At 62.9% G+C, this 42,307-nt stretch carries 32 protein-coding genes and 1 tRNA gene; 21 read left to right on the top strand and 12 right to left on the bottom strand.

The genetic code is table 11. The annotated features are described in order from the left end of the window. Together Q0K62_RS04940 and Q0K62_RS04935 are read left to right on the top strand one after the other, a co-directional pair. The coding region (locus Q0K62_RS04940; RefSeq protein ID WP_297316871.1) for a hypothetical protein at positions 1-278 on the top strand (278 nt) is incomplete at its 5' end. 130 nt (positions 279-408) lie between these two features. After that, complete coding sequence (locus tag Q0K62_RS04935; protein WP_297316870.1) at positions 409-1,062, top strand: sugar O-acetyltransferase; 654 nt, start codon at positions 409-411, stop codon at positions 1,060-1,062. Between the two features lie 81 nt (positions 1,063-1,143). Here the strand turns inward: Q0K62_RS04935 and Q0K62_RS04930 are convergent, their stop codons facing one another. Continuing rightward, positions 1,144-1,761 (bottom strand): TetR/AcrR family transcriptional regulator, encoded by a 618-nt coding sequence (locus Q0K62_RS04930; RefSeq protein WP_297316869.1) that lies wholly within the window; start codon positions 1,759-1,761, stop codon positions 1,144-1,146. Between the two features lie 294 nt (positions 1,762-2,055). Here Q0K62_RS04930 and Q0K62_RS04925 point away from each other — a divergent pair, with 294 nt between their 5' ends. From Q0K62_RS04925 to ileS, 6 genes are all read left to right on the top strand, one after another. Next, positions 2,056-3,390, top strand: coding sequence for an MFS transporter (locus Q0K62_RS04925; protein ID WP_297316874.1), 1,335 nt, complete (start codon positions 2,056-2,058; stop codon positions 3,388-3,390). Between the two features lie 97 nt (positions 3,391-3,487). Then, on the top strand, positions 3,488-4,855 hold the full coding sequence (locus Q0K62_RS04920) for a glycoside hydrolase family 30 protein (protein ID WP_297316868.1): 1,368 nt from the start codon (positions 3,488-3,490) through the stop codon (positions 4,853-4,855). 13 nt (positions 4,856-4,868) lie between these two features. Then, positions 4,869-6,986 carry a beta-galactosidase gene (locus Q0K62_RS04915; RefSeq protein WP_297316867.1) on the top strand — a complete coding sequence of 706 codons (2,118 nt, stop codon included), beginning with the start codon at positions 4,869-4,871 and terminating at the stop codon, positions 6,984-6,986. 24 nt (positions 6,987-7,010) lie between these two features. After that, positions 7,011-9,311 (top strand): glycoside hydrolase family 3 N-terminal domain-containing protein, encoded by a 2,301-nt coding sequence (locus Q0K62_RS04910; RefSeq protein ID WP_297316866.1) that lies wholly within the window; start codon positions 7,011-7,013, stop codon positions 9,309-9,311. 236 nt (positions 9,312-9,547) lie between these two features. Continuing rightward, entirely contained in the window at positions 9,548-10,822 is a 1,275-nt protein-coding gene (locus tag Q0K62_RS04905; RefSeq protein WP_297316865.1) for a glutamate-cysteine ligase family protein, read from the top strand. 412 nt (positions 10,823-11,234) lie between these two features. Beyond that, complete coding sequence (gene ileS, locus Q0K62_RS04900; protein WP_297316864.1) at positions 11,235-14,576, top strand: mupirocin-resistant isoleucine--tRNA ligase; 3,342 nt, start codon at positions 11,235-11,237, stop codon at positions 14,574-14,576. Between the two features lie 109 nt (positions 14,577-14,685). Here ileS and Q0K62_RS04895 read toward each other — a convergent pair whose 3' ends face one another. After that, on the bottom strand, positions 14,686-15,633 hold the full coding sequence (locus Q0K62_RS04895) for an aldo/keto reductase (protein WP_297316863.1): 948 nt from the start codon (positions 15,631-15,633) through the stop codon (positions 14,686-14,688). Between the two features lie 215 nt (positions 15,634-15,848). On the opposite strand from Q0K62_RS04895, the gene Q0K62_RS04890 reads away from it, so the two are divergent. Then, positions 15,849-16,751, top strand: coding sequence for an SPFH domain-containing protein (locus Q0K62_RS04890; protein ID WP_297316862.1), 903 nt, complete (start codon positions 15,849-15,851; stop codon positions 16,749-16,751). A 98-nt stretch (positions 16,752-16,849) separates the two neighbouring features. On the opposite strand, the gene Q0K62_RS04885 is transcribed toward Q0K62_RS04890, so the two are convergent. Both Q0K62_RS04885 and murI read right to left on the bottom strand, forming a co-directional pair. Next, entirely contained in the window at positions 16,850-17,701 is an 852-nt protein-coding gene (locus Q0K62_RS04885) for a patatin family protein (RefSeq protein ID WP_297316861.1), read from the bottom strand. Positions 17,702-17,728: 27 nt separating this feature from the next. Next, the gene (gene murI / locus Q0K62_RS04880) at positions 17,729-18,544 is read right to left on the bottom strand and encodes a glutamate racemase (RefSeq protein WP_297316860.1); all 816 of its coding nucleotides are present in this window, start codon (positions 18,542-18,544) and stop codon (positions 17,729-17,731) included. A 93-nt stretch (positions 18,545-18,637) separates the two neighbouring features. Here murI and Q0K62_RS04875 point away from each other — a divergent pair, with 93 nt between their 5' ends. Next, on the top strand, positions 18,638-19,645 hold the full coding sequence (locus Q0K62_RS04875; protein WP_297316859.1) for a diaminopimelate epimerase: 1,008 nt from the start codon (positions 18,638-18,640) through the stop codon (positions 19,643-19,645). Here the strand turns inward: Q0K62_RS04875 and Q0K62_RS04870 are convergent, their stop codons facing one another. Continuing rightward, positions 19,646-20,299, bottom strand: coding sequence for a vitamin K epoxide reductase family protein (locus Q0K62_RS04870; RefSeq protein WP_297316858.1), 654 nt, complete (start codon positions 20,297-20,299; stop codon positions 19,646-19,648). Between the two features lie 104 nt (positions 20,300-20,403). On the opposite strand from Q0K62_RS04870, the gene Q0K62_RS04865 reads away from it, so the two are divergent. After that, positions 20,404-21,312, top strand: a complete 909-nt coding sequence (locus tag Q0K62_RS04865; RefSeq protein ID WP_297316857.1) for a PHP domain-containing protein — start codon at positions 20,404-20,406, stop codon at positions 21,310-21,312. Between the two features lie 47 nt (positions 21,313-21,359). Here Q0K62_RS04865 and Q0K62_RS04860 read toward each other — a convergent pair whose 3' ends face one another. Both Q0K62_RS04860 and Q0K62_RS04855 read right to left on the bottom strand, forming a co-directional pair. Then, complete coding sequence (locus Q0K62_RS04860) at positions 21,360-21,599, bottom strand: DUF3107 domain-containing protein (RefSeq protein WP_297316856.1); 240 nt, start codon at positions 21,597-21,599, stop codon at positions 21,360-21,362. A 61-nt stretch (positions 21,600-21,660) separates the two neighbouring features. Further along, positions 21,661-23,496, bottom strand: a complete 1,836-nt coding sequence (locus Q0K62_RS04855) for a phosphotransferase (protein WP_297316855.1) — start codon at positions 23,494-23,496, stop codon at positions 21,661-21,663. Positions 23,497-23,623: 127 nt separating this feature from the next. On the opposite strand from Q0K62_RS04855, the gene Q0K62_RS04850 reads away from it, so the two are divergent. Further along, positions 23,624-25,132: an ATP-dependent helicase gene (locus Q0K62_RS04850; protein ID WP_297316854.1), complete on the top strand. Its 1,509-nt coding sequence runs from the start codon at positions 23,624-23,626 to the stop codon at positions 25,130-25,132. A 116-nt stretch (positions 25,133-25,248) separates the two neighbouring features. Here the strand turns inward: Q0K62_RS04850 and Q0K62_RS04845 are convergent, their stop codons facing one another. Beyond that, a complete protein-coding gene (locus Q0K62_RS04845; RefSeq protein WP_297316853.1) occupies positions 25,249-26,907 on the bottom strand; it encodes a zinc-dependent metalloprotease in 1,659 nt (552 codons plus the stop codon). A gap of 92 nt (positions 26,908-26,999) precedes the next feature. Between Q0K62_RS04845 and Q0K62_RS04840 the strand changes: the two genes are divergently transcribed. Next, positions 27,000-27,875, top strand: coding sequence for a S16 family serine protease (locus Q0K62_RS04840; protein WP_297316852.1), 876 nt, complete (start codon positions 27,000-27,002; stop codon positions 27,873-27,875). An 83-nt stretch (positions 27,876-27,958) separates the two neighbouring features. Further along, positions 27,959-28,372 (top strand): DUF3052 domain-containing protein, encoded by a 414-nt coding sequence (locus Q0K62_RS04835; protein WP_297316851.1) that lies wholly within the window; start codon positions 27,959-27,961, stop codon positions 28,370-28,372. A 292-nt stretch (positions 28,373-28,664) separates the two neighbouring features. Here Q0K62_RS04835 and Q0K62_RS04830 read toward each other — a convergent pair whose 3' ends face one another. Then, positions 28,665-30,194 carry an MDR family MFS transporter gene (locus Q0K62_RS04830; RefSeq protein ID WP_297316850.1) on the bottom strand — a complete coding sequence of 510 codons (1,530 nt, stop codon included), beginning with the start codon at positions 30,192-30,194 and terminating at the stop codon, positions 28,665-28,667. 113 nt (positions 30,195-30,307) lie between these two features. On the opposite strand from Q0K62_RS04830, the gene Q0K62_RS04825 reads away from it, so the two are divergent. The 7 genes from Q0K62_RS04825 (at position 30,308) to Q0K62_RS04795 (ending at position 37,927) form a co-directional block, all read left to right on the top strand. Further along, positions 30,308-30,381, top strand: a tRNA-Val gene (locus Q0K62_RS04825). A gap of 121 nt (positions 30,382-30,502) precedes the next feature. Next, on the top strand, positions 30,503-32,032 hold the full coding sequence (locus Q0K62_RS04820; protein WP_297316849.1) for a DivIVA domain-containing protein: 1,530 nt from the start codon (positions 30,503-30,505) through the stop codon (positions 32,030-32,032). A gap of 82 nt (positions 32,033-32,114) precedes the next feature. Continuing rightward, positions 32,115-33,383, top strand: a complete 1,269-nt coding sequence (gene dxr, locus Q0K62_RS04815; protein ID WP_297316848.1) for a 1-deoxy-D-xylulose-5-phosphate reductoisomerase — start codon at positions 32,115-32,117, stop codon at positions 33,381-33,383. Between the two features lie 11 nt (positions 33,384-33,394). Beyond that, a complete protein-coding gene (gene ispG, locus Q0K62_RS04810) occupies positions 33,395-34,639 on the top strand; it encodes a flavodoxin-dependent (E)-4-hydroxy-3-methylbut-2-enyl-diphosphate synthase (protein WP_297316873.1) in 1,245 nt (414 codons plus the stop codon). 100 nt (positions 34,640-34,739) lie between these two features. Further along, entirely contained in the window at positions 34,740-36,392 is a 1,653-nt protein-coding gene (locus tag Q0K62_RS04805; protein WP_297316872.1) for an alpha/beta hydrolase, read from the top strand. Between the two features lie 21 nt (positions 36,393-36,413). Then, positions 36,414-37,136, top strand: coding sequence for a DNA repair protein RecO (gene recO / locus Q0K62_RS04800; RefSeq protein WP_297316847.1), 723 nt, complete (start codon positions 36,414-36,416; stop codon positions 37,134-37,136). Between the two features lie 2 nt (positions 37,137-37,138). Then, a complete protein-coding gene (locus tag Q0K62_RS04795; RefSeq protein ID WP_297316846.1) occupies positions 37,139-37,927 on the top strand; it encodes an isoprenyl transferase in 789 nt (262 codons plus the stop codon). Positions 37,928-38,038: 111 nt separating this feature from the next. Here the strand turns inward: Q0K62_RS04795 and Q0K62_RS04790 are convergent, their stop codons facing one another. The 3 genes from Q0K62_RS04790 to Q0K62_RS04780 all read right to left on the bottom strand — a co-directional run bounded on the left by Q0K62_RS04790 (position 38,039) and on the right by Q0K62_RS04780 (position 42,159). Continuing rightward, on the bottom strand, positions 38,039-39,559 hold the full coding sequence (locus tag Q0K62_RS04790) for a sucrose-6-phosphate hydrolase (protein WP_297316845.1): 1,521 nt from the start codon (positions 39,557-39,559) through the stop codon (positions 38,039-38,041). Positions 39,560-39,629: 70 nt separating this feature from the next. Beyond that, positions 39,630-40,919: an MFS transporter gene (locus Q0K62_RS04785; protein ID WP_297316844.1), complete on the bottom strand. Its 1,290-nt coding sequence runs from the start codon at positions 40,917-40,919 to the stop codon at positions 39,630-39,632. A 181-nt stretch (positions 40,920-41,100) separates the two neighbouring features. Continuing rightward, positions 41,101-42,159, bottom strand: a complete 1,059-nt coding sequence (locus tag Q0K62_RS04780; RefSeq protein WP_297316843.1) for a LacI family DNA-binding transcriptional regulator — start codon at positions 42,157-42,159, stop codon at positions 41,101-41,103. Positions 42,160-42,307 lie beyond the last annotated feature (148 nt).

The following is a 42,307-nucleotide window of genomic DNA, read 5'->3' as shown; positions in this document are numbered from 1 at the left end:
TCGGCAAGATCCGCAGGACCTATCCCGAGGCCAACATCGTCTCCATCGACTACGATCCGGGTGCCTCGGAGGCCAACCAGCTCAACAGGATCAAGCTGATGATCGCCGCTGCGAAAAAGCACGGCGACCGGGAAGACCTGAACCCGGACCAGGGGGATGCCGCAGCGGTCGGGGCATCGGAATCGACCGGTCGGGGTATGCAGCAGGAAGGCCTGGAGTCCGATGATTCCGGCCTCGTGCTGGACGATGACCGGAAGAAGGTCCTGGAGAGCCTGTAGCCAAGCCGGGGCCGGCGAGTGTAAATGGCACCCGCCGACCCGGAACCGTTCACCTTCCATCCGGAGGGGTGAATACGGCCCGCCCCACCGTGGGGAGGTCCGTCAGAACCAAGGAGAGAGAGGGGTATCCATGACCAGCCGCGAGGAGATCATGGCACTACTGGACACCGACCAGATCTATATTGCCGATACGCCCGAGATGAAGGAGATCCAGGACGCCCAACAGGATATGGTCTTTGACTTCAATGCCTGCCGTCCCTCCCAGGTGGAGGAGAAGCAGGCCCTCTGCAGGAAGATGTTCGGTTCCTTCGGCGACGGAAGCTGGGTGGAGGGGCCGGTCCGGGCCAATTGGGCCTGCAACACCTACTGGGGGAGCAGGTGCTACGCCAACTTCAACCTGGTTTTGGTGGATGACGGGCGTATCGATATCGGCGACCACACCATGTTCGGACCCAACGTCACCATCGTCACCACAGGCCACGCCATCCGCCCCGATGTGCGCGAGTGCGGTACTCCCCAGTTCACGGTTCCGGTCACCATCGGCAGAAACGTGTGGATCGGGGCCGGGGCCATCATCATGCCGGGTGTTACCATCGGAGACAATACGGTCATCGGGGCCGGATCCCTGGTCAGCAAGGACATTCCCTCCGACGTGGTTGCCTACGGTCACCCCTGCACGGTCGTTCGACCCATTGACGACCACGACTATAAGTACTTCTGGAAGGACCGCAGGTACCAGGCCCCCTATGACGTCCGTCCCTTCAGAATGGGCCAGGAAGGCTGATTCCATGCATTGCATCGGACTGGTGTGATCGGTTTGGCCGGACATCCCCGTCTTGCATCCGTCCGGTCACGGTGATTTCGGTCAGCGGCAGTCATCCCAGGTCGGGGAGGGGAAGAGCAGGTTCCCGAACCGTCTCCACTCCTGGACATAGTCGATCTCCGGCTTGCGCAGCAGACGTATCTGAATGCCGTCCATGACTTCCAGGCTCATCCTAACGTAGTCCCGCATGTCCCTTTCCCACTCCAGGCCGTCGGGGAGTTTCCAAGGAAAGGCGGAATAATGTTCCCATACGCTGTCTGGTCTGCGGATGAAATAGTCATGCAGGGGGTGGTTGGGTGCAATGGCCTCTGTTTGCAGGACCGTATAGAGCCGGGTGAGTTCGGGCCGTCCGGCATTATGCTCAACCAGGTAATCGAAATAGGCCGGAAGACGGGGGTGGGTTGGATCTGATCCGGGTAGTCCCGTCTGGACGAATTCCTCGGGTGTGCCGTTGACATCATAGATATCGGTGACGAGGAGGGAGAGCAGGCCTTCCTTGCTGCCTACATAATGGAGAATGCCGGGCTGTGACATCCCCACCAGGTCGGCTACATCCTTGAGCGAGATGCCGTTATAGCCATGCCGGCTAATGAGGTGAGCTGCGGCCCGGGTAATTTCCGCTCGTCTGGTTTCCGGGGTTTTTCTGGTTCGGCTCGCCATGTCTGTGGTCCTGCAGCTCCTTTTCTTCCTTATGTGCTCGGTCATTTCCGGTTCGATGCTATTCATCCTACATGGGGACGGGCGTACAGAGCCTCGGCAGCATGGCTTGGGGACGATTCCGCCCTCCGGATTTCCTCTGGAGCAGAAAGGGCGAGCTTCTCGACGGTAATTAGATCAGCGACTTGACAAACTTATCGAGTGGTCGTTAGATATAAATATCTAATGCATATTAGATATGTTGCCTACCATGCATTGGATATGTCAGAGAAGACTAGTGTGAAAGAGGTCGACACGATGAGCGACTCGGTAACCCCGGAGTTGGGGAATTCAGAGCGTCTGCAGGCGCACAAGGCAGCCCTGGCCGCAGCCGAAAAGGATCCGCTGCTATCGCCCGAAACAGGTAAGCCGGTACCCAGGAAGACCCTGCTCAGGTTTGGCGCGAGCTTCCTGTTGTTCGGTGTTCTGTGGATGTCGGGGTTGGGAATCGTCAGCATCGTGCTCCTGCCAGAGCATCTGAAGCAGGTACCGGGTGTGGCTCCAGAGGCATTGATGGGCATCGTCAATGCCTGTACCGCCGTGGCCTCGCTGGTTTCCAACCTGCTTTTCGGTAATTTCTCGGATCGCAGCCGTTCCCGGTACGGTCGCAGGACCCCCTGGATCATCGGAGGCGCTCTCCTGGGCGGTGTGACCCTCTTCTTGACGGGTATGACCACAAACCCGATCCTGTTGACCATCGTGTACTGTCTCTGCATGTTCGGTCTGAACTGCATGATCGCCCCCATGGTGGCCATCCTGTCTGACCGTGTGCCCTCGGGCGTGCGTGGAACCCTGTCCGCCTTCTACGGTGCAGGTTCCACCATCGGCTCGCCCATCGGTTCCCTGATCGGTGCATCCATGGTGACCCATATGCTCCCAGGCTTCATCCTCGCCGGCGTGCTCATGTTCCTCGGTGGCATCGTGGCCATACTGATCATGCCCAGGGAAAGTTCCGCCGCCTACCTGCCCAAGGACGAGGGCACCTTCAAGGACGTTCTCAGGTCCTTCCAGCCGCCACGCTTCCATGGAGCTCACGACTTCTACAAGGCCTTTGCCGGCAGGCTCTGCATGCTGTTGAGCTACCAGATGATCTCCGCCTACCAGATGTACATCGTCGAGAAGTACGTGGGGCAGTCGGTGACCCAGGCCGCCGCCACCATCTCCGTCATGTCCATCATCACGATGGTCGTATCCCTCCTGGGTTCCCTGGTCTCAGGGCCCATATCGGACATCATCGGCCGCCGCAAGGTGCCTGTGATCATCGCCTCGGTACTCTTTGCCATCGGCATCGCCATGCCGTGGGTCAGCCCGACGGTCATGGGCATGTACCTCTATGCAGGCATCGCCGGCTTCGGATATGGTGTCTATTCCTCGGTCGATCAAGCTCTGAACGTCGATGTTCTGCCCAGCAAGGATGAGGCGGGCAAGGACCTCGGTATCCTCAACCTGGCCACCACACTTGGCCAGATGACGGGTCCTCTGGTCATGTCCTTCATCACCCTGACCTGGGGTTATGCCGCTGCCTTCCCCACAGCCATCGCCGCTGCTCTGATCGGCTGCGTCTTCATCATGACGATCAAGGGCGTCAAATAAATAAAGAATCAAATGCTTGACCCCGCTCACGATCACAACGTTTTGGTGTGCGAGCGGGGTTGGTACAGACAAGCAATCCACAAAAGGAGCGGAAACCATGACCATGAATACCTCTTCCGATGCAGAACCGGTATGGATCGAGACCACGCGGGATCAGACACTGCAGACCCGGCACCTTGATGTCGGGGTGGCGGCAGCTTCTCAGGACCTGGTGTCAACCGGCAAGGAACTTCAGACCCTGAGAGGGTTCGGAGGATGCTTCAATGAGCTCGGCTGGTTGCCCCTGCAGAAGCTGGGGAGGGAGGACCAGGACCGGATCATCCGGGATCTCTTCAGCCCCGATGAACTGAATCTGGCCTTCAACCGGACCCCGGTCGCGGCCAATGACTTCGCTGCAGGCTGGTACAGCTACGACGAGACCGATGGCGACTACGGTCTGGAAGATTTCAGTGTCGAGCACGATGAACAGACGCTGATTCCCTATATCCGTCGTGCCCAGGAGCTCCAACCGGGCATGGGGCTCTTCGCCAGCCCCTGGAGCCCTCCCACCTGGATGAAGAATCCAAAGGCCTACAACTACGGCCGTATCGTCATGACCCCCGAGAACCTCAAAGCCTATGCCCGTTACCTTCTCAGGTACGTGCAGGAATATGACAGACGGGGCATCCACATCGATCAGCTCCATGTCCAGAACGAGGTCTTCGCCGATCAGAAGTTTCCATCCTGCCTCTGGTCAAGTGAGGACATGCGCATCTTCATCCGTGACTATCTGGGACCGCTCTTCGCCAAGGAGGCTCCCGAGACCTCCATCTTCCTGGGTACCCTCAACGGTCCCGAGGACATGAAGTTCGGTCCCGAGGGCATCACCCTGGAGAACTACAACAGGTATGTTGACAACATCCTGTTCGATGACGAGTGCCGTCGGTACATCTCCGGAATCGGGTACCAGTGGGCAGGCCAGCACGACATCGAGCGCACCCATCAGTCCTGGCCCGAGATCGAGCTGGAGCAGACGGAATCCGAATGCGGCATGGGCAACAACACCTGGGAGTACGCAGAGTACGTCTTCTCCCTGATCAACCGTTACTTCCGTGCCGGAGCCACCTGTTACACCTATTGGAACATGATCCTGGGCGAGGGCATATCGACCTGGGGGTGGAGGCAGAACTCCCTTTTCTCGATTGATACGGCAACCGGCGTGGTCCGGCGTAACCCTGAATACTACGTGATGAGGCACTTTTCCCACTACGTGCGTCCGGGCGCCCGACTCCTTGAAACCCGGGGGCACTTCAGCTCCATGTCACTGGCCTTCAGGAACCCTGACGGTACGATTGTGGTAGTCGCTCAGAACGCCCTGGACCGCCCCATGCCCTTCTCCTTCTCATCAGGAGAGCGTGGTGCAAGCTCCGCGCAGGGGTTCCGGGTGACGCTGGAACCGCGCTCCTTCAACACCTTCCTCCTGTAGATCGGAGATTCCAATGTCTGATAAGACCACACGATCCCGGGATTCGTCGGATCCACATGGGCCTCAAGGCCGTGTTCCGGACAGGACGATCTTCGGGTGCGCCTACTACGACGAGTACATGCCGGAGCAGCGGACGGACCAGGACATGGCCATGATGAAGGCCGCTGGAATCAATACCATCCGCATAGCCGAATCCACCTGGAGCACCTTGGAACCCCAGCCCGGGTTCTTCGACTTCACCCATGTGGACCGCGCCCTGGATGCTGCAGGCAGGGCGGGTATCGATGTCATCGTCGGTACGCCCACGTATGCGGTTCCGGCCTGGTTGGCTGCCATGCATCCCGATGTGTTGGCGGTCACCCCCCAGGGGCCCACCCGGTACGGGGCCCGACAGATCATGGACATCGTCAACCCCTCTTACCGCTACTACGGCGAGCGGGTCATCCGCAAGCTCATCAGCCATGTCGCCCAGAGAAAAGAGGTGATTGGCTACCAGGTCGATAACGAAACCAAGTACTACGACTCGGTTTCGCCCGACATGCAGCGGCTCTTCGTCAAGGATCTGCGGCAGCGGTTCGATGACGATCTCGATCGCCTCAATGCCGCCTACGGCTTGGATTACTGGTCCAACAGGATTGATTCCTGGGAGGACTTCCCCGATGTCACCGGGACCATCAACGGGTCCCTGGGGGCTGCCTTTGACCACTTCCGCCGGACGCAGGTCAGTCGGTACCTGGCCTGGCAGGCCGGCATCGTGCGTGAATACGCTCGCGACGACCAGTTCGTTACCCATAATTTCGATTTTGATTGGAGTCCGGGCTGGTCCTATGGGGTCCAGCCTGCAGTCGATCACTTCGAGGCGGCCCCCTGCCTGGATATCGCCGGAGTGGACATCTATCACCCCACTGAGGATGACCTGACCGGAAAGGAAATCGCCTTCGGTGGGGACATGGCCCGAAGCATCAAGGGCGGGGCCAATTATCTCGTGCTGGAGACCGAAGCCCAGGGGCAGCACGGTTGGTTGCCCTATCCCGGGCAGTTGCGTCTTCAGGCCTATAGCCACCTGGCCTCCGGGGCGGATGGTGTCATGTACTGGCATTGGCATTCCATCCACAACTCATTCGAGACCTACTGGAAGGGTCTGCTCTCTCATGATATGGAGCCCAATCCGACCTATGAGGAGGCCGGTCGGTTCGGCAGGCAGATAGGGCAGAAGGAGGTGGGGGAGCATCTGGTGCACCTCCACAAGCGGAACAAGGTCGCCATCATGGTGGGCAACGATTCCCTGACTGCTCTGAATTGGTTCTCCCTGGAGACGGGTTTCCCCCGTCGGGATGGGGAGATTTCCTACAACGACGTGGTCAGGAGGGTCTATGACGCCCTCTTCGAGCTCAACATCGAGTGCGATTTCGTCAATGACCAGGCTGATGCCGACCTTCTGGGACGCTATGGCATGCTTATCGTCCCTGCCCTGTACAGCACGGATGAGGAAACTCTGAAGTCGCTTGCGTGTTACGTCGAGCGGGGCGGTCATCTGGTGGCAACACTCAGGTCCTTCGTCACCGATGAGAATCTGAAGGTTTGGCACGACAAGGCTCCGCACCTCCTGACGGAGGTATTCGGCATAGACTACAGCCAATTCACCCGTCCGGGCAAGGATCTGAATCTGGACCTGACCATGGCGGATGGCGATCGTCCCGTCAGCCAGGGACTCATAGAGCTCTTGAAGGCACACCCCGGTACCCGGGTCCTGGCGCATTACGACCATCCGGTCTGGGGGCGGTATGCGGCCGTGACCCGTCACGGTTACGGTCGGGGCAGCGCCGAATGGATCGGCACCCTTCCTTCGGCGGAGGGGATGCGGGGTCTTCTCGCTGAGGCGGCTGATGCCGCAGGTGTCACCGGTCCGGCCAGGGACCTGGTTGGTAAGGTCAGTGTGCGGGAAGGTATCAACGCGCTGGGGGAACAGGTTACCTATCTGCTCAACTACAGTGCCGAACCTGTTCGAATCGAATCACCCTTCGAAGGCCGCCTCCTGGTGGCCGATGGGGAGTCGGAACCGGAACGCAGCATTTCAGCCGGGCAGACCCTGAACATCGGTCCTTGGGATCTGGCGATCATCATCAAGTAGTCATCTCATAAGGAAGGTGCCCATATGGTGCAGGAAGCGAACAGGCAGGATATGCCTTACAGGAATGCCGCGCTGGGGGTGGATGAACGGGTGAACGACCTTTTGGGCCGCATGACCCGTGAGGAGAAGGTCGGCCAGATGATGCAGCTGGATGCTCGTCTGGATGTGGATCAGGAAGTGATCGACCAGCACGCCGGTTCCCTCCTGCATGTCTCTCCGGAGAACATGATCAGGGCCAACCGGGCCACCGGTCGTACCAGGCTGGGCATCCCCCTCCTGATCGGTGACGACTGCATCCATGGGCACTCCTTCTTCCGCGGTGCCACGATCTTCCCCGAACAACTCGGCATGGCTGCCTCCTTCGATCCCGACCTAGTAGAGAGGATGGGACGGGCCACGGCACGGGAGGTGGCCACGACCGGTGTCCACTGGACCTTCTCGCCGGTTCTTTGCATCGCCCGTGACACCAGGTGGGGTCGGGTCGACGAGACCTTCGGCGAGGACCCCTACCTGATCGGCGAGATGGCTTCGGCCCTGGTCCGGGGGTATCAGGGCGGCTCGGCCCTGTCCGGCTCTCTGGCCAAGGACTCGGTCCTGGCCACGGCCAAGCACTTCGCCGGGTACTCCGAGACCCAGGGAGGGCGTGATGCCTCCGAGGCCGACCTCTCCCACCGCAAGCTCCTTTCATGGTTCCTGCCGCCCTTCGAGCGCCTGGCCAAGGAGGGGGTGGCCACCTTCATGCTGGGTTACCAGTCCATTGACGGCACACCAGTGACCATCAACGACTGGCTTCTCAACGATGTTCTGCGGGGGAGCTGGGGCTACCAGGGCACCCTGATCACCGACTGGGACAACGTGGGGCGCATGGTCTGGGAGCAGAAGGTCCAGCCCGACTACACCCACGCCGCCGCAGCCGCCGTCAGGGCCGGCAACGACCTGGTCATGACCACCCCCGGCTTCTACCAGGGGGCCCTGGACGCCCTGGACCAGGGGATGCTCCGCGAGAAGGACCTGGACCGGGCCGTTCGTCATATCCTGGCCCTGAAGTTCCGTCTGGGACTCTTCGAGGACCCGCGCCTGCCTGATCCCCAGGCCCAGAAGGTGGTCATCAATTCCCCCGGGCACCAGCAGCTCAACCTGGATGTGGCCGAGGAATCCATGGTCCTTCTGCGAAACAAGGGTGCCCTGCCGCTCTTCGGCGGCCTGGATGACCAGGGCCATTGCGCGGACGGAAAGTCGCACTCCATCGCCCTGGTCGGTCCCCTGATCGACGATGCCCAGAACCAGTTGGGGGATTGGGCCGGCGGGTCCGGTCAGTGTGACTGGATTCAGGACCAGCCCAGGGAGATGATCTCCACCGTGGCCGACGGCCTCCGCCAGGAACTGCCCGACGATTGGACCCTGACCTGCACTTCCGGCATCGACATCGCCCGCCTGGTGGATGACCCCGACGGGGCTCTCTACCCGGATGGGCAGCCCCGGCCCAAGGTGGCGGCCCCGGCCCTTGTCGACCAGGCCCGGTTCAACCAGGCCATCGAGGCGGCCAAGGCCAGCGACCTGATCGTGGCCGTGGTCGGTGATGTGGTCCAACTGGTGGGGGAGGGTCGCTCGACCGCCACCCTGGACCTGTATGGTCCCCAGGCCCGGTTCCTGGATGCCCTGGCCGAGACCGGCAAGCCCATGGTCATCGTCCTCATGTCGTCCAAGCCCCTGATCCTGCCACCCTCCGCCGAGGCGGCCAAGGCCCTGATCTGGGTTCCCAGCCCCGGTATGCAGGGCGGGCGTGCCCTGGCCCGGATCCTCACCGGGCAGGTCGAACCCACCGGTCGTCTGCCCATCACCTTCCCCCGCCATGCCGGCCAGTTGCCTGTCTACTACAACCAGATTCGGGGCCAGCACGGCAACCGGTATGCCGACCTGACCCAGGACCCGGCCTTCGCCTTCGGCGAGGGTCAGGGCTACACCACCTTTGCATACGGGCAGCCCAGGCTCACGGGTCCGGCCGAGGTGGGTCCGGAGGACACGGTCGAGGTGGAGGTCGACCTGACCAATACCGGTCGGCGGGCCGGAACGGAAATCGTCCAGGTCTACATCAGCGACCTGGTCACCTCGGTCAGTTGGGCGGACCGGGAACTCAAGGCCTTCCGGAGGGTCCACCTGGAGGCCGGTGAAACCACCCGGGTCCACTTCGGGATTCCCGTGTCGGACTGCACCCTGGTTGACGCCCAGGGCGACCGGAAGGTTGAGCCGGGAGAATTCGAGGTGCTGATCGGTCACTCCTCACGCAGAAACGACCTGCAGAAGGTGGCCTTCACCGTTCGGTAAGGAAGGGGCGCCGGACGTCCTCGGATGACTCGGCAGGCATTCTCCTCATGCCTCGATCGGTCCTGGTGGGTCCCATGGGGTTCCCGGCAGGACCGGTCTGGTTTTGCCCTTCAAGTCGGTGAGGGGGATACCTTCGGCCAAGGCCAGTCACGATAGTGCAATGTGGTTAACGGGGAGGGTATCGGATTATGGTGTGTTGGTTTCCGTCGGGGGAGTCCGCCTCCTACCATGACAGCATGAGGAAAAGCAGAGGTGTCGGGTATGCGCACCTGTTGACGGTTCCGAACCCCAAGCATGTAGCCAGCCTGGTCCGGTACTTCGAGCATGGGGCCAAGTCGGCCGCCGACCAGGGGTTCGGCGTCGAGATCGAGCACCTTCCGGTACGCAACGACGGAACCGATGCCCCGGTTCCCTACGAGGGTGAGACCGGCATAGCGGCCCTGCTCAAGGAGTTGGAACCGCTCTATGACGGTGACAAGGAGTACCGGGAAGATGGTTTCCTGGTTGGGCTGAGCCGGCCGGGGTGCGTGGTCTCCCTGGAGCCCGGCAGCCAGGTGGAATGCTCCTTGGGGGTTCTGAGGGACCGGAATGAATTCGAGTCCCTCTACCGAGGCTTCCGCAGCCAGGTGGACCCGATCGCCGAACGGCTGGGTTTCCGCCTGGTCGAGTACGGATATCGGCCTGCCGGTTCCTTCCGTGACGTGCATGTCAATCCCAAGGAACGCTACGATGTCATGAACACCTACCTGGGCCGTATCGGCCAGTGCGGGCCCATGATGATGCGGAGCACCGCCTCGACCCAGGTCAGCATCGACTACCGGGATGAGCGGGACGCGGTCGCCAAGATCAGGTTGGGCACCGCCATCGGTCCCATCCTGGCCTACTTCTTCCGCAACACCCCGATCTTCGAGGACCAGGTCAACACCCTGCCGTTGCGTCGGCAGCGCATCTGGGATTGGCTGGACGTCCAGCGCACCGGGCTCATCCCCGGACTCTACGAGGAGGGGTTCGGCTGGGAGGACTATGCGGTCGACCTCCTTTCCACCCCGCTCATGGTGGCCGATGTCTCCCAGACACCTGAGGTCCGGGACCGGCATGAGAAGCCCTTCTTCATCTGCTGGCACGAAAATGCGGCCGAGATCTACCCCGACCGCCCCCTGAACGAGCATGAAGTGGCCCATATCCTGACCACGCACTTCAACGATGTGCGGCTGAAGAACTACATCGAGCTGCGACACTGGGACTCCCTGCCCCAGGAGCGTGCGGGACGGCTCTTGGAGATCATCGGCCACGACTTCTATGACCCGGGCCAGCTGGCCCGCCTGGAATCCCTCTTCTCCGGCCTGACCGAGGAGGAGGTCCTCCTGGCCAAGGCCGACCTTCAGGTACACGGTGCCCAGGCTCGGCCCTATGGTCGTTCGCTCGATTCCTGGCGCGAAATCCTGGGTGCCGCCGACACCCTGGGCACCGTCCCCGGGGATTTCGCCAACCCCGATTGCTTCCAGAAGTAGCGCCTCTTGCTTCCAAGGGGCAGAGCTGTTCTGCGGAAGGTCTTCCAGGTCGTTGCCGTGGTCTTTCATTGCAGCCTGCCGACAGGGCGGGTCATCCTGGTCAAGGCTTTTTGGTGTGTCCCGTCTTGCGGATGTCCGGTCCCAGGATACGAAAGCCAGTCAATGATTTCATGAGGGTGGTATAATCTGTTGACCAATGGGCCTTGATCCGTCATCAGCGGGGAGCCTTCGGAAGAACAGAACCAGCCCCGGGCTGGTTCCCAGTAGACCCGACGGGTGGGCCCGCACAGCCCTGATGAAGCGGTCCGGCAGGGTGTCTTGGCCGGGCAAGCGAGGTGGTACCGCGGTGGACCTGATTGGGTCCCATCGTCCTCGGCGTGGTTACAGGAACAACCAGCGAGGAGCGTGAACGGTGAGCCAATCCACTGAACCAGACAAGCAGGACGGCAATGTCTATCCCAAGGCCGTGGTGGACCAGGGTCTTTCCCAGGTGACCCCCAATCCCTCATTCCCCCACATGGAGGAGTCGGTACTGGAGTATTGGGACCGGGATGACACGTTCAACAAGTCCGTGGAGCGCAGGCCCTCGGGTGACCATGCCGACAACGAGTTCGTCTTCTTCGACGGTCCCCCCTTCGCCAATGGCCTGCCCCACTATGGTCACCTCCTGACCGGGTACGTCAAGGATGTGATTCCGCGCTACCAGACCATGAAGGGCCACAAGGTCAACCGTGTGTTCGGCTGGGACACCCATGGCCTGCCCGCCGAGCTGGAGGCCCAAAGGGAGCTGGGCATCGACAGCGTGGACCAGATCGAGCAGATGGGCATCGAGAAGTTCAACGACGCCTGCCGTTCCTCCGTCCTCAAGTACACCGACGAGTGGAAGGATTACGTCCACCGCCAGGCCCGCTGGGTCGACTTCGACCACGGCTACAAGACCCTGGACGTGCCCTACATGGAGTCCGTCATGTGGGCCTTCAAGACCCTTTATGACAAGGGACTGGCATACCAGGGAAACCGGGTGCTGCCGTACTGCTGGAAGGATCAGACCCCACTGTCCAACCATGAGCTGCGCATGGATGCCGACGTCTACCAGGACCGGCAGGACACCACGGTCTCCGTGGCCGTCCGGCTCAGGGACGAGGAGGATGCCTACGCGGTCTTCTGGACCACCACCCCCTGGACCGTCCCCACCAACCTGGCCATCGTGGTCGGTGCCGACATCGAGTACTCCGAGGTCAGCCCGGTCAGCGGCGACTATGCCGGGAAGAAGTTCTACCTGGCCACGGCCCGTCTGGGTGACTATGCCAAGCAGCTGGGGGAGGATTACCAGGTGGTCCGGACCCTCAAGGGCTCCGAGATGGAGGGTTGGCGTTACTGGCCGGTCTTCCCCTATTACGCGGACGATAAGGCCCTGGCCGAGGGCGGGACGCCCGGCCCCAATGCCTACACCATCTACACGGCCGACTACGTGGACACCGTCGAGGGAACCGGACTGGTCCACCAGGCCCCCTACGGCGAGGATGATATGAACACCCTCAACGCCAAGGGGATCAGGACCGTGGACCCCCTGGACGCCGGTGCCGTCTTCACCGGCGAGTGCCCGGACTACGAGGGGATGCAGGCCTTCGATGCCAACCTGCCCATCATCCGTAACCTGCGCGCCGGCGATGGCCCCCTGGGCCGGATTCCCGCCGAGCACCGGGCCATCCTCTTCCAGGAGAAGAGCTACGTCCACTCCTACCCCCACTGCTGGCGTTGCGGCACCCCGCTGATCTACAAGCCGGTCTCCAGTTGGTTCGTCTCCGTCACCAGGATCAAGGACCGCCTCCTGGAACTCAACCAGGAGATCAACTGGATTCCCGAGAACGTCAAGGACGGCCAGTTCGGCAAGTGGCTGGCCAACGCCCGTGACTGGTCCATCTCCCGCAACCGGTTCTGGGGGTCCCCCATCCCGGTCTGGGTATCGGATGACCCCAGGTATCCCAGGGTGGATGTCTACGGCTCCCTGGACGAGCTCAAGCGGGACTTCGGCCGCTACCCGACCGACGACAAGGGCCAGGTCAACATGCACCGGCCCTGGATCGACCAGCTGACCAGGCCCAACCCCGACGACCCCACAGGCAAGTCGACCATGCACAGGATCTCGGACGTGCTGGACTGCTGGTTCGAGTCGGGCTCCATGCCCTTCGCGCAGTTCCACTACCCCTTCGAGAACAAGCAGTACTTCGAGGACAGGGACCCCTGCGACTTCGTGGTGGAGTACATCGGCCAGACCCGTGGCTGGTTCTACACCATGCACATCATGTCAACGGCCCTCTTCGATCGACCGGCCTTCAAGAACGTGATCTGCCACGGCATCGTCCTGGGCTCGGACGGCCAGAAGATGAGCAAGCACCTGCGCAACTATCCGGACGTGAACGGGGTCTTCGACAAGTATGGTTCCGATGCCATGCGATGGTTCCTGATGAGCTCCTCCATCCTGCGTGGGGGGAACCTGGTCGTGACGGCCGACGGGATTCGTGACACGGTCCGCCAGGTCATGCTGCCGGTCTGGAGCTCCTACTACTTCTATACCCTCTACGCCAACGCGGCCAATGGGGGAGCAGGGTATGAGGCGCACCGGCTGACGGCCGACCGGGTCGGGAACCTGCCCGAGATGGACCGCTTCCTCCTGGCCCGACTGCGCCGTCTGGTCCTGTCGGTCGAGAAGGCCCTGAACGACTTCGCCATCTCGGATGCCTGCGATGCGGTCACCGACTTCATCGATGTGCTGACCAACTGGTACATCCGCAACAACCGCGACCGGTTCTGGAGTGAGGACCACCAGGCCTTCGACACCCTCTACACGGTCCTGGAGGTCTTCTCGCGCGTCCTGGCACCCCTGGCCCCCATGGAGGCCGAGGAGGTCTGGCGTGGTCTGACCGGAGGGGAGTCGGTCCATCTGGCCGACTGGCCCTTCCTGGTCGACGAGGCCACTGGCGAGGAGACCGAGCTGGGTCGGGCAGTCAAGGACGATACGGCCCTGGTCGCCGCCATGGAGAAGGTCCGCGAGGTGGTCTCCGCCACCCTCTCCCTGCGCAAGTCCGAGCAGATCCGGGTTCGTCAGCCCCTTTCCAGGCTGACCGTGATCGACCGCGACCCCGATGCCGCCCGCCCCTATGTGGGCATCCTCAAGGCCGAGCTCAACATCAAGGATGTGGGGTTCTGCACTCTGGATCAGGCCCAGGAGCGTGGCCTGCGCATCATCCATGACCTGAAGGTCAATGCCAGGGCCGCCGGGCCCAGGCTGGGCAAGCAGGTCCAGTTCGTCATCAAGGCCTCCAAGGCCGGAGCCTGGCGGGAGGAGGATGGCCGGGTGGTGGTCCAGACCCCCGCTGGTGACGTGGCCCTGGAGCCCACCGAGTATCAGCTTGACAACAGGATCGAACAGGAGGACGGGGCGCAGGCGGACCAGTCGGCTTCAGCCGCGCTGCCCACCGGCGGATTCGTCATCCTGGACACCCGACTCACCGATGACCTCATGGCCGAGGGATACGCCAGGGACCTGATCCGGCAGGTTCAGGACGCCCGCAAGGCCGCCGACCTGGACATAGCCGACCGGATCAGCCTGACCCTGACCCTGCCTGCGGCGGATGCCCCCAAGGCCGAGCAGTTCCGGAACCTGATCAGTCAGGAGACCCTGGCCACCAGCCTGGAGGTCAAGGCCGCTGACGGACTGACCGAGCCCCAGGTGGATCTGGCCAAGGCCTGATTGCAGGACACGGAAAAGGGCTTCCATCCGGACCGGGATGGAAGCCCTTTTGTATTTTCGGGCCACCACAGTCAAACCATCTTCGCGGCGGTGACCTCAGACCTCAGACTCAGGCGCCGACCTTGTCGCTGATCTCGTTGAGGGTTTGGATCTCCTTGTCGCTCAGTTCCAGCTTGGCCGCGGCCAGGAGGGCCGGCAGCTGCTCTGGTGTCCGGGCGGAGGCGATTGGGGCCGCAACCTGAGGGCGGTGGTTCAGCCAGGCCAGGGCCACGGTGGCCAACTCCACGCCGTGGGCCTTGGCGATGCCGTCCATGGCCGAGACCACGTCCAGACCCTCCTGGGTGAAGAAGTCCTTGACCATCCCCTCGCGCTGTTTGCCTTTCAGATCGTCCAGGGTGCGGTACTTGCCGGTCAGGAAACCTGAGGCCAGGGAGAAGTAGGGGAATACGGCCAGGTCCTCATCCCGGGCCACCTCCATGAGGCCACCCTCGTAGGCCTTGCGGTAGACCAGGTTGTACTGGGGTTCCAGGGCCACTGGGAGGGTCAGGTCGTTCTGGCGGGCGATTCTGAACCACTCGCGGATTCGGTCGGGGGAGTAGTTGGACAGGCCGATGGCCCGGGCCTTGCCCTCCTTGACCAGTTTGTCGAAGGCTGCAGCGGTCTCCTCCAGGGGGGTCTTCTGATCATCGAAGTGGGCGTAGTAGAGGTCGATCACATCCACGCCAAGGCGGAGCATGGAGGCATCGGCGGCGGCTTCGACGTTCCGGGCCGACAGCCCGGGGTATTGGGGATGCTGGCTGGCCTTGGTGGCCACCAATACCTTGTCGCGCTTGCCGCTTCTGGCCAGCCAGCGCCCCAGGATAATCTCCGATTCGCCGCCGGAGTGGCCCGGTGCCCAGGCCGAGTAGACGTCGGCGGTGTCAATCAGGTTGCCGCCGGCCTCGACGTAGGCCTCCAGGACCTTGTCGCTGGTCTGCTCGTCACTGGTCCAGCCGAAGGTGTTGCCTCCCAGGACCAGGGGGAAGATCTCCGTATTGGTATTGCGAAGCAGTGTCATGAATCGTCCTTTCAGAAGTGGTGAATTCGTCCACGGTTCCGGCGCGGGCTGATAAGGCCGAGTGTATTCCCCCTGGTTCGGCTTCCACGGTATTTCCGCGCTCCGGTGCAATCATGGCCATGTTCGGTTTCATGTATGGTGGTCATGACGACTGTCGGAGGCGGCTGGTCCTGGAGTGGGGGCCGTGGGCCGTTCGGAATCAAAGGAGCAGGAAGATGGGTTCTGGTATCGCAATAGGCCTTTTGGTCATCATTCTGTTAGGTCTCATGCTGAGCATATTCGTGGTGCCACAGCAGCAGGCCTACATCATTGAACGGTTCGGCAAGTTTCACCGGGTGGTCCTGGCCGGAATCCACGTCAGGATCCCCCTTGTCGACAGGGTGGCCACCAAGACCAACCTCAGGGTCAACCAGCTCAACGTGAAGCTGGAAACCAAGACCAAGGACAACGTCTTCGTCACCGTGGAGGTATCCACACAGTTCCGCGTCGAGGCGCAGAACGTGGCCACGGCATACTACGAGCTGGGCGACCCGGCCGGGCAACTCCGCTCCTACATGGAAGATGCCCTCCGTTCCGCCATCCCCTCCCTGAGCCTGGATGACGCCTTCGCCCGCAAGGACGATATCGCCTCCGACGTGCAGCAGACCGTCGGCCAGGAGATGCGGCGCTTCGGCTTCTCCGTCATCAAGACCCTGGTCACCGCCATCGATCCCTCAGCCCAGGTCAAGCAGGCCATGGACTCCATCAACGCCGCACAGCGTGAGAAGGAGGCCACCAGGGAACGGGCCGCAGCCAGGAGGATTGAAATCGAGACCCAGGCCAGCGCCGATGCGGAGAAGACCCGTATGCAGGGTGAGGGCCAGGCCAACTACCGGCGCGAGATCGCCAACGGTATCGTCGATCAGATCAACAGCCTGAAGGCCGTCGGCATGGATATCGACGCAGTCAACAACGTGGTCTTGTTCAACCAGTATCTGGATGTGATGCGGTCCATGGCCGAGTCCGACAATGCCAAGACTCTCGTGCTGCCTGCTGCGACCCCCGGTGGGTACAACGAGCTCTTCAACCAGATGGCCACGGCCATGATGACCGCCCAGTCCACCCAGGATGAGCGGTAGGGCAGAATCGTCAATCACAGTTCGCCCGCTGGTTGGGTGAGCGGGTCAGTCGTATTCCGTAAGCAGGTCGATCAGGTTCGGTGATCGGCCTGCGGGCTTCAGCCGACCAGGAAGTCCTTGATGGCCTCGGCACTCCGGTAGCCCTTGTCGTACATCTCATTGAGCCCTTTCAGGGACTTGCTGAGGGTGGTCAGTCCGCAGAGGCTGTCGGGGGCCAGGATCAGGACCTTGCCCTTCTTCTCGGCCTCCTTGGCCAAGGCCACCTCGTCGTTGTAGGTCTTGTAGCGCTCCATGAGCCGTTCGGCGGCGGCCGGGTAGGTCCTGGCAAGGATCCTGGCCGGGAGGACGTCCTTCTTCTGCTCGCGCAGGATGTCCCGCTGACGGGTCAGGACCAGGACGATGCGGTCATAGCCCTCGTCCAGGGCCTTCCGGACCGGAACCGGGTCGGCGATGCCGCCGTCCAGGTAGGGGATCCCGTCGATCATGTAGGCCTTGTTGGCCACCGGCACCGAGGATGAGGCCTTGAGGATGTCGTAGTTGTCCTGGGCCAGGTCGGACTTGTCGAAGTAGGTTGCCGAGCCGTCCAGGGCATTGCAGGCCACGACCGTGAACCCGGCGGGGTTCTTCATCAGCGCCTGGTAGTCCAGGGGGTTTTCCCCGTCGTGGGCCGAGAGGGTTCCGTAGACGTAGTCCAGGTTGACGAAGCTGCCATCCTTGACGAAGTTACCGGCCCCGGCGTATTCCCTCCTCGAGGAATAGACCGTGTAGAACTTGTAGCACCGCCTGAGCTGCCCTGCCAGGAAGGAAGCCAGATTGGCGCTGCCTGCCGAGACCCCGTAGCAGTGGTCGAAATTGATGCCCTCCTCCATGCAACGGTCGAAGACGCCGGCGCCGAAGATGGAACGGTACCCGCCGCCCACATCGATGACAGCTGTTCGGTTCGTTCCCATGAGACACCTCGTTTCGTCGATTGTCCCCTACAGCTTATGCGCGGATGATGGACAAGCCCGGCCCCTGCCCGACTCGAGCAGATGGCGGGAGTACTCGAGCATCCGGGCAGAGGGATCCGAGTTGGCGATGAGTATCCTGCCCGGGGCCCCATCATCCTTCAATTGACCGGACTCGGCAAGGAGATTCCGGAGGTGTCTGGCCGTTCCCCCGTTGCCGTCTATCAGGGCCAGTCCGGGTGGGCAGATTCTGGCGATTCGCCCCCGGAAGAAGACGAAATGGGTGCATCCCAGGACGATCGAGTCCATGGTGTCCAGGTCGTACCGGTCCAGGTACCGGTGGAGGGTGGCATCGACCAGGTCATGGTCATCCAGGTGGCCGGACTCCACAATCCGGACCAGGTCCGGACAGGGCTGGGTGAAAATCGCGTGGGTGGCCTTGAACCTGTCCATCAGGCGGGAGAACCTGTCCTCCTTCAGGGTCAGGGGGGTGGCCGCCACGATGACCCGCTGGGGGCGTCCGTCGCCCCGTTGGCAGGCCAGCTTCAGGGCGGGCTCCATGCCGATGATGGGGACCGGGTAGCGCTGCCGCATCTCCTCCACGCAGACGCTGGTGGCCGTATTGCAGGCGATGACCATGGCCTTGACGCCCTGGTCCATGAACCGGTCGCCAATGGCCATGCAGCGTTGGGCCACTGCCTCGGGAGACTTGGTTCCGTAGGGGGCATTGGCCGAGTCGCCGAAGTAGTGCAGGTCCTCGAAGGGGAGGAGGTCATGGATGCAGGCGGTGACGCTCAATCCTCCGAGTCCGGAATCGAAGATCCCGATCGGTGCCCCTGAACCCATCTGGCAGCTCCTTTCCAAGCTGAATGACAAGCCTATCCTGTCGGTGAATGGCCGTACCCTACAACCATGAGTATTCCCCGGACTGTTTACAAAATGCATGCGACGGGCAACGATTTTGTGGTCTATGAGGATCCCCAGGGGAACCTGGAGCCCAGTGCCGACCAGGTGCGTTGGCTCTGTGACCGGCATTTCGGGGTCGGTGCCGACGGGGTGATTCGCCTGGCCCATCCCCGGGACGTCAGCGACCTGGACCAGGAGGCCATCGAGGGGTGCGACCGGTTCGGCTGCCAGTGGTTCATGGACTACCGAAACGCCGACGGATCCCTGGCCCAGATGTGCGGCAATGGCACCCGCGCCATCACCCTCTTCGCCCAGAAACAGGGGCTGGCACCGACCATGGAGGGGTCGTCCTTCCTGCTCGGCACCCGGGCAGGGGTCAAGCGCATCGTTTCCCGCAGCCCCATGTCCGACGACGGTGGGCATGTCTTCACCGTCAATATCGGGGCCTGGACGATGGGCCCCCTGGGCGGTCGGATGGTGGACGGCGGTGCCCTGGACGGCTCGGCTCCGGGAACCCTGGTTGACATGGGCAATCCCCATGTGGTGGTCCTGGCCGGGTTGGGAAAGGGCCCTGTCGGGAGTGGTTCCGACGTGGCTGGAGCGGATGCAAGTTCAGGCGTCTCCGTGCGGAATCCGACCCCGGCCGGTCTGCCTGAGGCCGTCACCACACTCCTGTCCAGGAGCGACCTGCCCGACCTGGACGAGTTGGATCTCGAGAAGCAGCCCAGTGCCCATCCTGGTCTGGAGGAGGGGCAGAACATCGAATTCCTTCGTCTGGAATCCATGGATTCCCAAGCCGGAAGGGGTCATGCCGCCATGCGGGTCTATGAGCGTGGCGTCGGGGAGACCCTGTCCTGTGGGACCGGGCTCAGCGCCAGCGGTGTGGTGCTCAGGGCCCTGACCGGGTTGGACCACTGGACCATCCGTGTGGGCGGCGGTGTCCTGGGCGTGGATGTGGACGATCAGGAGGTCCATCTGACCGGTGAGGCCAGGCTTGTGTCCCGTCTCACCCTGGAGGACATTCCCCGGAATCTGACCTGATCACCCGAAGAGTGCCGACCCTTCCGTGACCAGGATGATGGTGGTCAGGGCCACCAGCCAGACCAGGTCGACCATCAGGTCGAAGTGCAGACGGTAGTAAGTACGTAGCCCCCGCCCCAGACCGGGCAGGCGGCCGGTTTGCGAGGGAAGTCCCTGGACGGTCACGGTGGCGTGACCGAAGGCCATGAACTGGATGCTGGTGGAGGCCATCAGGACCAGGCACCAAGGGCAGAGGGCCCTGATGACGAAGACCGACTGGGTGAAGAGCCAGGTGGCATAGGCCAGGGCCAGGAGTGAGCCGAACCAGGTCAACCCGGCCAGCCAGGAGGGGAGCCTGACCCCGCTCAGGCCGACCACGGCCAGGGTCAGGAAGGCCGCCTCGGCGACCAGACCCAGGAAGGCGTTGGGGATGGGCAGGGTGCCCAGGTGAATCAGTTCGGCCTGCCAGGACTGGGCCACGGTTGAGCAGGAAACCACGGAGTTGATGTCGCAGCTGAGTCGTCCCTGGGGGTTCCGGGCCAGTTGGAGGGTCTCCGCCGACAGGATCAGGCTGGCGAAGAGGGCCGCCAGAGAGGCGATGCCGGCCATCAGATAGGTCCAGACATGCCCATGGCGCCAGCCCGGTGAGGTTGTTCCGGAATTCCGCTCGCTCATGGCCACCACCTCGGTAGGTCGGAATGGTCCCGAAGAAGGTGCAACTCCTGCAAGGGGAGTGCTCGCTCAGGGCGTTGATACGAAAACGAGTTTAGGATGGAGGCATGACTCATGAGACAGGGGTGAACCCCGACCTGGACCAGGACGGGCCGGGGTGGGACCTGCACTGCCATACGGTGTTTTCCGACGGGACCATGACCCCCGCGCAGATGGTCGCCCTGGCCGGGAAACGAGGGCTGGCAGGCCTGGCCATCACCGACCACGACACCAACGCCGGCTGGGAGATGGCCGCGCAGGCCGCGGAGGGGGCGGGGATGCCCCTGCTCCTGGGCACCGAGATCACGGCTGAGGACCGGAACGTTTCGGTCCATATGCTGGCCTACCTCTATGACTCCGAAGACAAGGTCATAACCAGGCTTTTCGAGCGGACCAGGCGGGCCAGGCTGACCAGGACCAGGACCATGGTCGACAGGATATCCCGGGACTACCCAATCACCTGGACGGATGTGCTCGACCAGGTCAAGGAGGGTGGCCGGACCACCGTCGGCCGTCCCCATATCGCCGACGCCCTGGTCGGGGCGGGGGTCTATCGCGACCGGAGCGAGGCCTTCGCCGGGGTCTGTTCCTCCTCCAGCCCCTATTATCTGCCCACCCCGTCGCCCACCACCCACCAGGTGCTGAAGGCCGTCAAACATGCCGGTGGGGTCGTGGTCATCGCCCACCCGGGTGCCACCAAGCGCAACCCGGTCCTCCTCAGTGACGAGCAGATAGGAAACCTGGTCAGGGAGGGGTTGGACGGCCTGGAGGTCCGGCACCGCGACAACCCGCCCGAGGAGCGCGAACGGCTGCTGGCCCTGGCTGAACGCTGGGACCTCCTGGTGACCGGCGGGTCCGACTGGCACGGTGATGGCAAGCCCAACGAACTGGGGGAGAACCGTACCGGTGCCCCGGTGGTGGAGCGGATTGTCCGTCGGGCATACGGAAGCAGGCCGGTGGGGTATCCCTCGGAGTGAGGGTCTTTACCGGCCTGCCAAATACCGCATGTGGGGTCTGACCAATCTCAGTCGGTGGCGCCACCCAGGGCGCCGAAGCCCACCGGGTGGGTGGTGTCCGAACCGATGACCGCATAGCCCAGGGCATCCTTGGGGACGATGATGTGACGGCCCTTGTCGTCGACCAGATCGATGGGGCCTCCTGCGCTCAGGGCCTGGCTGATGTGGGCGGCCACCTCTTCGGCCTTGGCGTCCATGCTGAAGTTGACCGTGCGGGCCACGTTCCTGATGCCGAATTCAATATCCATCTTTGCCTCCAAGGATTCCGCCTGCCCTGTAGGCGAGCTGGCGGGCAATATGCTTGTTTCATTATTCGCTGGCGGGGTCGATTACGCCCTGAGCGTCGTTCCTGTCCTGACGGACGATTCCATCCGTGGTCCTGGTCGGTGTCTCCTTCGGGTCGGGCTTGCGGGGCATGACAATGGTTTCCGTGCCGGTCAGGGGGAATTCGTCGGAAGCCTCATCGTGGGCGGGTCCAGCTTCCTTCTTGCCGGCTTGGTCCCCATCGGCGGCTTCCTTGACCTGAGAGGATTGATCATCCTGTGAAGGGTTCTCGTCCTGTGTGAGGTTCTTCTCTTGTGCGAAGTCCTCATCGGCGGATTCCACGTCCGGGGAGGGTTCCTCCTCCTGGTGCTCATCTGAACGATCTTCGCTGTTCGGGAGTTCATCGTGGTTCAGATCAGGGTGCCTGTCCTGATCGGGCAGGCCAGTATCCGCCATTGTTCCCGCATCCCCCGGTTTGTCCGCCCCAGCGTTCTTTTCGTCATCCGTGTTCTCATCGTGTTCGTCGGCGACACGGGCCTGGCCGGTAGCCGGATTGGTGATCTGGGTCTCCGCCTGTACCCTGGCCGACATATGGTCCATGGCGGTCTGGGTCTGGGCCAGATCGACCATGTCGACCTTGCTGATGGCAACGGTGACCGAGCTGTCGCCTGCAGGTTCGTCCACCCTGTCCTCATCGGCCCGGGACTCGTTGGTCTTTTCCTCCGGCCGGACAATGTGGGTCCGGTCATCTGATTTGGTCCCAGTGTCAGCCGAGGATCCATTCTCGGCGGCCTCGGACGTCCCGTTCGATCCGGTTGTGCGGGGTTTGGCCTCGTCCTCTCCCTTCAGGAGGGTTCCCACCGTAATCGTCGATGGGGCGGACCCGGCTCCGGGCTTGGCCGCCTTATGGTCCTCATGGGCACGGCTGGCCTGCTCGTGGTCGCTGAGCTGCTGGGCCAGGCGTTCCACCTGGGCCTTGAACTGGATGATGCGTTCGTTGTCGGCCCGGTCCAGGGCCGTGATGAACTCGCCCACCTGTTCCATCTGCAGCCAGAGGTTGGCCCGGAGCATGATCAGGTCGTCCAGCCGTGAGCCCACCATCCGTCCGTAGGCGGCGATGACCGCATTGCGGCGGGACCCGTCCAGCTTGGAGAAGATCCAGGCCAGGTCGCGGGCGGGATCATTGACCTGTATGTCTTGCCACCCGTACACGGCGCTCAGTCCGGAGTCCGCAAAGAGAAGGTCGCCATCCGAGAAGCCGCCGTGTACCGTGCAGGTGTCGAATGACCAGAGTCCATCCGTTTCGACGATGGAGGCCCAGCTGTCGGTGATCTCTTCAGGGACGTGGCCGTCCTTGCGCAGGCGCTTGATCCACCCCTGAAGCTGGGATGAGATCTGAACCGTCGTAAAGGCGGGATACCGGTGCTCCTTGAGGAAGTCCGGCCGGATGCGGTGGATGGCCCCGATGGCCGTTCCCGCGGCCGTGCACTCGTTGACGGTCAGCAGATGGAGGGGGCGGATCCTGCCTGGGCAGTGCCGCATGACGGTGACGCTGACCCTGCCGGTGGGGCTGGTCTCGCTCAGCCCCGGTTCATAGGCCAGAACCTGCTCCACCCGGAAGCCCATGGCGGCCACTTCCTTGGCGTCCTCCAGGGCTCGGGCCGCCTTGACCCGGGCCGCCATGCGCTGCTTGCCGACTTCCTGGTCGGCTGCCCATACATCGTAGGTGTTCCCCATGGAATCCTGGACCACAGCAGAGCTGATCCCCTCGGCCCGGTCCATGTGGCTGATCTGATCACAGTCCCTGGCGCCCGTCATCTGCACATCGGGCATGGCTGCGGAAGCCAGTGCGGCCAAGGTCAGCTTCGTTTTTTCACTCACACTCCCAAGGATAATACAAGCGACGGGCTTCCAGAAGGCGGAGGTCGTCGGGGTCTCCTCCCGGGAACCTTTGACCACATGGACACCATGGCGAGCGTCGGACGGGGCGGTTTGACACAATGGGGGTGTGCATGAAGATCAGGAGAACTCATTGGAGGGTCTGGACCGGTTCCAGAGGGAGGCTGTTCTCAGTCTGGACGGCCCGGTCAGGATCATAGCCGGGGCCGGTGCAGGAAAGACCCGGACCATCACCCACCGAATCGCCTATGCCTGCGCCCGCGGGAGTTGGGATCCCTCCAAAACCCTGGCCGTCACCTTCTCGGTGAAGGCGGCGGCCGAGATGCGTTCCCGGCTCACCGCCTTGGGGGTGCCGGACTCGGTCAGGACCGCCACCTTCCACTCGGCGGCCTTCCATCAGCTCCGTCAGGTCTGGGACCAGGTCAGCTCTTCCCATTCACCCACCCTGATCCAGGACCTGAGACCCCTGGTGAAAACCGCCTACCAAAGGGTCTGCGGCCAGGAGGAGGCCGACCCGGGCCAGGTGCGCGACCTGGATGCCGAGATCAACTGGGCCAAGGTGGGGCTGATCGCCCCCCAGGATTACGTTCGCGTCTGCGCCGCCACCCACCGCACCCCACCGGCGGGGCTCGACCCCGACCGGATGGCTGACCTCTATTCGGCCTTCGAGTACGACAAGTCGGCCCATAACCAGATGGACTTCAACGACATTCTCCTTCTGGTCTGCCACATTCTCCAGGAGGAGCCCGAAGCGGCAGCCGTCATCAGATCCCGTATCCGTTGGATAACCGTGGACGAGTACCAGGATGTGTCACCCCTTCAGCACCGTCTGCTGAACCTCTGGTTGGATGGCCGTGACAATATCTGCGTGGTGGGCGACCCCGCCCAGACCATCTACTCCTTCGCCGGGGCCGCCTCCTATTACCTGCTCGATTTCCCCGAGGAATTCCCGGGTATGAAGGCCGACATCCAGCTGAACACCGACTACCGGTCCACGCCCCAGGTGGTCAACTATGCCAACAGGGTCCTCTCCAAGTCACCCGACCGGGGTGACTACCTGAAGCTGAAGTCGGCCAGGGAGGCAGGCAAGCGGATCGGGACGACCAGGTACCAGGATGACCGGGAGGAGGCCCAGGGGGTGGCCAAGCGGATAGAACGGCTCATCCACGGAGGGGCCGATCCCGGGCAATGTGCCGTCCTGACCAGAATCAACGCCCAGCAGCAGATCATCTGTGCCGCCCTGCATGAGCGGGGCATTCCCTACCGGTTGCGGACTGATTCAGGCTGGTTGGGCCAGACCATACCCGAGGTGGCTGCCGACGCAGGCAAAGAGGCAACCCTTGATGACCTCCGGCAGGCCAAGGCGCGTGGCCAGGTGACCGTCTCGACCATTCATGCGGCCAAGGGGTTGGAATTCGGCCATGTCTTCCTGGTCGGCTGCTCCGAGGGGCTCCTTCCCTTCGGTTCACCCAGGGAGGGTGACGACCTGGAGGAGGAGCGCAGGCTCATGTATGTGGCGGTGACCAGGGCTGAAGACACCCTGCACCTGTCCTTTGCCGAGAAGAAGGACCCGGCCTCCTTCGCCAGACGTTCACCCAGTCGTTTCGTTCAGAGGTGATATGACCTCCGGCCCGACTCGGATGATGGTGGGTTTGAGAAAGGACAATCTCCTGGCCGTGGTTGCGGCATGACCGTACACCGCAAGCATTCGGTCACACCCGCTGAGAGCGCGGACTACAGCTGGGAATCCCCATCCGCGGGGTGACCATCATCCTGATCGGGGTCGGTACCGGGGAAACCTGCTTGATTCTCGGTGCCGTGAGAGGGGTCGTCTCCCTTATCCGGTGGCTCGTTCCTCCCCTCGGAATCGTCGATGCCGTCATGGTTCCCGTCTGCCCTGCCGCCCGGTTCCGGGGTGGAATCGGTGCCATGCTCTCCGTTGTCATCGTCCAGGAGCCTGGCCAGCTCGGCGTCCCAATCCACCGAGGTGGGGGCGGAGGTCCGCCCTTCGGCCCGGTCCGTAACGTCTGGTCCTGATTCAACCTGGCCATCGTTGCCTGACCGGTCATCCGACTTCTCCCCGGGTAGGGTGGGGAGGAGGTCGGGATGCGACCACATGGCGTCGCGCTGTGCGAAGCCCAGCTTGCCGGTCTCTTTCTCCCATAGCTCGGCCGCTTCACGCAGACGCTTGGGATGGAGCCTGAGACCGAGCAGGGACTCAAAGGTCTGTTCTGCTGGTCCGCCCACGGCGCGCTCGCGCCTGGTCATCTCACGGAGCTGCTCCAGGTGGGGGATGTGTGCCATACCTGCGTTCCAGACCACGCAGTCCACCCAGCCATCGGCCTGGGCCAGGAGGATCTCCAGGCTGTGCAGGGCCTCCTCCTGCTCGGGGGTGTCCTCGATGCCCACATTGCTCAGGTTGATGGCCCCGGCGATGGATTCCGGATTGAACTCGGTGGCCTCGCGCAGCTGTTCCTCCATGGCGTCCAGGTCGATGGAGACCCCACGGGCGTACTTGCCGATCAGGGCCTCGAAGCGGGGCATCAGCCAGGGGACCGAGGAGAAGAGGCGGGCGTGGGCGGCCTCCTGGAGGGCCAGATAGCTCATGACCTCGTCCAGGTCCAGGTCGAGGGAGGAGGCGTAGGACTTGATGTTCTGCGGAATCAGGGCTCCGGCGGGGTTCTTCAGGAGGGCCACGCCCTGATCGAATCCGCCACGTACCTCCTTGGAGAGCTCGCCGGCGGCCTGGCCGAGTTGCATGGCGAAGGAGGTGTTGCCCAGGAGCTTCATCAGGGTGGCCGGATCCTTGAGGTTGTCCGGCAGGGGAATGGGGACCGGCCCGGCGAACATGCCGGAGATCTCCCCCTCGGGGAGCCCTCCCAGGCGCTCGCCCATGACCGCGGTCAGGGCATCGCTGACGGCCTGGGCCACGGGGGAAGCGAACTGGACCCAGGAATCGATGCTGCCCTCGATCCAACCGGCCCGGGTCAAGGCATCGGCATGACCGGGGGCCGGGTCGAAGGCGCAGACGGAATCCAGCCAGAGGTTGGCCCCGCTCATGATCCTGGACACCCGGTCTCCGTCCCCGGCCGTCACGGTGGTGTCCGACTGGTCGGATGAGGTCTGCGCCAGGGCTATGGACTTGGCGAGGTTGACGTTGATGGGGCCCTCCTGGGCCTGGTTCTCCATGTCGGCCGGGGTATTGAGGCCACCTGCCGTGAAGGCCTGGATCAGGGCCTGCACCTCCGACGGCTCGGGGAGTTGGGAGGGGTCCTGGGCGGCCATCCGGGAACGGACGGACTCGGGCAGCTGAGAGAACTGCTTCCAGGCCAGCTCGCCCTGGAGGGGGCCAAAGCAGTCAATCAGCCATTGGTGGATTGCATTCTCGTCCATAAGGTCGTTCCAGTCCTCGCAAATCGGGTGACGATGCAGAAAGTGCACCGTCTGAACAGTTTATCGTCTCCTTCTCCCATAATATGGGAGCTATGACACATATGCATGGGAAAGAGGGAATCTCCGCCACAGGCGCACCCGGGGCCGGGGAAACCTCCGGTCGCAGGCTGACCAGGCGAATCCTGGCGAGTGTCCTTCTGGTCCTCCTCTCCCTGGTGATTCTCTGCCTGCCCAGCCCCTATGTGATCGAGACCCCCGGGCCCACCCAGGATGTGCTGGGCAGGAGTGGGTCCAACCCGGTCATCTCGATCAAGGGGGCCAGGACCTACACCGGGACCGGCAGACTCCTCCTGACCACCATCAATGCCGACGGACTGCCCGGTTCGCCGGTCACCAATCTGGAGACTCTGGTGGGATGGGCCAACCCCAAGGCCATGGTCATGCCCAAGGAGGCCGTGATTCCCCAGGGACAGACCCTGGACGAGTACCGCAAGCAGGAAGCCAGCGATATGAACGGCTCCCAGGATGCGGCCGCCAAGGCGGCCCTGTCCTTCCTCAGGTCCAGGGGGTACCAGACCGACGGCATCAGCATCGGCATGCATGTGGACGACATCGGAGGCCCCTCGGCCGGCATGATGTACACCCTGGGCGCCATCGACAAGCTGACCCCCGAGGATGAGACGGGCGGCAAGACCATCGCCGGAACGGGGACCATCGACGCGAAGGGTGCCATTGGTCCCATCGGAGGCATCGGTCTGAAGCTGATGGGCGCCAAGCGGGATGGGGCCACCTGGTTCCTGGCCCCCAAGGACAACTGCAAGCAGGTGGTGGGGCATGTGCCCGAAGGGCTGCGCGACGTCCGGGTGGAGACCCTGGACCAGGCCTACGATGCCCTGGTGGCCATCGGTCAGGGCAGGGGAGGGAGCCTGCCCCATTGCATGGTCGATCCGGGCACTGAAACCAAGTGACCCCTCCGGCCGCCGGATTCGGGTCGGTGTGAAAACGCAGGCTTGCAATTGGTGAATTCCAGCAGTTTTGTTATGCTGAAATCGTGGCTGAGACTACCTATACAGCGGAAGAGTTCGGTTTCCATACTGGAGATATCGTCCAGGAGTGGATGTGGGATGACGATGTCGATGACGGCATCAGGACCCGAATCGAAGACCTGACCGGTGAAGAGCTGGTGGATGAGGATTACGACGCAGCTGTTGATGGCGTGATCATCTGGTGGCGTGACGGCGATGCCGAGGATGACCTGGCAGATACCATCGTCGATGCCTCCGCCATGGTCAACCCCGGTGCCCCTTTCTGGGTCCTGACCCCCAAACCGGGCCGCGACGGGGCTCCCGCTCCCAACACCGTCTCCAATGCCGCCAAGACGGCCGGAATGAATGCCCTTATGCCCACGACGGTCAGCAAGGACTGGAACGCCACCCAACTGCGCGCCTTCGGCAAGGGCAAATAAGTACCTTTGCGGGGATTTCCGCTCCGCTTGATGTGCGAAGAGCAACCAGGCATTTCTCCTGTGGTGGTTTCTGCCGAATACCTATCATCAGGTGTGTTTCCGCGTGATCCCGTAGGACACTCCCGCTCAGCACCCTTTCCATAACATGTTCTCCAGCACTTCTGGTTGGCGATGGGGAGGATGCGACAATGACGGACCGGCAAGTGGGAGTAAGCCCTCCAGCACCCATACGTGGGCTTGGCCGCTTTCCTGCTTGTGTGCGTGGTACCTGTTACTTGTCTACCGGCTACCGTCACCGGGGCATGTCGGTTGCCGTTTCCCCGGCGACGGCGGACTGCTGATACTCGGACAGGAGTGTCTTGGAACGGAGATCGAGCAGGTTGGCAACCAGTGCCAGAAGCAGGATGACAAGACCGGTCAGGAAGATCCAGTGCAGGCCGTCGAAGACGATGGATCGGGCTGGACCAAGCAGGGCGGCAGGAATCTGGTTGGCTGTGGCGGGGTTGATCATCCTGTCCATCATCTCGGCGGTTAGGCCTGGGTGGTCGGGGATCCTGTCGGCGATGACCGTGTTCATGACGATGCCGAAGATCGAGACCATCAGGGTCTGCCCCAGGGAACGTGCCAGGGTGTTGAAGCTGGTGGAGGCGCCCACATCACCGGCCGGGACCACGCTCTGTGCCGTGATGGTCGAGGTGGTGATGGCCAGGCCGAACCCGAAGCCGACGATGGCCGATATGACCAGGAAGACCCAGTAGGGGGTGACCAGGGGGACAGCCACATAGCAGATGCAGGCGGTCAGGATAAAAGCCAGGGCGATGTTGGTGGCCCGGTGCGGCGGGTGGCGCATGGTCAGGGGGCCGGCCAGGTAGGCGCCCAGGAGCCAGAGGATGGACGAGGGGGTCACGACGAATCCGCCCATGGCGGGGTTGAGTCCCATGACGGATTGCATCCAGATCGGCATGTAGGTGTCGAAGCCCATCAGAAAGCCGGCAATCAAAAGCATGCAGATGTTCTGGATGACGAAGGTCCGGTTGTAGAAGAGCCGCAGGGGGAGGATCGGGTCGGCCTGGTGCCTCTCGAGGCGCAGGAGGATGACGAAGACGACCACCGTGGCCAGACCCAGGATCCCCGGGGTCAGGAGGCCCTGACGCGAACCCAGGCTTTGCAAACCCAGCATGAGACAGATCAGTCCAAGGCTGAGCAGACCGATTCCCCGGTAATCGACCGGAGTCTTCCGGGGCTCGATGCGCTCGCTGAGGAAGACCTGGATCAGGATGATGACAATCAGGCCGATGGGAACATTGATGGCGAAGACCCAATGCCAGCTGAGTTGCTGGACGATGAACCCACCCAGGAGGGGGGCGATGATGGAGGCGATGCCCCAGGCTGATCCGTTCAGCCCGATCATCCCGGCCCGCTTGTCCAGGGGGTAGATGTCTGCCAGGACCGTGTAGGTCAGGGGCTGGATGGCTCCGGCACCCAGGCCTTGGAGAAGTCTGGCCCCGATCAGTTGCGGCATGGACTGGGAGAGGGCGCAGAGGCTGGACCCTATGACGAAGATCAGGAGGCCGATGGTCAGGAGGGGCTTGCGGCCGTATCTGTCGGAGAGTTTCCCATAGATGGGGGTGGTGACCGCGCACATGAGCAGGTATATGGAGTAGACCCAGTTCATGATGGAAAGGCCCCGCAGGTCGGAGATGATCGTGGGCATGGCCGTGGAGACGATGGTCCCCTCGATGGCCGTCATGAAGGTGGCGATGAAGACCGCGACCGTGACCAGGGTTACGTTGGTCTTCCTGGTTGACTTGTTTGCTGACACCTGAAACCTCGTCCTCAGTTTGGGAAAAGTCGCCCCTGTGGTGAATTCCTAGTGGATTATAACCGTCTTCGCCGGACCTGTCACAGGTGGAACTCTCTGCTATCATGTTTCTCGGTCCCGTAGCTCAGTTGGTTAGAGCGCCACCTTTACACGGTGGATGTCCCCGGTTCGAGTCCGAGCGGGACCACTCCTCCGATCGTGACCCCATCCGCCCGAGTCTGAACATTCAAGTAGAATCGTCTGCATTACCACCAGGATGGGTGGGTATGACGCCCATTGGCAAGAAAGGTCAGGAGGTCGATGTCCTGATGTCAGCAAGGTCTGATTCCGGCAGGAATGAAGCCACCATAGCCCGTGCGGGCAAGCGCCGGTACGGTTACGACACGGTACAGGTCGACGAGTTCCTGGACAAGGCCCACGCCCTCTATGAGAGTGAGGATCCGAGTCTGACCCAGGATCAGATCGCCAATGCCTCCTTCGCGCTCTGCAGGAACGGGTACGTCATCGCAGAGGTGGATGCCGCCTTGGCCCGCCTGGAACGTGCCATCTCCGACAGGAACGTCGCCGGGGAGATCAACCGGGCCGGCATGGAGGCCTGGACCGCGCGGATGGTGGGCCTGTATCGGAACCTGGAGCGGCACGCGGACCGGGACAGCGGGGCCGTCTTCGACCGTGGACTTCCCGGCAAGCCCTCCTATGACTGCAAGCAGGTCGAGCGTCTGATTTCCCAGGTCCTGGTCAGGATAGCCGGCGACCTTCACCTGGAGGATGCGGGCGGGACCGAAGGCAAGAAGGCCGTCGACATCACGTCGGACCGGATCTCGAATGTGATTTTCACCCAGCACAAGGGCAGGCACGGGTATGACGAACGCCAGGTGGACTATTACCTTTCCAAGGCAGTGGAGCTCCTCCAGCAGATGGAGTCCCTTGCCCGTCTGGGGCTTGACGGGAATGTACACCGTGATGCCCAAACTCAGGACGTCCCTGTCGACAATGCCCAGCCGGTGGCGATTCCGCCCGCCGGAAACCCCGCCGAGACTCAGACCATCAAGCCCCTGATCGGGCAGGAGCAGACGCCGGCCTGGCAGACGGACCAGGCCGGGTCCACGGCAGCTTCCGACCGATTGTACGCCCCGGCACCCGCCGTCAAGCCCCCGGAAACCGGCTCGACCGACTTCGCCCGGTTGCATGAGGCGGAACAGGCTATTTTCGAGCCAGCTCAGCAGGCTGCTTCCACCAGCACCGGTTCGGGCGCTGACCAGACAGGTGGCCAGGAATCTCCGGCTGCGGCTCAGCCCAGCGGTTCCCTGGGTGTCCTGGCCAGGTCGGCGGGCCACGACCAGGTCGGGACCGATGCCGGGGCCAGTGCAATCCCGGTCACCCCACCTGTCCAGTCCGCTCAATCGACTGGATCGGCTCCCACCTCTGGTCATGACTGGTCGACACCCCCATCCTTTGCGGCGTCCTCGTCCAGGACTCAGGAAAGGTCGTCCTTCGGTTCCCCGGTGGGGGGCAGTGGGCCCCTGTCGCCTCAAACTGAGACGAAGCCCACCTCCAGCCCCTGGAGCGGACCCAAGGAGGAGCCTGTGCGGCAGGGGAAGACGCAGGTGCCTTCGACGAGCGAGCCCAGTTGGGCCCGCCCCGTCTCAGAGGAGCCCATCGGGAAGCCCAAGAGCAAGCCGACGGAGCAGGATGCCGATTCCTACCTGGACTCCTTGGTGAACGCCGAGCTGCCCAAGATGGACATGGACCTGGATATTCCCGATATTTCCTTCCCCGTCTTCGAACGCGATGACAAGAAGGACCAGGATACCGGGGGCGAAGGTTCCCAGGACTAGGTCGATCTGTTGTGCGGCGGCCCCGATCAGGCGCGTCGCGTCAGAAGTTACGGTCCGAATGGACCATGGAAAGCGTGCGAGGATGATGAACGGTCATGACGAGGCCGGTACAGGGGTCGAGGACGGTCAGGCCCGGACCCTGGAGGATTGGACCGGTTCCCAAGGTGAGGGCTGGTCCAGAAGCCTGGTGATTCTCGGTTCCACCGGTTCCATCGGTACCCAGGCCCTGGATGTGGTGGGTCGTCACCCTGAACACTTCCGGGTGACGGGGCTGGCAGCAGGTGGCGGGCAGACGGACCTCCTTGCCAGGCAGGCCGTCCGGTTCGGTGCGGGGCGGATTGCCCTGGCTGATGACTCCAAGGTCGATGAGCTCCGGCAGGCCCTCTCCCAGGCCGGTGCCGGTCAGATCCAGGTGGATGCCGGCATGGATGCCGTCATTGCCCTGGCCGGGTCGGGGGCCGACCTGGTCCTGAACGGAATCACCGGATCAATAGGGCTCAGGCCATCCATCGCCGCCCTCCAGGCCGGTTCTCAGCTGGCCCTGGCCAACAAGGAATCGGTGGTCGCCGGTGGTCACCTTCTCTTCGATGCCCAGGTGCGCCCGGGGCAGATCAACCCGGTCGATTCCGAGCATTCGGCCATCTGGCAGTCCCTGCGTTCCGGCAGGTACGGGGAGGTGTCCCGGCTGGTCGTCACGGCCTCAGGTGGACCCTTCAGGGGTTGGACCAGGGACCAGATGGAGGGGATCACGCCCGACCAGGCCCTGAACCACCCCACCTGGAAGATGGGCCCTGTGGTCACCATCAACTCCTCGACCATGGTCAACAAGGGACTTGAGGTCATTGAGGCCAGCAGGCTCTTCCGCATCCCCCAGGAACGGATATCGGTGGCCGTCCACCCGCAGTCCCTGGTCCATTCCATGGTCGAATTCCGGGATGGGGCCACGATCTGCCAGGCCTCGCCCCCGGACATGCGTCTGCCCATCGCCCTGGGCCTGTCGGCCCCCCAACGGCTGGGAGATGTTGCCGCCCCCTGTGACTGGACCCAGGCCGCCCAATGGACATTCGAACCGCTTGATGACCAGGTCTTCCCGGCTGTCGGTCTCGCCAGGCGGGCCCTGGACTCCTCGGAGGGGATGACCGCCGTCTTCAACGCGGCCAACGAACAGGCCGTCCAGGCCTTCCTCGACAGGCGTCTGCCCTATCTGGGCATCGTCGACACGGTGGAGAGGGTCATGGACCAGATGGCCGACTCCCATCTGTCACGAACTTTCACATCCGTGGAGGTAATGGAGCAAGTCGAGCGGGAAGCTCGTCGACGTGCCGATGCTTTGATAGACATGGCTCCGTGACTAGCAATGAGATGTTCGATCATGAAAGGCCCTCGGACGGTGGTCGACCGGACCGGGTGAAGGACTCGGGATTCCGCAAGACAGGTGACCAGGCCATCAGCGAGACCCCCCTCCATCCCCGGCGCAAGTCCCGGAGGATCATGGTGGGGCCGGTGCCTGTGGGCGGTGGTGCCCCCATATCGGTCCAGTCGATGACCAATACGGTCACGGCCGACATCAACGCCACCCTCCAGCAGATCGCCGAGCTGGCCGCCGCGGGGTGCGACATCGTCCGCGTGGCCGTTCCCAGTCAGGACGATGCCGACGCCCTCCCCATCATCACGAAGAAGTCGCCCATCCCGGTCATCGCGGACATCCACTTCCAGAGCCGGTACGTCTTCCAGGCCATCGATGCCGGTTGCGCGGCGGTCCGGGTCAACCCGGGCAACATCCGCAAGTTCGATGAGGTCGGCCCGGAAATCTGCAAGGCGGCCACCGACGCGGGCATCTCCCTGAGAATCGGCGTCAACGCCGGCAGTCTGGACAAGGACATCTATGCCAGGTACGGCGGGCCCACCCCCGAGGCCCTGGTCGAGTCGGCCATGAAAGAGGCCCATATGTTCGAGGATGTGGGTTTCCACGATTTCAAGATATCCGTCAAACACCACGACCCGGTCACCATGGTCCAGACCTATCGGCTCCTGGCCTCCAAGGGGGACTGGCCCCTTCACCTGGGTGTGACCGAGGCGGGGCCGTCCTGGCAGGGGACCATCAAGTCCTGCCTGGCCTTCGGCGCCCTTTTGGCCGAGGGGATCGGCGACACGATCAGGGTCTCCCTGTCGGCGCCCCCCGTCGAGGAGGTCAAGGTGGGCTGCAAGATCCTGGAGTATCTGGGTCTGCGCCAACGGCACTTCGACATCATCTCCTGCCCCAGCTGCGGCCGGGCCCAGGTGGATGTGATCGAGCTGGCCCGGGAGGTCACGGAGGGGCTCAAGGACATCACGGCCCCGATCAGGGTCGCCGTCATGGGATGCATCGTCAACGGTCCCGGTGAAGCCCGCGAGGCCGATCTTGGTGTGGCCTCAGGCAACGGCAAGGGGCAGATCATCATCAAGGGCAAGGTGGTCCAGACCGTGCCGGAGGACCAGATTGTCCCCACCCTCCTGGAGCGGGCCCGCACCATGGCAGACGACATGGAGGCCCAGGCGGCCGCCGCGGGGGAGACCATGCCGACCATGGGTCCCACGGTGGTTCCGGTGACCGGCAAGGCCAGCTGAGGGGAGCCAATCCCGGTTGAAGGCTACAATGTCCTACGTGTCAACTGAGGATGAGCAGCAGCCGAACCCGCCCGTCAGGTGGAGTGGGGTGAGGCGGATCATGACCAGCCTGCCCATCTTCGTCATACTCATGGGCATCCTGGTCTCCGTCTCGCATCTGACGGCCGTTCCCTGGAAATACGAGCCCGTGGACCAGAACCTCCCCACCCTGACCTCCGACACCTCGGTCACCTTCGATAACCCGTCGGGAAGCCGCCTGGATCGGATGGGGGACTATAAGGTCGGCGCCCACCATGAAACCCTGACGGCGGTCCAGCCCGGAACCGGGGAGAAGCAGAGGATCAAGGTCCTGATCAGGGTGCCCCGGGGAGCCCGGGGTACGCGACCGGCTGTGGTATTCATGCACGGGGCAGGGTACGGCACCTGTGACAACTCCTTCGCGGATGTGGCCGAATCCCTGTCCTCGGCCGGTTTCGTCACAGCCGTCCTGGACAAGCCGGTATGGTCGACCACCGATGCCAACAGGGATTACCCCGCCTCGGCCAAGGCCTATGAGCAGGTCGCCGACCTGCTGCGTGCCAGAGCCGATGTGGACCCCGCCAAGGTGGGTATCTACGCCACCAGCGAGAGCACCTGGATAGCCGCCTACCTGCTTAGCCTGGACCACAAGGTGGCCTTCCAGATCCTGCTCAGCCCCATGGTCCATTCCCCCCGGCATGCCCTGGGTTTCTTCGTGGCCCAGGACTTCGCCATCGCCGGGGCCAACCAGGGCTACCAGTCCGTGGTCCGACGGCTCTTCAGCACGGATGCGTCCCTGACCGGGTTGGGCAATCTGGATATCGACCCGACCGACCGGTATACCTATGCCATCCCGACCCTCCTGGCCTACGGGGCCAAAGATGTGATGACGGCCCAGGTGGAGGGGGCCCAGAAGGTCCTGGCCGAGGCCCACAAGGCGGGCAACGAGAACGTGACCATCCGTTCCTATGCGGTTTCCAACCACGTGCTGAGGTTGGGTGACGAGGCCAACACGGGCACCCCCCTGGCCGACCACTACCAGACCGATATGACCAACTGGGCGGTGGGTCAGGCCATGGGCCTCAGACAGACCAGCCCCAGCGTGGGCGGGGCCACCATCCACCAGTCCATTGCCGTGCCGACGGACCTGAGGGGCAGGCCCACACTGACCGTATACATGCTCACCCTCCACCTGCTCACCCTCTTGCTCCTTCTGGCCTCCCTGGTCATGGCCCTGGTGGCCGGCGGGATCAAGATCCACCATCTGATTCGGCATCGTGGGCCCGTTCTGGGCTTCTCCCACGGTTTCGGCGGCTCCCTGACCACGGTCACCGGCACCACCCTTGCCTCTCTGGTCCTCTTCATCGCCGGTCTGGGCCAGGTCATCATGGCCCTGGTCAGACTGGGTTGGGGAGGGGTGCCGGACCCGGCCGGGGTCAGTTACTGGAGCTGGCCGGTCATCCAGGTGGTCTGTGCCCTGGTCATCTGGGCCTGGTCCAGGATCTTCGCTCGGATGGCCGAGGTGGCCTCCCTGAAAGGCGTGTCCCAGATACCATCGCAGATCAAGCGGCGCAAGGCCGGCGGTCCCAGCATCGCCCAGCAGATGCAGACCAACGACCCCCAACCCGTCGTGGCCTCGACCGGTCTGGGGAAGGCCCTCTTCGTCGTCACCACCCTGGCCATGTTCGGGGTTCTGCTGATCTTCGCCTTCTGGGGCCTCTTCATCTACTACTGATCCGCACACAAGGGAGCTGTCATGGCCATCTATCGTGACGAGGGCATGGTCCTCAGAACGGTCAAGCTTGGCGAGGCGGACCGGATCGTCACCATACTGACCCGAGGGCACGGCAAGATCAGGGCCGTGGCCAAAGGTGTCCGGCGGACCAGGTCACGTTTCGGCGCCCGCCTGGAACCCTTCATGCGCGATGACCTCCTCATAGCCCAGGGCCGCAACCTCGACATCGTCTCCCAGGCATCCTCCCTGGCCACCTATGCGGATTCCATCTGCGCCGACTACGACCTCTACGCCAACGGGGGCGTCATCCTGGAGACGGTCGACAAGTTGATCACCGGTGAGGACCAGCCCGCAGCCGATCAGTACGGCCTCCTGGTGGCCGCCCTGGCCTCCCTGGCGGCACACCGGCACGACCCCCGGGCCATCTCCGCCTCATACCTGCTCCGGGCCCTGGCCCTGGCCGGGTGGCGTCCCCGGCTGGACTCCTGTCTGGTCTGCGGGAGGGAGGACGACCTGACCCACTGCTCCATATCCGGTGGAGGGGTCATGTGCAGTGCCGACCGAACCACGGAGGCCATACGGGTGGATTCGGTGACCCTGGACCAGTTCCGCGCCCTGAGCCGGGGCGACTGGCGGACCCTGGGCAGCGGCCCTCTGACCCCCCTGTGCGACCAGCTTGTTGAGAAATGGGGGGAATATTACCTGGAACGGCCCATCCATTCCCTACGACTATTAGATTCGTGACCATGAGTTTTGACCAGGTCGACTACACCTCCCTTGATGTGCCCCGGGCGCCCTTCTCCGACCCGGACCGCATCCCCGACTTCCCCAAGGGATCCGTCCCTCGGCATGTGGGCATCATCATGGACGGGAACGGACGCTGGGCCAAGCAGAGAGGAATGGAACGCACCCAGGGCCACCGGGCGGCCGAACCCGTGGTCTTCGATACGATCGCCGGGGCCATCGAGGCCGGGGTGCGCTACCTGAGCCTGTACACCTTTTCGACCGAAAACTGGAAGCGCTCGCCATCGGAGGTCCGCTTCCTGATGGGATTCTCCCGGGACATCATCCACCGTCGTGTGGCCCAGATGGACGAGTGGGGGGTGCGTGTGCGCTGGTCGGGTCGGCGGCCCAGACTCTGGAAGTCCGTCATCGACGAGCTTGAGGTGGCCATGGACCGGACCCGACGCAACAAGGTCATCGACGTGGTCTTCTGCATCAATTACGGTGGTCGTGCCGAGCTGGCCGATGCCGCCACCGCCATAGCCCGGGAGGCCTCCCAGGGGAGGATCACCGGCTCCAGGGTGACCGAGAAGATGATCGCCGAGCACCTGTACAACCCCGACATCCCTGATTGCGATCTGGTGGTCAGGACCTCGGGGGAGTACCGGACCAGCAACTTCCTGCCCTGGGAGGCGGCCTACGCGGAGTTGGTCTTCACGCCCGAACTCTTCCCTGACTGTGGCAGGGAGGTTCTCTGGAAGGCCATCGGCCAGTATGTCAGCCGTGACCGTCGCTTCGGCGGGGCCGAATAGGAGGCCGGGGCATATCCTCTCGGGGAGGATGGCAGCGTCACCGAACCAAGCGACCCCGACGACCGGTCATATGGCCGGTCGTCGGGGTCGCTGCGTATGCACCGGGGTGGTTTACTTGTCGGGGGTCTCCCAGATCGTATCCAGGTCGGAGATGGTCAGGGAGGAGATATGGGCAGGGCCCTCACCGGATTCGCTGAAGAGCCTGATCGCCCTGGGGCCCTCGGCCGGGAAGCTGTAGGAGCTCATGGCCTCCAACCCGTCGTTGACGTAGACCTCCACGGATCCCCGGTCCAGGATGATGCGCAGCTTGACCTGGTCGGCGTGGCCGTCAAGCGGGGCGGTCCTGTAGCCCTTGTCTCCGTATGTGTTGCAGTGGCGGTCCAGGACGACACGACCCAGCTGGTCATCATAGCAGACCATGGTGTGGCCACCGTTTTCGGTGGCGTGGACCTCCAGGCCGACCCGCTCGGTCCGGTTCCTGTCCAGGTCGATGGTCATCTCGATATCCGCCGTGTGGGCGTCCTCGACCAGGGTCCTGGTCTCGTTGACACCCAGGTCGATCGGTCCCAGATCCCTGGTCTGTCGGCGCAGGCGGGAGAATTCGGCCACGGGTCGGGTGCGCAGGTGGTCCCCGGCCAGGGTCACCTCGCGGGGGAGGGTGAACTGGCCGCACCACCCGTCATCCTGCATGGGGATGGGCTCGGTGAAGGGACTCATCCATCCGAAGACCAGACGCCGGCCGTCGGGGGCCTCCATGGTCTGCGGTGCATAGTAGTTCTGACCCAGGTCCCAAAGGTGGAAGTCGGTTTCCTGGTGGAAGTCACCACCGGGCCGCCAGGTGCCGATCACGTATCCGGCGTTGTTGTGGTTGCGCTGGTCGAACCCGTGGGGCTTGGTCCCCATGGCCGAGTAGCAGATGACCCACTTGTCCTCCAGGGGGAACATGTCCGGGCATTCCAGCATGAAGACATCAGGATCGGGGTGCCGGTAAATGACCCGGTCGAAGCTCCAGTGTTCCATGTCCTGGGATTGATACATCCAGATTTCGCCCCGGTGCCGGGGGTTGCTGACCCCGAAGACCATGAACCAGGTGCTGCCCTGCTTCCATACCTTGGGATCGCGGAAGTGAAGGATCCTGTCGTCGGGGCAGGGAACGACCACGCCCTTCTTCTCAAAGTGGATGCCATCGGAGGAAACCGCCATGCATTGTTCCTGCAGATTGCCCTCATCCTCGTTTACCCCGTTGCGCCAGCGGTGACCGGTGTAGTAGATGACCAGGCGTCCGTCATCGGCCACGACGGCCGATCCGGAGAAGACCCCGTCCTTTTCGGCCTCGAGACTGGGGGCCATGGCCAGGGGTTCGCGGCGCCAGGTGACCAGGTCCTCGCTGGATACGTGGCCCCAGTGCATGAGCCCCCATCGGGTTCCGTAAGGGTAGAGCTGGAAGTAGGCCTGGTAGCGACCCTTGAAGTAGCTCAGGCCGTTCGGGTCGTTGATCCATCCCGCCTTGGAGGCTATGTGGCAGAGGGGATACCAACGGTCGTTCCGGTCCTGGAAGAGTTCGTCGATTCCCCGCTGCGCCTGTTCCAGCTGGGTGTGCATGTCGCCTTGTTCTATTGTCATCTGGTTCATCCTTGAGCCTTCCTGTCCTTCCCGTGGTCGAAACGACCCGGGAAGGACCATCGTGTTCGGTTTGTATTTGTCAGGCTATGGCCTTGGCTTTTTGCGAATCCCGTATGAAGGGGTCCCCATCCACCTGCTGGTCATCGCGCTTGAGCACGAAGAAGCCGTAGATCAGCGCCAGCAGGACCACCAGTGAAATCGTGTAGAAGGTGGTCCTGTCGCCGGTCTTGTCGTGGAGGATTCCCAGCGGTGTGGACAGGACAACCTGCCCTACCTGGGAGGCGATCTGGAAGCCCACCATGTAGAGGGTGGCCGAGAGCTTGGGGTTGAAGTGGAGGGTGAAGTACCTGAAGGCCGGCAGGCAGAAGAGCGGCACCTCGATGGAGTGGAAGAGCTTGACCACCGAGACCGTTATCGGGTCATGGAAGAATCCGCACAGGCCGATCCTGGCGAACATGACCGTGGCACCCAGGAGGAGGGAGTTGCGGACACCGATCTTACGCATGATGACGGGTACCACCCCCATCATGGCCGACTCCAGAAAGACCTGGAAGGAGTTGAGGATCCCATAGACCTCGTTGCCCCTGGCCGCGGTGGGGAAGAGGTTGGCATAGTAGGTCGGGAACATCTGCTGGTCGAAGACGGTGTAGAAGGTGTTGGTGAAGATCATGAAGACAATCAGGAGCCAGAGGGTCGGCATGCCCAGGACGTGCAGCATGTCGTGCAAGGAAGGTTGGGACTTCTCGCCCGCCGGGGTGGATTCTTTCCTGATCTCCTCGCGCTGCTCATCGGGAATCCAGAAGAGGTAGACCAGGAGCATGCAGAGACCGAAGACGGAGCCCAGCCAGAAGTTGATCATCGGGTTGATGTTGAAGGCGAATCCCGCGACCAGGGCCACGATGGCGTACCCGAAGGAACCCCAGGCACGGGACTGACCGTATTCGAATCCGAACTTGCGGCTGTAGCGTTCGGTGATGGCCTCGATCAGGGAGCAGCCCGACATGAATCCGGCGGAGAGGACAATGGCGCCCAGGATGGCGCCCAGGATCATGTTGGAGTGCATGAGCGGGGCGTAGATGAACTGGACGAAGGGCCCGACCAGCGCCGCTATTGCCGCGATGAAGATGGCCAGACGCCGCTTGACGCCGAGCTCGTCCTGGATGACCCCGTAGACGAACATGATGATCAGCGTGGCCACGGAGTTGATGGAGTAGATGTTGCCGACCTGGGTGTTGGTCATGCCAAGGCCGGTGACCAGCCACCGCTGGTAGAAGGACCACCAGATGCCCCAGGCGCAGAAGAAGAAGAATATACCGGTGGAGGATTCCAGGTAGGATGGGTTTCTCCACATTGACGTTTTTCCGACCATACCCTTGTCTCTTTCTCTTTCTCGTGGCGCTCCGCATCTCTGCGAAGTCGGGATCCGGGGTAGTGTTCCAACATTGGCGGATCCTGTCACCACATCATAGGGCGTCAATCGATTTACGTCAAACGATTGACTGTGGTGGCCCGGAACCGGGCAAATGATGATGAAGACCGGGAGGGAAAGGTCAGCGGGATCGTGCATCCGCCCTGGCGGAGTCCTTGACGACCAGACGGCAGTGGATTCGGGTCGGCTCTTCCGCGTCCAGGGGGGGAAGTGGTGCCCGGGTCTGTGGCCAGGGAAGGGTGGAGAAGTCGGAATCCCCAATCAGGTCCATGAGTTTGCGTGCCGCCCAATATCCCATCTCATAATGGGGCAGTTCGACCGTGGTCAGCCGTGGTGCGGTCGTTTCGGCCATGACCGGGTGGTTGTCCACCCCCACCAGGCTGATGTCACGGCCGATGGACAGGTGCCTGGCCGCTGCGATCTGATAGACATAGAAGGACCGGGAATCGTTGAAGCAGAAGAAGCCGTCCGGTGAGGCACGGTCGACCAGGGCACCGACCGTGTCCAGGGCCTCCTGGTTGAAACCCACCTTGCAGACCAGACCCGGGTCCTTGGACAGACCGGACTCATGCAGGGCGGCCTCGTACCCCCGTTGCCTATCCACCTGGGCGGGAAGGTCCTGGGTGGTCCCGATATAGGCGATCCTCCGACAACCGGACTCAATCAAGTGACGGGTGGCGTCGTATCCGATAAGGTACTCATCGGGGGCGATGCTGGGACAACGGTCCCGGGATTCCAGGGCATTCACCACCACCGATGGGCTGGAGCGCAAGGGGGATGGCAGGTCAACCACCTGGTCGTACATCTTGGCGTAGAGGAATCCGTCCACCCCATAGCGTTTCAGGGCTTGGATCTGCTCGGGTTCCCGGTCGCTTCCGTCGGTTGAAACGGTCAGAAGCACATATCCGCGTGTCGAGGCCGAGTCCTGCGCCCCCTTGATGATGGCACCCGCATAGGGGGTCGTGGCCACTTCCTCGCTGATGAATCCCAGCATGCCGGTTCGGCTGGTCCGCAATGACCTTGCCATGGGATTGGGGTGGTATCCCAACCGCTTGGCGGTTCGTCGTATGGCCTTGGCGGTCTCCGACTTGACCCGACCCCGGTCGCGATTGTTCAGAACCAGGGAGACCGTGGAGACGGATACCCCTGTTTCCGTGGCGATCTGTTTCATCGTAATCACGGGAGCACCTCTATACTCATATTCGTCTCCGGCCGTGCCCATTGAACCCTGACCCTTCGCGGAAGGGCGGGGGCGGTCGGCCAGTCCTTACTCAATCATCCGAGAGGATGTCGTCGATCAGCTCAACCTTCCGGTGAATCTGGTTCCG

Source organism: uncultured Bifidobacterium sp. (assembly GCF_945269915.1).
Lineage (GTDB): Bacteria > Actinomycetota > Actinomycetes > Actinomycetales > Bifidobacteriaceae > Bombiscardovia > Bombiscardovia indica.
The sequence above is the reverse complement of the archived record's forward strand: the minus strand, read 5'-3'. Positions and strand labels throughout refer to the sequence as shown.

Excerpts from the sequence above, each read along its gene's own strand:
- Q0K62_RS04935 (WP_297316870.1), top strand. The coding sequence starts at position 409 with ATGACCAGCCGCGAGGAGATCATGGCACTACTGGACACCGACCAGATC.
- Q0K62_RS04930 (WP_297316869.1), bottom strand. The coding sequence starts at position 1,761 with ATGGCGAGCCGAACCAGAAAAACCCCGGAAACCAGACGAGCGGAAATT.
- Q0K62_RS04925 (WP_297316874.1), top strand. The coding sequence starts at position 2,056 with ATGAGCGACTCGGTAACCCCGGAGTTGGGGAATTCAGAGCGTCTGCAG.
- Q0K62_RS04920 (WP_297316868.1), top strand. The coding sequence starts at position 3,488 with ATGACCATGAATACCTCTTCCGATGCAGAACCGGTATGGATCGAGACC.
- Q0K62_RS04915 (WP_297316867.1), top strand. The coding sequence starts at position 4,869 with ATGTCTGATAAGACCACACGATCCCGGGATTCGTCGGATCCACATGGG.
- Q0K62_RS04910 (WP_297316866.1), top strand. The coding sequence starts at position 7,011 with ATGGTGCAGGAAGCGAACAGGCAGGATATGCCTTACAGGAATGCCGCG.
- Q0K62_RS04905 (WP_297316865.1), top strand. The coding sequence starts at position 9,548 with ATGAGGAAAAGCAGAGGTGTCGGGTATGCGCACCTGTTGACGGTTCCG.
- Q0K62_RS04895 (WP_297316863.1), bottom strand. The coding sequence starts at position 15,633 with ATGACACTGCTTCGCAATACCAATACGGAGATCTTCCCCCTGGTCCTG.
- Q0K62_RS04890 (WP_297316862.1), top strand. The coding sequence starts at position 15,849 with ATGGGTTCTGGTATCGCAATAGGCCTTTTGGTCATCATTCTGTTAGGT.
- Q0K62_RS04885 (WP_297316861.1), bottom strand. The coding sequence starts at position 17,701 with ATGGGAACGAACCGAACAGCTGTCATCGATGTGGGCGGCGGGTACCGT.
- murI (WP_297316860.1), bottom strand. The coding sequence starts at position 18,544 with ATGGGTTCAGGGGCACCGATCGGGATCTTCGATTCCGGACTCGGAGGA.
- Q0K62_RS04875 (WP_297316859.1), top strand. The coding sequence starts at position 18,638 with ATGCATGCGACGGGCAACGATTTTGTGGTCTATGAGGATCCCCAGGGG.
- Q0K62_RS04870 (WP_297316858.1), bottom strand. The coding sequence starts at position 20,299 with ATGAGCGAGCGGAATTCCGGAACAACCTCACCGGGCTGGCGCCATGGG.
- Q0K62_RS04865 (WP_297316857.1), top strand. The coding sequence starts at position 20,404 with ATGACTCATGAGACAGGGGTGAACCCCGACCTGGACCAGGACGGGCCG.
- Q0K62_RS04860 (WP_297316856.1), bottom strand. The coding sequence starts at position 21,599 with ATGGATATTGAATTCGGCATCAGGAACGTGGCCCGCACGGTCAACTTC.
- Q0K62_RS04845 (WP_297316853.1), bottom strand. The coding sequence starts at position 26,907 with ATGGACGAGAATGCAATCCACCAATGGCTGATTGACTGCTTTGGCCCC.
- Q0K62_RS04840 (WP_297316852.1), top strand. The coding sequence starts at position 27,000 with ATGACACATATGCATGGGAAAGAGGGAATCTCCGCCACAGGCGCACCC.
- Q0K62_RS04820 (WP_297316849.1), top strand. The coding sequence starts at position 30,503 with ATGTCAGCAAGGTCTGATTCCGGCAGGAATGAAGCCACCATAGCCCGT.
- dxr (WP_297316848.1), top strand. The coding sequence starts at position 32,115 with ATGATGAACGGTCATGACGAGGCCGGTACAGGGGTCGAGGACGGTCAG.
- ispG (WP_297316873.1), top strand. The coding sequence starts at position 33,395 with ATGTTCGATCATGAAAGGCCCTCGGACGGTGGTCGACCGGACCGGGTG.
- Q0K62_RS04805 (WP_297316872.1), top strand. The coding sequence starts at position 34,740 with ATGACCAGCCTGCCCATCTTCGTCATACTCATGGGCATCCTGGTCTCC.
- recO (WP_297316847.1), top strand. The coding sequence starts at position 36,414 with ATGGCCATCTATCGTGACGAGGGCATGGTCCTCAGAACGGTCAAGCTT.
- Q0K62_RS04795 (WP_297316846.1), top strand. The coding sequence starts at position 37,139 with ATGAGTTTTGACCAGGTCGACTACACCTCCCTTGATGTGCCCCGGGCG.
- Q0K62_RS04790 (WP_297316845.1), bottom strand. The coding sequence starts at position 39,559 with ATGAACCAGATGACAATAGAACAAGGCGACATGCACACCCAGCTGGAA.
- Q0K62_RS04785 (WP_297316844.1), bottom strand. The coding sequence starts at position 40,919 with ATGGTCGGAAAAACGTCAATGTGGAGAAACCCATCCTACCTGGAATCC.